The 55,541-nt window shown below is 73.2% G+C and carries 52 protein-coding genes (2 of these 52 cut by a window edge); 20 read left to right on the forward strand and 32 right to left on the reverse strand.

The window, feature by feature from the left end:
• The 4 genes from ABT026_RS02710 to ABT026_RS02725 all read right to left on the reverse strand — a co-directional run.
• On the reverse strand, positions 1-501 hold the 5' portion of the coding sequence (locus ABT026_RS02710) for an ATP-binding SpoIIE family protein phosphatase (RefSeq protein WP_351111394.1). 1,923 nt of this gene lie to the left of the window's left edge; 501 of the gene's 2,424 nt are visible here — the first part of the coding sequence; the start codon lies at positions 499-501; its stop codon lies off the left edge, out of view.
• Positions 502-686: 185 nt separating this feature from the next.
• Positions 687-1,709: a 4-hydroxy-2-oxovalerate aldolase gene (gene dmpG, locus ABT026_RS02715; protein WP_351111396.1), complete on the reverse strand. Its 1,023-nt coding sequence runs from the start codon at positions 1,707-1,709 to the stop codon at positions 687-689.
• The gene (locus tag ABT026_RS02720) at positions 1,706-2,668 is read right to left on the reverse strand and encodes an acetaldehyde dehydrogenase (acetylating) (RefSeq protein WP_351111398.1); all 963 of its coding nucleotides are present in this window, start codon (positions 2,666-2,668) and stop codon (positions 1,706-1,708) included. The genes dmpG and ABT026_RS02720 overlap by 4 nt, the downstream gene beginning before the upstream one ends.
• Before the next feature lie 26 nt (positions 2,669-2,694).
• On the reverse strand, positions 2,695-3,498 hold the full coding sequence (locus ABT026_RS02725; protein WP_351111400.1) for a 2-keto-4-pentenoate hydratase: 804 nt from the start codon (positions 3,496-3,498) through the stop codon (positions 2,695-2,697).
• Positions 3,499-3,568: 70 nt separating this feature from the next.
• Here ABT026_RS02725 and ABT026_RS02730 point away from each other — a divergent pair, with 70 nt between their 5' ends.
• Entirely contained in the window at positions 3,569-4,339 is a 771-nt protein-coding gene (locus ABT026_RS02730; protein WP_351111402.1) for an IclR family transcriptional regulator, read from the forward strand.
• A gap of 451 nt (positions 4,340-4,790) precedes the next feature.
• Here ABT026_RS02730 and ABT026_RS02735 read toward each other — a convergent pair whose 3' ends face one another.
• The gene (locus tag ABT026_RS02735; RefSeq protein ID WP_351111404.1) at positions 4,791-5,474 is read right to left on the reverse strand and encodes a TetR/AcrR family transcriptional regulator; all 684 of its coding nucleotides are present in this window, start codon (positions 5,472-5,474) and stop codon (positions 4,791-4,793) included.
• 255 nt (positions 5,475-5,729) lie between these two features.
• On the opposite strand from ABT026_RS02735, the gene ABT026_RS02740 reads away from it, so the two are divergent.
• Genes ABT026_RS02740 through ABT026_RS02750 form a run of 3 tightly spaced genes read left to right on the forward strand, consistent with a single transcriptional unit; the run spans position 5,730 to position 9,098 of the window.
• The gene (locus ABT026_RS02740) at positions 5,730-7,277 is read left to right on the forward strand and encodes a bifunctional 3-(3-hydroxy-phenyl)propionate/3-hydroxycinnamic acid hydroxylase (protein WP_351111406.1); all 1,548 of its coding nucleotides are present in this window, start codon (positions 5,730-5,732) and stop codon (positions 7,275-7,277) included.
• Between the two features lie 37 nt (positions 7,278-7,314).
• Positions 7,315-8,253: a VOC family protein gene (locus ABT026_RS02745; protein WP_351111408.1), complete on the forward strand. Its 939-nt coding sequence runs from the start codon at positions 7,315-7,317 to the stop codon at positions 8,251-8,253.
• Entirely contained in the window at positions 8,253-9,098 is an 846-nt protein-coding gene (locus ABT026_RS02750; RefSeq protein WP_351111410.1) for an alpha/beta fold hydrolase, read from the forward strand. The genes ABT026_RS02745 and ABT026_RS02750 overlap by 1 nt, the downstream gene beginning before the upstream one ends.
• Positions 9,099-9,574: 476 nt before the next feature.
• Here the strand turns inward: ABT026_RS02750 and ABT026_RS02755 are convergent, their stop codons facing one another.
• The 6 genes from ABT026_RS02755 to ABT026_RS02780 all read right to left on the reverse strand — a co-directional run bounded on the left by ABT026_RS02755 (position 9,575) and on the right by ABT026_RS02780 (position 16,151).
• Entirely contained in the window at positions 9,575-10,264 is a 690-nt protein-coding gene (locus ABT026_RS02755; protein ID WP_351111412.1) for an ABC transporter ATP-binding protein, read from the reverse strand.
• On the reverse strand, positions 10,254-11,168 hold the full coding sequence (locus tag ABT026_RS02760) for an ABC transporter ATP-binding protein (RefSeq protein ID WP_351111647.1): 915 nt from the start codon (positions 11,166-11,168) through the stop codon (positions 10,254-10,256). Before ABT026_RS02760 ends, ABT026_RS02755 begins: the two co-directional genes overlap by 11 nt.
• Positions 11,169-11,398: 230 nt before the next feature.
• Positions 11,399-12,304, reverse strand: a complete 906-nt coding sequence (locus ABT026_RS02765; protein WP_351111414.1) for an ABC transporter permease — start codon at positions 12,302-12,304, stop codon at positions 11,399-11,401.
• A complete protein-coding gene (locus tag ABT026_RS02770) occupies positions 12,294-13,286 on the reverse strand; it encodes an ABC transporter permease (protein WP_351111416.1) in 993 nt (330 codons plus the stop codon). The genes ABT026_RS02765 and ABT026_RS02770 overlap by 11 nt, the downstream gene beginning before the upstream one ends.
• Entirely contained in the window at positions 13,283-14,875 is a 1,593-nt protein-coding gene (locus ABT026_RS02775) for an ABC transporter substrate-binding protein (protein WP_351111418.1), read from the reverse strand. The genes ABT026_RS02770 and ABT026_RS02775 overlap by 4 nt, the downstream gene beginning before the upstream one ends.
• 220 nt (positions 14,876-15,095) lie before the next feature.
• Positions 15,096-16,151 carry a zinc-binding dehydrogenase gene (locus ABT026_RS02780; protein WP_351111420.1) on the reverse strand — a complete coding sequence of 352 codons (1,056 nt, stop codon included), beginning with the start codon at positions 16,149-16,151 and terminating at the stop codon, positions 15,096-15,098.
• 284 nt (positions 16,152-16,435) lie between these two features.
• Here ABT026_RS02780 and ABT026_RS02785 point away from each other — a divergent pair, with 284 nt between their 5' ends.
• Positions 16,436-18,262, forward strand: coding sequence for a glycoside hydrolase family 15 protein (locus ABT026_RS02785; protein ID WP_351111422.1), 1,827 nt, complete (start codon positions 16,436-16,438; stop codon positions 18,260-18,262).
• Positions 18,263-18,325: 63 nt separating this feature from the next.
• Here ABT026_RS02785 and ABT026_RS02790 read toward each other — a convergent pair whose 3' ends face one another.
• Entirely contained in the window at positions 18,326-19,819 is a 1,494-nt protein-coding gene (locus ABT026_RS02790; protein WP_351111424.1) for a non-reducing end alpha-L-arabinofuranosidase family hydrolase, read from the reverse strand.
• 439 nt (positions 19,820-20,258) lie between these two features.
• On the opposite strand from ABT026_RS02790, the gene ABT026_RS02795 reads away from it, so the two are divergent.
• The 4 genes from ABT026_RS02795 (at position 20,259) to mmsB (ending at position 24,896) form a co-directional block, all read left to right on the forward strand.
• A complete protein-coding gene (locus tag ABT026_RS02795) occupies positions 20,259-20,744 on the forward strand; it encodes a DUF2975 domain-containing protein (protein ID WP_351111426.1) in 486 nt (161 codons plus the stop codon).
• 235 nt (positions 20,745-20,979) lie between these two features.
• Positions 20,980-22,086 (forward strand): multiple monosaccharide ABC transporter substrate-binding protein, encoded by a 1,107-nt coding sequence (gene chvE, locus ABT026_RS02800; protein WP_351111428.1) that lies wholly within the window; start codon positions 20,980-20,982, stop codon positions 22,084-22,086.
• 30 nt (positions 22,087-22,116) lie between these two features.
• Positions 22,117-23,715, forward strand: a complete 1,599-nt coding sequence (gene mmsA / locus ABT026_RS02805) for a multiple monosaccharide ABC transporter ATP-binding protein (RefSeq protein ID WP_351111430.1) — start codon at positions 22,117-22,119, stop codon at positions 23,713-23,715.
• Positions 23,712-24,896 carry a multiple monosaccharide ABC transporter permease gene (gene mmsB, locus ABT026_RS02810; RefSeq protein ID WP_351111432.1) on the forward strand — a complete coding sequence of 395 codons (1,185 nt, stop codon included), beginning with the start codon at positions 23,712-23,714 and terminating at the stop codon, positions 24,894-24,896. The genes mmsA and mmsB overlap by 4 nt, the downstream gene beginning before the upstream one ends.
• Positions 24,897-24,993: 97 nt before the next feature.
• Here mmsB and ABT026_RS02815 read toward each other — a convergent pair whose 3' ends face one another.
• The 11 genes from ABT026_RS02815 to ABT026_RS02865 all read right to left on the reverse strand — a co-directional run bounded on the left by ABT026_RS02815 (position 24,994) and on the right by ABT026_RS02865 (position 34,257).
• Entirely contained in the window at positions 24,994-25,572 is a 579-nt protein-coding gene (locus ABT026_RS02815; protein WP_351111434.1) for a rhodanese-like domain-containing protein, read from the reverse strand.
• Positions 25,573-25,658: 86 nt separating this feature from the next.
• Entirely contained in the window at positions 25,659-26,402 is a 744-nt protein-coding gene (locus ABT026_RS02820) for a sulfite exporter TauE/SafE family protein (protein WP_351111436.1), read from the reverse strand.
• Positions 26,399-26,764 carry a rhodanese-like domain-containing protein gene (locus ABT026_RS02825; RefSeq protein WP_351111438.1) on the reverse strand — a complete coding sequence of 122 codons (366 nt, stop codon included), beginning with the start codon at positions 26,762-26,764 and terminating at the stop codon, positions 26,399-26,401. Before ABT026_RS02825 ends, ABT026_RS02820 begins: the two co-directional genes overlap by 4 nt.
• A gap of 56 nt (positions 26,765-26,820) precedes the next feature.
• On the reverse strand, positions 26,821-28,179 hold the full coding sequence (locus tag ABT026_RS02830; RefSeq protein ID WP_351111440.1) for a rhodanese-like domain-containing protein: 1,359 nt from the start codon (positions 28,177-28,179) through the stop codon (positions 26,821-26,823).
• A gap of 177 nt (positions 28,180-28,356) precedes the next feature.
• The gene (locus ABT026_RS02835) at positions 28,357-29,592 is read right to left on the reverse strand and encodes a cytochrome P450 family protein (RefSeq protein ID WP_351111442.1); all 1,236 of its coding nucleotides are present in this window, start codon (positions 29,590-29,592) and stop codon (positions 28,357-28,359) included.
• Entirely contained in the window at positions 29,589-30,863 is a 1,275-nt protein-coding gene (locus ABT026_RS02840) for a cytochrome P450 family protein (protein ID WP_351111444.1), read from the reverse strand. The genes ABT026_RS02835 and ABT026_RS02840 overlap by 4 nt, the downstream gene beginning before the upstream one ends.
• The gene (locus tag ABT026_RS02845; RefSeq protein ID WP_351111446.1) at positions 30,860-31,525 is read right to left on the reverse strand and encodes a GTP-binding protein; all 666 of its coding nucleotides are present in this window, start codon (positions 31,523-31,525) and stop codon (positions 30,860-30,862) included. The genes ABT026_RS02840 and ABT026_RS02845 overlap by 4 nt, the downstream gene beginning before the upstream one ends.
• Complete coding sequence (locus tag ABT026_RS02850) at positions 31,500-31,859, reverse strand: DUF742 domain-containing protein (protein ID WP_351111447.1); 360 nt, start codon at positions 31,857-31,859, stop codon at positions 31,500-31,502. The genes ABT026_RS02845 and ABT026_RS02850 overlap by 26 nt, the downstream gene beginning before the upstream one ends.
• On the reverse strand, positions 31,856-32,278 hold the full coding sequence (locus ABT026_RS02855) for a roadblock/LC7 domain-containing protein (RefSeq protein ID WP_351111449.1): 423 nt from the start codon (positions 32,276-32,278) through the stop codon (positions 31,856-31,858). Before ABT026_RS02855 ends, ABT026_RS02850 begins: the two co-directional genes overlap by 4 nt.
• The gene (locus ABT026_RS02860) at positions 32,275-33,666 is read right to left on the reverse strand and encodes an ATP-binding protein (protein ID WP_351111451.1); all 1,392 of its coding nucleotides are present in this window, start codon (positions 33,664-33,666) and stop codon (positions 32,275-32,277) included. Before ABT026_RS02860 ends, ABT026_RS02855 begins: the two co-directional genes overlap by 4 nt.
• A 174-nt stretch (positions 33,667-33,840) precedes the next feature.
• Positions 33,841-34,257 (reverse strand): DUF6281 family protein, encoded by a 417-nt coding sequence (locus tag ABT026_RS02865; RefSeq protein ID WP_351111453.1) that lies wholly within the window; start codon positions 34,255-34,257, stop codon positions 33,841-33,843.
• 230 nt (positions 34,258-34,487) lie between these two features.
• Between ABT026_RS02865 and ABT026_RS02870 the strand changes: the two genes are divergently transcribed.
• The 6 genes from ABT026_RS02870 to ABT026_RS02895 are packed head-to-tail and all read left to right on the forward strand — an operon-like array spanning position 34,488 to position 41,367.
• On the forward strand, positions 34,488-35,276 hold the full coding sequence (locus ABT026_RS02870) for a GntR family transcriptional regulator (RefSeq protein ID WP_351111455.1): 789 nt from the start codon (positions 34,488-34,490) through the stop codon (positions 35,274-35,276).
• Between the two features lie 41 nt (positions 35,277-35,317).
• Positions 35,318-35,545, forward strand: coding sequence for a 4Fe-4S dicluster domain-containing protein (locus ABT026_RS02875; RefSeq protein WP_351111456.1), 228 nt, complete (start codon positions 35,318-35,320; stop codon positions 35,543-35,545).
• Between the two features lie 15 nt (positions 35,546-35,560).
• Entirely contained in the window at positions 35,561-36,919 is a 1,359-nt protein-coding gene (locus tag ABT026_RS02880) for an ABC transporter substrate-binding protein (protein WP_351111458.1), read from the forward strand.
• Positions 36,916-37,812, forward strand: coding sequence for an ABC transporter permease (locus ABT026_RS02885; protein WP_351111460.1), 897 nt, complete (start codon positions 36,916-36,918; stop codon positions 37,810-37,812). Before ABT026_RS02880 ends, ABT026_RS02885 begins: the two co-directional genes overlap by 4 nt.
• On the forward strand, positions 37,796-38,584 hold the full coding sequence (locus tag ABT026_RS02890) for an ABC transporter ATP-binding protein (protein WP_351111462.1): 789 nt from the start codon (positions 37,796-37,798) through the stop codon (positions 38,582-38,584). Before ABT026_RS02885 ends, ABT026_RS02890 begins: the two co-directional genes overlap by 17 nt.
• A gap of 11 nt (positions 38,585-38,595) precedes the next feature.
• Positions 38,596-41,367 carry a fumarate reductase/succinate dehydrogenase flavoprotein subunit gene (locus ABT026_RS02895; RefSeq protein WP_351111464.1) on the forward strand — a complete coding sequence of 924 codons (2,772 nt, stop codon included), beginning with the start codon at positions 38,596-38,598 and terminating at the stop codon, positions 41,365-41,367.
• Here the strand turns inward: ABT026_RS02895 and ABT026_RS02900 are convergent.
• On the reverse strand, positions 41,339-42,589 hold the full coding sequence (locus ABT026_RS02900; RefSeq protein WP_351111466.1) for an MFS transporter: 1,251 nt from the start codon (positions 42,587-42,589) through the stop codon (positions 41,339-41,341). The genes ABT026_RS02895 and ABT026_RS02900 overlap by 29 nt on opposite strands.
• 68 nt (positions 42,590-42,657) lie before the next feature.
• On the opposite strand from ABT026_RS02900, the gene ABT026_RS02905 reads away from it, so the two are divergent.
• A complete protein-coding gene (locus tag ABT026_RS02905) occupies positions 42,658-43,074 on the forward strand; it encodes a MerR family transcriptional regulator (RefSeq protein ID WP_351111468.1) in 417 nt (138 codons plus the stop codon).
• 16 nt (positions 43,075-43,090) lie between these two features.
• Here ABT026_RS02905 and ABT026_RS02910 read toward each other — a convergent pair whose 3' ends face one another.
• Positions 43,091-44,182 carry an LLM class flavin-dependent oxidoreductase gene (locus ABT026_RS02910; RefSeq protein WP_351111470.1) on the reverse strand — a complete coding sequence of 364 codons (1,092 nt, stop codon included), beginning with the start codon at positions 44,180-44,182 and terminating at the stop codon, positions 43,091-43,093.
• 193 nt (positions 44,183-44,375) lie between these two features.
• Here ABT026_RS02910 and ABT026_RS02915 point away from each other — a divergent pair, with 193 nt between their 5' ends.
• Both ABT026_RS02915 and ABT026_RS02920 read left to right on the forward strand, forming a co-directional pair.
• Complete coding sequence (locus ABT026_RS02915) at positions 44,376-45,413, forward strand: MDR family NADP-dependent oxidoreductase (protein ID WP_351111472.1); 1,038 nt, start codon at positions 44,376-44,378, stop codon at positions 45,411-45,413.
• A 56-nt stretch (positions 45,414-45,469) separates the two neighbouring features.
• A complete protein-coding gene (locus ABT026_RS02920) occupies positions 45,470-45,871 on the forward strand; it encodes a MerR family transcriptional regulator (protein WP_351111473.1) in 402 nt (133 codons plus the stop codon).
• Between the two features lie 132 nt (positions 45,872-46,003).
• Here the strand turns inward: ABT026_RS02920 and ABT026_RS02925 are convergent, their stop codons facing one another.
• The 7 genes from ABT026_RS02925 to ABT026_RS02955 all read right to left on the reverse strand — a co-directional run bounded on the left by ABT026_RS02925 (position 46,004) and on the right by ABT026_RS02955 (position 53,134).
• Complete coding sequence (locus tag ABT026_RS02925) at positions 46,004-47,422, reverse strand: NtaA/DmoA family FMN-dependent monooxygenase (RefSeq protein WP_351111475.1); 1,419 nt, start codon at positions 47,420-47,422, stop codon at positions 46,004-46,006.
• 20 nt (positions 47,423-47,442) lie between these two features.
• Complete coding sequence (locus tag ABT026_RS02930; RefSeq protein ID WP_351111477.1) at positions 47,443-48,675, reverse strand: LLM class flavin-dependent oxidoreductase; 1,233 nt, start codon at positions 48,673-48,675, stop codon at positions 47,443-47,445.
• A 34-nt stretch (positions 48,676-48,709) separates the two neighbouring features.
• Complete coding sequence (locus ABT026_RS02935; protein WP_351111479.1) at positions 48,710-49,687, reverse strand: ABC transporter substrate-binding protein; 978 nt, start codon at positions 49,685-49,687, stop codon at positions 48,710-48,712.
• A 48-nt stretch (positions 49,688-49,735) separates the two neighbouring features.
• Complete coding sequence (locus ABT026_RS02940) at positions 49,736-50,533, reverse strand: amino acid ABC transporter ATP-binding protein (RefSeq protein ID WP_351111481.1); 798 nt, start codon at positions 50,531-50,533, stop codon at positions 49,736-49,738.
• Entirely contained in the window at positions 50,530-51,549 is a 1,020-nt protein-coding gene (locus tag ABT026_RS02945; RefSeq protein WP_351111483.1) for an amino acid ABC transporter permease, read from the reverse strand. The genes ABT026_RS02940 and ABT026_RS02945 overlap by 4 nt, the downstream gene beginning before the upstream one ends.
• Before the next feature lie 65 nt (positions 51,550-51,614).
• The gene (locus ABT026_RS02950; protein ID WP_502967889.1) at positions 51,615-52,556 is read right to left on the reverse strand and encodes an ABC transporter substrate-binding protein; all 942 of its coding nucleotides are present in this window, start codon (positions 52,554-52,556) and stop codon (positions 51,615-51,617) included.
• Positions 52,557-52,591: 35 nt separating this feature from the next.
• A complete protein-coding gene (locus ABT026_RS02955; protein ID WP_351111487.1) occupies positions 52,592-53,134 on the reverse strand; it encodes a GNAT family N-acetyltransferase in 543 nt (180 codons plus the stop codon).
• Positions 53,135-53,680: 546 nt separating this feature from the next.
• On the opposite strand from ABT026_RS02955, the gene ABT026_RS02960 reads away from it, so the two are divergent.
• Together ABT026_RS02960 and ABT026_RS02965 are read left to right on the forward strand one after the other, a co-directional pair.
• Positions 53,681-54,670, forward strand: coding sequence for an amino acid ABC transporter permease (locus tag ABT026_RS02960; protein ID WP_351111489.1), 990 nt, complete (start codon positions 53,681-53,683; stop codon positions 54,668-54,670).
• A protein-coding gene (locus ABT026_RS02965; RefSeq protein WP_351111491.1) for an FAD/NAD(P)-binding protein crosses the window boundary here: on the forward strand, positions 54,667-55,541 show its 5' end (the start). 1,210 nt of this gene lie beyond the right edge of the window; only the first 875 of its 2,085 coding nucleotides appear in the window; it begins with the start codon at positions 54,667-54,669; its stop codon lies beyond the right edge, outside the window. The genes ABT026_RS02960 and ABT026_RS02965 overlap by 4 nt, the downstream gene beginning before the upstream one ends.

A 55,541-nucleotide genomic window follows, 5' to 3' on the forward strand; every position in this document is an offset into this window, starting at 1 on the left:
GTCCTCGAGCCGCCCCTCCCACGGGCCTCCCCCGGAGGGCTGGTCCAGTCCGAAGAAACCGGGGCTGAGGAGAACCTGGTCCCCCGGACCGGGTACGTCGACGACCAGCCCCACCGCTTCCTGCGCGAACACACCCCGCACGAGGGCCCGGTGGCGTCCCGCGGCGGATGGGGGTCCGGCGGCGGTGAGGAGCACCAGCCGCCCGGAGGGACCGCCGGCCGGCAGCGGCACGATCTCGGCGTCCGCCTCGACCGGCGTCCCGTCCCGGTGTCTCAGGACCAGGGAGTGCCGACCGCTCGCGGGACCGTCCGGTCCGCCGGCCCGGCGCGGCTCGACGGCGCCGACCTCGCTCCACGGCCGCCCCTCGAGTTCCTCGGCATCGCGGCCGAGGAGGTCCGCCACGGCGGCGCTGCACCGCCGCACGGTCCCCCGCTCGTCCAGCAGGAGCACCACCGGCCGGCCGGCCGGTGACCCCTCCTCATGCCGCGAACTCGTACTCACCCGTCTGCAGCCTCACTCGATGCCGGGGAACGCTCCTCCACCATTGGAGGGACCCCCGGCCCTCATGGCCATTCGCCATGCCGGGCATTGGGGGAACGCGGGCCGAACAGCCCAACGCGGGCGGCCCGACGCGGGCGGCCCGACCTGGGCGGTCCGACGCGGACGCTCCGACGCGGCGCGGGGCCTCAGGCCGCCGGGGCCTTCCGGGCGGCGAGGTCCAGCGCGATGTCGATGATCATGTCCTCCTGGCCGCCGACGAGGCGGCGCTCCCCGCATTCCATCAGGATGTCGCGGACGTCGACGCCGTAGCGCTGGGCGGCGACCTCGGCGTGGCGCAGGAAGCTGGAGTAGACGCCGGCGTAGCCGAGGGTGAGGGTCTCGCGGTCGACGCGGACGGGGCGGTCCTGGAGGGGGCGGACGATGTCGTCGGCGGCGTCCTGGAGCTTGAACAGGTCGCAGCCGTGCTGGTAGCCGGAGAGGTTGGCGACCGCGACGAACGCCTCCAGCGGACAGTTGCCCGCGCCCGCGCCGTGCCCGGCGAGGGAGGCGTCGACGCGGCGGACGCCGTTCTCCACCGCGACCACCGAGTTGGCGACGGAGAGGGAGAGGTTCTCGTGGGCGTGGATACCGATCTCGGTCGCCGGGTCGAGGACATCGCGGTAGGCGCGGACGCGGGCGGCGACGTCGTTCATGGTGAGCCGACCGCCGGAGTCGGTGACGTACACGCACATGGCGCCGTAGCTCTCCATGAGCTTGGCCTGGCGGGCGAGTTCGGCGGGCTCGGCCATGTGGGAGAGCATCAGGAAGCCGGAGACGTCCATGCCGAGCTCGCGGGCGGCGGCGATGTGCTGCGCGGAGATGTCGGCCTCGGTGCAGTGGGTGGCCACCCGCACGGAGCGCACGCCGAGGTCGTGGGCGTGCTTCAGTTCGTCGATGGTGCCGACGCCGGGGAGCAGCAGGGTGGTGAGGCGGGCGTTCTTCAGCACGGAGGCCGCCGCCTCGATCCACTCCCAGTCGGTGTGGGAGCCGGGGCCGTAGTTGAGGGAGCCGCCGGCGATGCCGTCGCCGTGGGCGACCTCGATGGCGTCCACGCCGGCCTCGTCGAGGGCGGTGACGATGCGCTTGACGTCGTCGGGGGTGATCCGGTGCCGGACGGCGTGCATGCCGTCCCGGAGGGTGACGTCCTGCACGAAGATCTCGGTGCTCACTTCGCGGTCTCCTTCGCGGCGGCGATGCGCTCGGCCATCTGCACGGCGGCCGAGGTCATGATGTCGAGGTTGCCCGCGTACTCGGGCAGGTACATGCCCGCGCCTTCGACCTTGAGGAAGACCGAGACCTGGTGGGTCGGCCGGGCGGTGTCGCCGTCCGCGAGGAGGGTCTCGACCGGCTGGTCGGCGGGGATCTCGGTGATCTGGACGTCCTGGACCATGCGGTAGCCGGGGACGTAGGCGTTGACCTCGGCGACCATCTTCTCGACCGAGGCGGTGATCTCCCGCTTCGCGCTCTCGCCGTCCTCGCCCTCGGGGAGCGTGACCAGCGCGAAGACGGTGTCGCGCATCATCAGCGGCGGCTCGGCCGGGTTCAGGATGATGATCGCCTTGCCGCGCCGGGCGCCGCCGACCTTCACGATCGCCGAGGAGGTGGTCTCGGTGAACTCGTCGATGTTGGCGCGGGTGCCGGGGCCGGCCGACTTCGACGCGATGGAGGCGACGATCTCGGCGTACGCGACGGGGACGACGCGGCTGATCGCGGCGACCACCGGGATGGTGGCCTGGCCTCCGCAGGTCACCATGTTCACGTTGGGGGCGTCGATGTGCTCGTCGAGGTTGACGGCGGGCACGACGTACGGTCCGACGGCGGCCGGGGTCAGGTCGATCATGCGGATGCCGAGCGGGCGCAGCTTCTCGTCGTTGACGCGGTGGGCCCCGGCGGAGGTGGCGTCGAAGACGATGCCGATCTCGTCGATCTGCGGGGACCTCAGGAGGCCGTCGACTCCTTCGGCGGTGGTCTCGAAGCCGAGGCGGGCGGCGCGGGCGAGGCCGTCGGAGGCCGGGTCGATGCCGACCATGACCCCCATCTCGAGGTGCTGCGCGGTGCGCATGATCTTGATCATCAGGTCGGTGCCGATGTTGCCCGACCCGATGACGGCGACCTTCGTCTTGCTCATCGGGAGTCCTAGGGAGAGGGGGGAGGTCAGCTGAAGGTGACCGAGACGGTGCCGAGGCCGGTGACGGTGGCCTCGACGGTGTTGCCTGCCACGACGGGTCGCATCGGGCCGAGGGCGCCGGAGAGGATCACCTGGCCGGCCCGGAGCGGGGAGCCCAGGTCGCGGGCCTGCCGGGCGAGCCAGACCAGGGCGTTGACCGGGTCGCCGAGGCAGGCGGCGCCGCTGCCGGTGGAGACGGTCTCGCCGTCGATCGTCATGGCCATCTCGGCGGCGACCGGGTCGAAGCCGGAGAGTGGGACCTTGCGCGTGCCGAGGACGTAGCCGCCGGCGGAGGCGTTGTCGGCGACGGTGTCGCCGAAGCTGATGTCCCAGCCGGCCACCCGGCTGCCGCAGATCTCCAGGGCGGCCACCGCGTGGTCGACGGCGTCGCGGACCTGGGCGTCGTCGAGCGGGCCCTCGGCGAGGTCGGCCTTCAGGACGAAGGCGATCTCGGCCTCGATGCGCGGCTGGAGGATCGCGTCGGCCGGCACGGTTGCGCCGGCGGCGTACTCCATGTCGTCGAAGAGGACGCCGAAGTCGGGCTGGTCCACGCCGAGTTGCTGCTGGACGGCGGCGGAGGTGAGGCCGATCTTGCGTCCGACGACCGCGGCGCCCGCCTCGGTCCGTTCGGCGGCGAGCAGGGACTGCACGGCGTACGCGGCCTCGACGTCGTCGCGGCCGATCAGGTCGCGGACCGGGGCGGCGGGAACGCCGGTGGCCGCGGCCTCGCGGAGCCGGGCGGCAGCGGCGGCGATGCTGTCGGAGCCGACAGCGGGCTGGGTGTGGGGCATGCCGTCCAATGTGCGGCAGCGAGCGGGCGAACTCCACGGATGCGTTCCACTCAGCGGTACGCTGTTGTGCATGGAGCAGCAGCACGGCCGGGGCGATCTCGACACCGTCCTGGGTAAGGCCCTGGCCCTCCTGCGGGCGTTCGGGCCGGCCGACTCGGTGCTGCCGCTGGCGGAGCTGGTGCGGCGTACCGGGCTGGCGAAGGGCACCGTCCATCGGGTCGCCAAGGACCTGGTGCACCACCGGCTGCTGGACAGGACCGAGCACGGGTACCGGCTGTCCGGCGGCCTGTTCGAGCTGGGGCTGCGGGCCGCCGCCGAGCGGACGACGGTGGAGCTGGCGATGCCGTTCCTCCAGGACCTCTACGAGCGCACCCACGAGACGGTGCACCTGGGCGTGCGGCAGGGCGGCGAGGTGCTGTACCTGACGAAGATCGGCGGGCACCGGCAGGCCAGGACGCCCTCCCGCACCGGCGGGCGGATGCCGGTCCACTGCACGGCGATCGGCAAGGCGCTGCTGGCCCACTCCGAGGAGGACGAGATCACCGCGGTCCTCACGGGAACGCTGGAGCGCCGCACGCCCCGCACGATCGTCGCACCGGGAATGCTGCGCCGGCAGCTCGAGCGGGCGGTGGAGACGGGGGTCGCCTACGAGTGGGAGGAGTCGACGCCCGGACTGCTCTGCGTGGCCGCGCCGGTACTCGATCCGGGCGGCCGCACGGCGGTGGCCGCCATCAGCGTCTCCGGACCGGTGAGCCGTTTCCGCCCCGAGTCGCACGAGAACACCGTGCGGTCCGCCGCGGCGGCGCTCGGCGCGGTCATGGCAGGCCGCCCCCGCGGCTGACCCGCCGAGGGCATCAGCCGCCCGACCTCACGGCGAACACTCCCGACGCGGCGCGGAGCGGCCGCGGTACCCGGCGAACACCGACGGCGGCGGCATGCGTCGCGAGCGCGGTCACGCCGGGAGCACCCTCGACGCGGTGCACCACGAGCACGGCACGCGACGAGCACCGGCTGCGGTGAGCGCCGTCGGCGCGCGGCGAGCGCCGCCCTGGCGAGCACCGGCTCCGCACATATCGCGAGCACCGGCTGCGTTCGTGTCGCGAGCACCGTCGGCGCGGCGCGCACGGGGCGTGACGCGCCGTGCGCGACGCGCGGGGCGTGATCGGCGCCGTCAGAGATGGCCCGGCGAGGACGGCGCGGTGCGGCCCACCGGCGTGGTGTGCGGTCCGCCGAGGCGGCGTGGCGGACAGGCGGCCGCGGTCGGCACCAGGCGGCGGCGTCGACCCGCGCCGTCACCGGGAAAGCATCGCCCCGCCGAGTCCCGCCATCGCGTCGGCGAGCTGTTCCATCCACTCCGAGATCGGTTTCCCGCCCTCCGACTGAAGGGCCACGAACGCCCCGTCGAAGCCGGCCATCCCGAACGCCGCCAGCGCGTCCGCGATCTGGTCGGCGGCCTCGTCCCCCGCTTCGGCGAACGACGAGCGGACCATGTGCCGCATCAGGGCCCGGCCCTCGTCGCGGACCGCGATCACCGTCCGCATCGCCTCCGGCGCCTCGGCCGCCTCGCGGCTCATCACCAGCACCATCAGCAGGCGCAGGAACTCCTCGCCGTGCTCCAGCGCCTCACCGGTCCGCCGCAGGTACCACCGCAGGCGCTCCCGGGGATCGCCTCCCTCGGGCGGGTTGCCGTGGGCCTGGCGCATCGCCGCGAAGAAGTCGTGGGCGCCCCGCTCCATGACGGCGGAGAGCAGCCCCGCCTTGGAGTCGAAGTGGTGGTAGAAGGCGCTCTTGGGCAGCCCGGTCTCCTTGGAGAGCGCCGACATCGACGTCCCGGCGTAGCCGCGGACGGACATCACCCGGGCGGCGGCGTCCAGGATCTCCTGCCGCGACCGGCGGCCGCGGCGGTTCCCGGCATGCGTCGGGGGCCTGAACTTCTCCGCCGGCTCCACCCGCTCCACACTCTCCGCCTCGCTCACCCTGCGGATTCTACGGGCCGGGGGCCGGCGTCCCGCCCGGGCGGCCGGACCTCCGTTCCGGCTCACCTCTTGACAGCGGCCCGCTCTGCCCGTTCCCTGGGAATGTACCGATCGATCGGTCCAAAACTGGACCGGATTCGGCGACCACCCCCTTGACGCACCCCCCGGTCGCCCTGTTGGCTCCCTCCAGCAAACCGAACGGTTGGTACAAAACTTCCTCGCATTGCGTCCGAGCTGTGAGACCGGAGCCAGCGCATGACCATGAGCTACGACGCGGATGTCGCGATCGTCGGGTACGGCCCGACCGGAGTGATCGCCGCACTGACCCTCGCCAAGTACGGCGTCTCCGCCGTGGCCTTCGAGCGTGACCGGGACATCTATCCCCGGGCCCGCGCCGTGACCGTCAACGACTGGACGATGCGGATCTTCCAGGACCTGGGTATCGACGAGCGGGTCGAGAAGGTGGTCGACCCGCAGCGCGCCCTGCGGTGGATCACCTATGACGGCGCGGAGATCATGCGGGTCGAGCACCCGCCGTCGACGCTCGGCCGCCGGCCGCGCTTCTACAACATCTACCAGCCCACCATGGAGGCCGAGATCCGCGCGGCCGTCACCGAGCGGCACGCGGACCTGGTCACCGTGCGCTACGGGAGCACGGTCACCGGGATCGACCAGGACGCCGACGGCGTCACCGTCACCTCCACGGCCGACGACGGCACGACCCGCACCACCCGGGTCAGGTACGTGATCGGCTCCGACGGCGGCAGCAGCTTCACCCGCGGCCACGTCGGCTGCCGGCTGCTCGGCGACACCGACGAGACCACCTGGGTGGTCGTCGACTGCCACGTCCGGCGCTGGTGGCCGGACCGCGACTTCCTCACCTTCTGGTCCGACCGGGAACGTCCGGTCGTCGACATCGCGCTCTCCGCGGGCAACCACCGGTGGGAGATCCCGCTCAAGCCCGACGAGTCCCCGGCCGACTACCCGACCTCCGTCGAGGTGTGGCCGCTGCTCAAGGCGCTGGGCGTCACCGAGGAGGACGTCGAGATCCACCAGCACGCCTTCTACAAGCACCACACCCGGATGGCGGACAGCTGGCGCAGGGGACGCGTCTTCCTGGCCGGCGACGCCGCCCACCTCATGCCGCCGTGGGCCGGCGCCGGGATGCAGTCCGGCATGCGCGACGCCCACAACCTCGGCTGGAAGCTGGCCCGCGTGATCAAGGGCGAGCTGCCGGAGGGCTGGCTGGACACCTACGAGGCGGAGCGCCGCCCCAACGCCGCCTTCTACACCGGCCTCGCGGTCGGCCTCGGCCGGGTCATCAGGCAGGTGGCGACGGACGAGGAACTGGCGGCGATGAACGCGGTGCCCGAGAACACGGTCACCCCCTTCGAGCCGCCGCTGACCGCTCCCCCGGTGCTGGAGGCCGGCTGGCTCCGCGGCCCGGTCGGCGACGCGAGCGTCGTCGGCCGGATGGTCCCGCAGCCGGTCACCGGCGACACCGCCGGGCGCATGGCACGTCTGGACGACCTCCTGGGCGACGGCTTCGTGCTGCTGGGGGACGACGTGGACCCCGCCACCCTGCTGAGCGCCGAGGAGAAGGCCGGGTGGGACGCGCTCGGCGCCCGCTACCTCGCGGTCCGCCCGAAGACCTCCTACACCCGGTCCGACGACGACCTGGTCGACCTCGACGAGGTCCTCCTGCCGTGGCTGCGGCGCTACGGCGCCCGCGCCGTGGCCGTGCGCCCCGACCGGTTCGTCGCCGCCGCCGACGTCAGCTCTCTCGCCGTTCCCGCCCTCTGAAGTACCCCCGCACCACCGGAAGTTAGGAGCAACGCCGATGTCCGGAGTCAAGGAACTCGGTTACGTCGTCTACGAGGTGAGCAGCCTCACCGACTGGGAGCACTTCGGTGTCGAGCTGCTCGGCATGCAGCTCGGGGAGAGGACCGGGGACGGCTTCACCCTGCGCACCGACGAGAAGGCCCACCGCTGGGTCGTCACCGAGGGCCCCGCCGACGACCTGGTGGCCACCGGCTACGAGGTCTCGGACGCGACCGCGCTGGAGGCGCTGGTCGCCAAGGTCCGCGCGGCGGGCCTCGAGGTGAGCGAGGGCGACGCGGCGCTGGCCGCCGCCCGCAAGGTGGAGCGGATCTTCGTCACCGCCGACCCGATGGGCAACCGGATCGAGCTGGTCACCGGCCTGGCCGACGCCGCCACCCCGTTCTCGTCCGCCAAACTGCTCGGCGGCTTCGTCACCGGCGCCGGCGGCGCGGGCCACCAGGTCCTGCTGGCGCACGGCGTGTCCCGCGAGACCTACCTGGCCTTCTACATCGACCTGCTGGGCTTCCGGATCAGCGACATCATCGTCGAGGAGCTGGCGCCCGGGATCGTCGCCGACCTGATCTTCCTGCACTGCAACGGCCGGCACCACACGGTGGCCTTCGGCGACATGCCGCACACGAAGAAGACCCACCACTTCATGGTCGAGGTGCAGGACATCCGCGACGTCGGCCTGGCCTACGACCGCTGCATGGACGCCAAGCAGCCGTTCGAGATGACGCTCGGCATGCACCCGAACGACCACATGTTCAGCTTCTACGTCTTCACGCCCTCGGGGTTCAGCGTCGAGTACGGCTGGGGCGGCCTGGTCATCGACGAGGAGACGTGGGAGGTGAAGACGCTCGACCGCCTGCACAGCTGGGGCCACCGCCCCTCGAGCGTGGTCGCCGAACTGCTCGCCGCCGCCCCCGCCCCCGCCCCGCACGAGGAGGACCACTGATGGCTCTCGACCGCCACGACATCGCCCGCACCGTCAGGACGGCCGACTGGGAGCTGCGTTACTACGAGGCGGGCTCGGGGCATCCGCTCGTGCTGCTGCACGGCAGCGGTCCCGGCGCCACCGGGTGGAGCAACTTCTCCGGCAACATCGAGGCGCTGGCCGAGCACTTCCACGTGTACGCCGTCGACATGCCCGGCTGGGGGGAATCCTCCGCCGCCACCGTCGACCAGCTCGACCACGTCGAGGCCGCCGTCCAGTTCCTGGACGCCCTCGGCATCGAGAAGGCGGCGTTCGTCGGCAACTCCATGGGCGGCCAGACCTCGCTCCGGCTGGCCACCGAACACCCCGACCGGATCACCCACCTGGTCACCATGGGGCCGCCGGTGGGCCGCGTCCCCACTCTCTTCGGCCCCGGTGACGGACCGTCCGAGGGGCTGAAGCACCTGATCGCGGCCTACCGCGACGCGAGCCCGGAGAACATGCGCCGGCTCGTGGAGATCATGGTCTACGACAAGGCCCGGTTCGCCACCCCCGAGCTGTGCGAGGCCCGTTCGGAGGCGGCGCTGGCCCGTCCGGAGCACCTGGCCAACTACGTCGACGGGCTGCCCAAGGGCGCCCCGCTGCCGAAGTGGGTCAAGCCGGAGCTGCTGCCGGGGATCAAGGTGCCCACGCTCCTGATCCACGGCCGCGACGACCGCGTGGTGTCGTTCGAGACCTCGCTGTTCCTGCTGGCCAACATCCCCGACAGCCGGCTGGTCGTCCTGAACCGCTGCGGGCACTGGGCGATGATCGAGCACCCCGACGAGTTCAACCGGCTGGTGACCGACTTCGTGGCCAACAACTGACGGCCGCGGCCGATGAGGTGGCGGCTCTCCGGGGCACCACCTCGCCGGCCCGCCGTCGGGGCGGTGTCGCCGAGACGCCACGGCGCCTGTCCGGTCACGCCCGGTCCGACGCCCGGGGCCCCCGCCCGGGCGTCGGTCCGGCGTGCCCGGGCACGCCCGGGGAGCGCGGGGACCACGAACCCCGCGCTCCCTTCAACACGTCGACCGCGGTGTTGACCGCGGTCAGCACCACGAGGGCGGCGGCCGTCACCCCCGCGCCCGGGAGTCCCCGCCGGCGGCCGTGTGCCCGGCCACGCCGAACAGCAGCGAGGCGCCTGCCGGGAGCAGTGCGGCGGCGGCCCGCCGGTACCGGTCCGGGCAGCGGACTTCGGGGCGGCGGGTTCCGAAGCCGCCGGTTCGGGGGCAGCGGGTTCCGGCGCCCGGGCGTCGCCGAGGCCGTAACCGGCCAGAGTGACGCCCGGGACGGCTGAGCCGCTTCAGGGCCCGGGCCGCACGTCCACGGACCCGGCGGCATCGAGGGCCGACCAGGGGACGAGGCGGTCGCACCAGCGGTCCAGCAGGACGGAGTCGTGGCCGACGGCGAGGAGGGTGGCGCCGGTGGTGCGGCGGTAGGTCTCCACGGCGGAGACCAGCGCGGCCGTCGTGGACGCGTCGAGCATGGCGGTCATCTCGTCGCAGATCAGCAGGCGGGGACCGAGGACGAGGGCCCGGGCGAGGCAGGCGCGCTGGAGCTGGCCGTCGCTGACCTCGTGCGGGCGGCGCGGCAGGAGGTCGGAGGTGAGGCCGACCAGTGGGGCGAGGTCCCGCACCCGGGCGGGGACCTCCGCGCGGCGGCCGGTGGCCCGCAGGGGCTCGGCGATCAGGTCGGCGAGGGTGAGCCGGGGGTCCGCGGCGAGCCGCGGCTGCTGGAGGACGACGCCGACGGCGGTGCGCTGCGAGCGGGGCGCCCGGTGCCGCCAGCCGGTGACGGGCACGCCGTCGAAGGACACGGTGCCGGAGTCGGGGCGGTGCAGGAGGGCGGCGACGCGGGCCAGGGTGGACTTGCCGCAGCCGCTCGGGCCGAGCAGGCCGACCGCCTCGCCGGAGGCGAGCGTGAGCGAGGCGTCCCGCACCACCGGGGCGGAGCGGTCGTAGCCCGCGGTGACGGACCGGATCTCAAGCCGCATGGACGACCTCACGGGGGTGGTGGCAGGCGATGCCCGACGTCGCGGACGGGGCGACGCCGCACGCCTGGTCGGCGGAGACGCACCGGGGGGCGAAGGCGCAGCCGGACGGGAGCGCGTCCAGCGGCGGCGGCATACCGGGGATCGGGGCGAACGCCCGCTCGGGCAGGGCGTCGAGGAGGCCCCGGCTGTACGGGTGGCGGGGGCCGGGCGTGCCGAAGAACGCCTCGGCGGTGGTGAGTTCGACGACGCGGCCGGCGTACATGACGGCCACCCGGTCGGCGACGCGCTCGGCGGCGGCGAGGTCGTGGGTGATCATCAGCAGCGCGCGGCCCGCGCCGTCGTCGACGTGGCGGCGCAGCTCGTCGACCGTGTGGTCGACCAGGTCGCGGTCGAGACCGGTGGTCGGCTCGTCGGCGAGCAGCAGGGGCGCGTCGCCGGCCAGGGCGAGAGCGGTGGCGGCCCGCTGGGCGAGACCGCCGGAGAGTTCGTGCGGGTGGCGGTCCAGGTGGCCGACGGGGAAGGCCGCCCGGGCGGCTGCCTGTTCGGCGGCGGCGCGCAGTGCCGCGCGGCCCCGTACGCCGGTGAGCTGGGCGACGGTCTCCTCCAGCTGGGAGCGGATCGTGCGGACCGGGGTGAGGTGGGCGGCGGGGCTCTGTGGGATCAGGCCGGCCAGGCGGCCTCGGACCTGACGGGCCAGTACGCGTTCGCCGGCGGTGAGCAGGTCCGGTCCGCCGAGAAGGGCGTGGCCGGCGGTCTCGGCGTTGGCGGGCAGCAGCCCGAGGAGCGCGGAGGCCAGGACGGACTTGCCGCAGCCGCTCTCGCCGACCAGGGCCAGGCACTCGCCGGCCCGGACGTCGAAGGAGACGTCCGTGACGGCGCGCACGGCGGCCCGCCCACGCGGCATGCGGAACCGGACGTGCAGGTTGCGGACGGACAGCACGACGGGGACACCCGTGGCCTCGTCACCCCCGCCGGTGGCATCCGCGGCAGCGGCGCTTGCTCCCCCAGCACGCGCGTCGGCGGAGCGAGCGACGGCGGCGGACGCGGCAGTGGCGCCCGCGTCGGTGGCGCGGGCGCTGCGAGCGCCCCCGGCGGTGGTGGGCGGGGTGACGCGGGGCGGGTGGGCGGCGTCGGTCACAGGGTCAGCTCCGATCGGCGGCGGGGGTTGATCCGCTCGCGCCAGGCTCCGGCCAGGCCGGCCACGGCGAGGGTGGGGATCACCAGGAACAGGCCGGGGAACAGGGTCGGCCACCACTGTCCGGCGAGCAGTGAGCCACGGGCGTCCTCGATGAGGTTGCCGAGGCTCGCCAGGTGGGTGGGCAGGCCCAGGCCGAGGAAGGACAGGGCCGACTCGTGCCACATGGCGTGCGGGACGGAGAGCACGGCGGCGAGCCCGGCCTGCGGCAGGACGCCCGGGACCAGGTGGCGTACGGCGACGCGCCACCGGGAGGCGCCGCCGGAGATCGCGGCGTCGACGTAGGGGCGGGAGCGCAGCGAGAGCACCTCGGCGCGCACGATCCGTGCCGTGGAGATCCAGTGGGTGGCCGCGACGGAGACCAGGACGGGCAGCACGCCGGGCCGCCACAGGGCGACCACGAAGACGCCGAGCAGGAGGTGCGGGACGGAGGCCACCGCGTCCACGGCCCGCATCAGGACCCGGTCCGCCCATCCGCCGAGGGTCGCCGCGAGGGTGCCGACGGCGGTGCCCACCACCGCGGCGACCAGGGCGGCGGCCACCCCGACGAACAGCGACACCCGCAGCCCGTGGACGCAGCGCAGCAGCAGGTCACGGCCCAGGTCGTCGGTGCCGAACGGGTGGGCCGGGCCGGGGGGCAGGAGCTTGGACCCCAGGTGCACGGCCTGCTGGTCGAGCTGGACCAGGGGCGGCACCACCAGCACCGCGAGGGCCACCACGGCGAGGACGCCGGCGGCGGATCCGACGCGCAGGGTGCGCCAGGAGCGCCGCGTGGGGCCGGCGGGCCGCCAGGCGGGGGCCTGTGAGGGCGCCGTCGCGGGCGCCGGGGACGCGTCACAGGTCACGGAAGCTCACCCTCGGATCGGTCAGGCCGGTCAGCAGGTCGGCGAGGAGGTTGCCGAGCAGGACGGCGACGGTGGCGAACGCGGTCAGCGCGGCCAGCATCTGGAAGTCGACCGAGGTGGCCGCGGAGACGGTGGCGGCGGCGATGCCGGGCCAGCTGAAGACGGTCTCCACCAGCAGCGCCCCGGTGATGAGTTCGGGCACCCGGGTGCCGATCAGGGTGAGGACGGGGAGGAGGCCGGAGCGCAGGGCGTGGCGCAGCAGCACGGTGCGCTCGGTGAGGCCCCGGGCGCGGGCGCCGCGCACCGGGTCCTCGGCGAGCGCGTCGGTCACCCCCTGGCGTACGTAGAGGACGAACCACGGCAGCTGGGAGACCGTCAGGACCCCGGCGGGCAGCAGGAGATGGTGGGCGACGTCGGCCGGTTGCACCGTCTCGCTGCCGGTGTCGGTCAGGCCGCCGGCCGGCAGCACGCCGAGCCGCAGGGCGAACAGCCAGACGGCGAGCAGCGCGATCCAGAAGACCGGGGCCGCCGAGAGGACGTAGGCGGCGGAGGTCACGGCCCGGTCGGTGAGCGACCCGGGGCGGCGGGCGGCGAGGACGCCGAGCGCGGTGCCCAGCAGGACGGCGGCGACGAAGGCGGTGGCGCACAGCAGGGCGGACCACACCATGCGTTCGGCGACGACCTGGGCCACCGGCTGGCGGAACACCGTGGAGTGGCCGAGGTCGCCGGAGAGCGCCGCGGTCAGCCAGTCCCACCACCGCGCCGCGAACGGCCGGCCGGCGCCGAGGTTCTCGGCCAGCCGGTCCAGGGTCTCCTGGTCGGCGGAGAGTCCGGCGGTTCCGGCGTAGGCGCGGACCGGGTCGAAGGGCGAGGCGGCGGCCAGGGCGAACACCGCGAAGGTGACGGTCAGGAGGAGGGGGACGGCGTACAGCAGGCGGCGCCCGGCCAGCCGGGCCGCGCCGCGCGCCGAGGGCGCGGTCACGGCTTCGGCTGCCAGTCCTCGACGTTCCACCACGGGCCGCTGGAGAAGCCGTGCTCGTGGGGTTCGACCTGGGTGGTCAGGTCCTGCCAGCGGTCGGCGAGGACGTAGACGTGGTCGAGGTGGGTGAGGAAGGTGTAGCCGGGGTCCTCGGCGAGCTCGCGCTGCACGGTGTCGTAGGCGGCCTTGCGGGCGTCGGTGTCGCGGGTGCGGCGGGCGTCGTCGAGGGCGCGGTCGACGGCCGGGTTGTCGTAGCGGGGCATGTTGTTGAAGCCGTCGCCCGCCAGGGACGAGTGGAGCAGGGTGTACAGGCCGAAGTCGGGGTCGCCGGTGCTGCCGAAGCCGGCGAGGACCGCCTCGCGGCCCATCCGGGGCTCGATGACCTCCCAGGTGGCGCTCTCCACCGTCACGTCGACGCCGATCCGCCTGGCGTCGGAGGCGTAGGCGAGAGCGAGGTCCTGGCGGATCCGGTCGCCGGCCGGGTGGTGGAGGGTGAAGGCGGCGCGGACGCCGTCCTTGACGCGCACGCCGTCCCGGCCGGCCTTCCAGCCGGCCCGTTCGAGGACGCGGGCGGCCTTCTTCACGTCGTGGGTGCGTTCGGTGCCCCGCGCGAACCAGGGGTCGTCGCTGGGCAGCGGGCCGTAGGCGGGCCGGCCGGCGCCGTCCAGGACCTTGTCGACCATGGTCGCGCGGTCCACCGCGAGGTCGAGGGCGCGGCGGACGGCGGGGTCGCCGGTCACCTCGTGGGCGGTGGGGAGGCTGACGGCGCGGTAGTCGTAGGACCTGGCGCGGTAGGTCTTCCGGTCCTGGTCTTCCTGGAAGGTCGCCGCCAGGTTCGGCGGCAGGACGGCGCCGTCCAGGTCGCCGGAGCGCAGGCGGGTGGCGCGGACGTCGTCGTCGGTGATGATCGCCATGGTGAGCGTCCGCACCGCCGGCTTCGGGCCCCGGTAGCGGGGGTTGGCCTTGAGGACGGCCTTCTCCCCCTTGCGCCAGTCGGCGAGGACGTACGGGCCGGTGCCGACCGGCCGGGTGTTGAAGGCACCGGTGTTGGGGTCCTGCCCGCCGGCCACGTGCTCGGGGACGATCGGCAGCACGGTGCGCGCCGCGAAGGCGGCGTAGGGGTACTTGAGAGTGAAGACGACCTTGTCGTCGGCGGTCGCGCGGACCGTGTCGACGGCCGCGAGTTCGCTGCGGTTCGGGTTGTTGGTCCCCTTGTCGAGGATCGTCCCGTAGGTGAAGACGACGTCCTCGGCGGTGAGCGGTTCGCCGTCGCTGAAGGTGACGCCCTCGCGCAGCGTGTAGGTGTAGGTGCGGCCGTCGGCGCCGACCTCGGGAAGGTCCTCGGCGAGGGCGGGCCTCAGTTCGAGGTCGGCGTCGAGTGCGAGCAGGCCGTCGAAGATCTTGGAGTTGCCGTCCTTGCCGTAGCCCAGGAGCGGGCTGAAGGTGTCCGGCTCCCAGGGGACGCCGATCACCACCGACTGCGCGGCGCCCCGTGCGCCGGTCCTCGCGTCACCGCCCGGCGCCGAGCAGGCGGTCGCCGCCACGCCCAGGGCCGCCGCCCCCGCGAGGGCCCGTATTCGTCGACCAGTCATCAGTTCTCCGCCCGTGCGCGCCGTCAGCTTTGCGGGTGACATGCTATTGCATATGACTCGCAATAAGCCGACGGGGGCCGGACGGCGTGGAGCAGGGGGCGCGTCCTGCCTGCGGAGGCGCCGCCCACCGGTGCGGGCGAGAGCCCCGCGCGCCGGTGAAGGCGAGAGCCCCGCGGAGGTGGCTCCGTGTCAGAACCAGCCCCGCGGAGGTGGCTCGGTGTCAGAACTCGACGATGGCCCGGCCGAGGATGCGCCCTTCCTCCAGGGCCACCCGGGCCTCGTCGATCCGGTCGAGGGAGAAGCGGTCGGTCACCAGCTTGTGGAGCGGGAACCTGCCGTCGCGGGCCCAGTCGAGGAAGAGGGGGAAGTCGGTGTCGGGCACCGTGGCGCCGAGGCTTCCGCGGTAGTGGCGCTGGTACAGGAGGATCTCGTTCAGGTCGAGCGGCACGTCGGCGACCGGGATGCCCAGGAGGACCGCGGTGCCGCCCTGGTTGTCGGCCCTGGGGCCTCCCTGCCGCACGGCCCGAAGGATCTGCAGGGCGGTGGCGGGGATGCCGACCGCGTCCATCGCGTAGTCGGCTCCGCCCGGGCAGATGTCCCGGATCGCCTCCACCGGGTCGGTGTCGGAGGCGTTGACGGTGTGGGTGGCGCCGAACTCCTCGGCGAACCGCAGCTTGCGGTCGTCCAGGTCCACCGCGACGACGGGACCGGCGCCGACGGCCGCGGCGGCCGCGACCGCCGACAGGCCGACGCCTCCGACGCCGAACACCGCCACCGAGCGCCCGGGTTCCACCTTCGCCGTGTGCAGCACGGCGCCGGCCCCGGTGAGCACCGCGCAGCCGATGAGGCACGTGACGTCGGTGGGTTCGGAGGGGGACATGGGGACGACCTTGTCGGCGAAGGTCACCATGTGCTCGCTCCAGGTGTACACGTCGCCGTCGGCGATCAGCGGCTCCCCGCGGAAGGTGGCGCCGGTGGGCCGTGGGACGGGCAGCCCGCTGACGGGCGTGCGGGGAACCCAGGTGGAGATGACGTGGTCGCCCTCCTTCACGTGGGTGACGTCCTTCCCCACCCGGGTGACGACGCCGCTCCCCTCGTGACCGAGGCCCATGGGCCTGGGCGCACCGGGGTCGCGCAACTGGTGGATCTGCGAGTAGCAGACCCCGCCGGCGAAGTTGCGGACGGTGACCTGGCCGGGGCCGGGGTCGGGAAGGTCGATCTCCTCGACCACCAGCGGCCCGCCCCGCTCCACCTGGATGGCGGCCCTGCTCTTCATGACCGGTCTCCTTCGGTCGGTCCCGCCGTGACATCAAGGGCACGGGCGGGCGCAAGGGGCATTTCGGTCCGCCGGTCAAGCTACGCCCGCCCGCCGGACCCTGCCACCGGCGGGCCGAGCCGCTCCCGCGGGGCCGGCCCTCCGCCGGCCGCGGCGTGCGCGACGGCCGGGTCACCCGCTCGCAGCAGTGCCGCCGCGACCGCCTCGCGCCCGCCCGCCCCCTCTGCGAGCGTGGGGCGAGGGCGCTGGACCACACCCACGGCTGCGGGGAGGAACGAGACCTCATGTACGACCCCGACCCACCGTTCCGGCCGATCCGCCGACGCGACGGTTACCTGCCGTTGGAGGACCTCGGGCTGATCGGCGACGGCACGACCTCGGCCCTGGTCGGACTCGACGGGTCGATCCCCTGGATGTGCCTGCCCCGGTTCGACTCGACGCCGCTGTTCTGCGGGCTCCTGGACCACGAGCGGGGCGGGCACTTCACCGTCCGGCCGGACGATCTGGTGGAGGCCCGGCAGTGGTACGTCGAGGACACCGGGGTGCTCGTCACCGAACTGCGCACCTCCGAGGGCCTGGTCCGCCTCACCGACGCCCTCACGCTGCGGCAGGGCGCGGACCTCAGTGACGACGCCCCGGCCGGGCGCGCCGAACTGGTGCGCTCCGCGCAGGTCCTGTCCGGCCGGGTCCGGCTGCGGGCGGACCTGGAGCCACGGGGCGGGGCGCAGGCGCGCGCCCTCTTCAGCGGCGTGGAGCTGCGGCCCTACCGGCAGCCCGGGCTGAGGCTCCATCTGCGCTGCAGCCGCCCCCTGGAGGGACTGCGCAACAGCTACGACCTGCAGAAGGGCGACCGCCTCGACCTGGTCCTGTCCTGGGGCCGCTTCCACCGGCACCACCGCTTCGACGCCGACGCCATGCTCGCGGCGACCGGTGACGCGTGGCGCCGCTGGATGGCCGGCTGCACGTACGAGGGCCCGCAGGGGCCCTTGGTACGGCGGTCCGCGATCACCCTGAAGATGTGCGACGACTGGTCGAACGGCTCGACGGTCGCCGCACCCACCTCCTCCCTCCCGGCCCCCGTCGGCGGGATCAGGAACTGGGACTACCGCTACACCTGGATCCGGGACGCGGCCTTCGCCGTGTTCGCGCTGCGCCGTATCGGCTTCCGGGGTGAGGCGGACGCCTTCCTGGGCTGGGTGCTCGACGCCTTCGAGCAGACCGGGCGGCCCCGCATCATGTACACCCTCGACGGACTTCCGGTCCCCGACGAGACGGTGGACGGCGAGCTCGAGGGATACCGGCACTCGGCCCCGGTGCGCTGGGGGAACGGCGCCACCGACCAGCGTCAGCACGACGTCTACGGCGAGATCCTGGACTGCGCCGACCAGTGGCTGCTGGCCGGAGGGGAGATCCAGCCCGCCCTGTGGTCCAGCCTCGCGAAGCTGGCGGACCAGGCGACCACCGCCTGGCACCAGCCCGACCAGGGCCTCTGGGAGGTGCGCAACGACGGCGGCGTCTTCACCTACTCGGCGGGACTGTGCCACGTGGCGCTGGACCGGGCGGTACGCATCGCCGAGCGGCACGGGCTGCCCGGACGGGTCGACATGTGGCGGGCCGCAGCCGACGAACTGCGGCAGCGGATCCTCGAGGACTCCTGGGACGAGGACACGCAGACCCTCAGCGTGGCGCTCTCCGGCGGGGGCGCGCTCGACGCCAGCCTGCTCGCCCTGCCGCTGCGCGGGGTCGTCCCGGTCGACCATCCGCGGATGGTCGCGACGGCGACCGCCGTGGCGACGCGCCTGTCGGCGGGCGACGGACTGCTGTACCGCTACCTGCACGACGAGTCCCCCGACGGTCTGGCCGGTGACGAGGGCGCGTTCGTGCTGTGCAGCTTCTGGCTGGTGGACAACCTGGCCGGTCAGGGCCGGCTGGAGGAGGCCGAGGAGCTGTACGCGTCCCTGTGCGCCCGCGCCAGCGCGACGGGGCTCCTCTCGGAGCAGATCCGTCCCTCCGACGGCGAGTTCATGGGCAACTTCCCGCAGGCGTTCAGCCACATCGGGATCATCGCCAGCGGGGTGAACCTCGGCCGGGCGCGCTCCCGCGCCGGGTGAACGGCCAGGACCCCGGGTCCTTCCGCTCGACGGCGGAAGGACCCGGGGCGTGGGCCGGACCGGTCAGCGCTGCAGGGTGAGCACGCCCGGCCGCCACGGCAGCTGGTTGTAGTCGCCGCCCGCGGTGGGCGACTTGCCCTGGTAGAGGAGCCGGAGGTTGCAGGGGTCGACGGTCATGGTCTGGTCGGGGTTGTCGCGGACCAGGTCGCCGTGGCTGATGTCGTTGGTCCAGGTGGCGCCACTGTTGGCCTTGCCTGCGAAGGGGTTGCTCTCACTGGCCGCCTGCGGGGTCCACGACCCGCTCAGGCTGGAGGACGTGAAGGAACGGAAGTAACGGCCGTTGGCGCCCATCGCCTCGACGATCATCAGGTACTGGTTCTGGCCCTGCACCTTGTAGACCTGGACGGCCTCGAACAGGTTGGCCTTGGTGTCGCTCATGATGGTCGTGTACGAGGAGCCGAAGCTGCTGGGGAAGTTCCCGATCGGCATGCTCGCCCGGTAGATCTTGCCGTTGTCACCGGCGAAGAACAGGTACATGTTCTGGCCGTCGGCGATCAGCGTCTGGTCGATCGGACCGGTGTCGGAGTCGGGGAGACTGCCGGTGAACAACGCCTGGGGCGAGGACCAGCCGTTGGGGTTGGTCGGGTCGCTGGAGGTGCGGTAGATGAACGGCCACTGCCCCCACTGGTAGGCCAGCACCCAGATGTTCTTGGGCGCGAAGTAGAAGAGCGTGGGCGCGACCGCGGCCTGGTTCATGCCGTTCTGGCCGGCCGACGCCATGTCGGACCAGTTGGTGAACGGGCTGAAGGCCATCGAGCCGTACGAGGAGCCCGCCACGTTCGAGCCGTAGACCAGGTACTGACCGTTGTGCTTCACGGCGGTGAAGTCCTTCAGCGACACCCACCCGTTCTTCGGCTGCGCCAGGACCCCCGTGGAGCTCCACCGGTACGTCGACGGGAGCGTGCAGCTGCCACCCGGCGGCGTGGTGGTGCCGCCCACCTTGACCAGCTGCCACTGCTGGTGGCCGGCCCCGGTGTCGGTGGACTGGACGATGTTCGTGCCGTCGGCGGTGGAGCCGTTCTGCGGGCCGATCGCCTTGCCGCTGTTGCGGTTGATCAGCCGCACGTACCCGTCGGAGGAGTCGGCGAGACGGAACTGCTGGTTGGCGCCGTTGAGGTCGGGCCACTGGACGACCTGGCCGTTGTCGGCGGTGGACCAGTTGTACACGTCCAGCACCTTGCCGGAGAGCTTCGACCTCAGCCGGTAGTAGCCGTTGCCGGAGTCGACGAACTGCCACTGCTGCTGCGCCTGGTCGTTGCGGGCCCACTGCACGATGCGGGCGCCGTCGTTGGTGGCCAGGTTGTACACGTCCATCGCCTTGCCGCTGTTGCGGTTGACGAGGACGTACGTGGCGCCGGTGTCGACCGTGGCGGCCGAGGCGGGGGTGGTGCCGAGCGCGAGGCACATCCCGGCGAGCAGGGCCGCGACGGCCGCTCCGACCGTCCCTCGCCGCCACCGCCATAACAGGCGGGCGCGTAACGGTTTCTCGGATCCCATGTCTTCCTCCTGGGGTAGCGGCCCGCCCGCCCCGCAGGGGCGTTCGGCGGAACCGGTGCGGTGGGGGAGCGCCGGGTCGCGGACATGCGGCTGCCACGCCGAGGACGGAGCCCGTGGAAGGGCCCGCGGTGTGGGGTCCGGCGTTCGGCAGCCAGTGTGAGCGCTAACAACTGGGGGTGCAAGAGGCCTGCGCCGGGCGGCTCGCCGACGTTCTCGGGGGCACGAAGGGCGGGCGACTGGGGGGACGACGTTCTCCGAGCTCAGGACCACTGCGGCTGTGAGCGATCACAAACGGGGGCCGCTCCCCCTTCCCGGTACGCCCGGACGGCCGCCCGCACCGCTTCCGCCGCCCGCGCCCCGCAGCGCGTAGAAGCACACCCCCTTGCCCTGCATATCGAGAATCGATAGATTCCCATCGCGATTCGATGGAGGGACAGGAATGGGAAAGCTGACCGTGGGGGCGCTGCGCGTCGTGCTCGTGGTGGTGCTCGCCGGCACCGTGTTCGTGCAGGCCGGGATGGTGTGGGCGCTGGCCTACGACCCGGAGGACGGGTCGCTCCCGCTCACCCCGCTGCGCCTGGTCACCATGCTGGGCATGGCGACGGTGCAGGTCGCCGCGGTCTGCGTCTGGCGGCTGGTGACGATGGCACGACGCGGGACGGTGTTCTCCGACGCGGCCTTCCGGTACGTGGACGGCGTGATCGGGGCCGTGGTGGCCGCCTCCCTCGTGTGGTTCACCGTCACGGCCCTCAACGCGCCCGGGCAGCGGGAGGATCCGGGCGTCACCGTCATCATGGCCGGGATCGGCCTGGCGATCCTGGGGGTCGCGCTGTTCGCGTACGTCCTGCGGACGCTGCTCGCCCAGGCCGTCGCGCGCCACGGGGAGGCGTCGCGGATGGAGGCCGAGCTGGACGAGGTGATCTAGACCGGCCGCTCCCCCGGACCCCGCCCCGGACCCCCCGCGCCTCCGTACAGGAGGGCGGGGGTTCGCCGTGCGGAGGGGGCCGGACGTGCCGCTGGAGGAAGATCCGTGAAGGAGCGGACCGAGATCTGTCCGCGGAGCGTGGCCCGCAGTACTGTGAGCGCTCACAAATTGACGGCGCATCAATGACCGGTCCCTGACGGCTCACCCCACCGACACGAACCAAGGATGGACGCCCATGCGCACGCGCAGAGCCACACTCGCCACGGCCGCCGCCGCTCTCGCCCTGGTACTGACCGCCTGCGGGCAGGACAGCGAGGGCGGCAGCGAGGAGAAGAAGGGTGGCCCCGAGGACGCCACCATCGGCATCGCGATGCCGACCAAGTCCTCCGAGCGCTGGATCGCCGACGGCAACCACGTCGTGAAGAGCCTGAAGGGCCTGGGCTACAAGACCCAGCTGGTCTACGGCGAGGACGATCCGGACACCCAGGTCGCCCAGATCGAGAACATGATCACTCAGGGCGTCTCGGCCCTCGTCGTCGCCGCCATCGACAACAAGTCGCTGGACAACGTGCTCCAGCAGGCGGCCGACGCCGACATCCCGGTGATCGCCTACGACCGCCTGATCCTCAACTCCCCCAACGTCGACTACTACGCCTCCTTCGACAACGAGAAGGTCGGCGAGCTCCAGGGCGGCTACATCGTCGAGAAGCTCGGTCTGGCCGACGGCTCGAAGAAGGGCCCGTTCAACATCGAGCTGTTCGCCGGCTCCAACGACGACAACAACACGAAGTACTTCTTCGGCGGCGCGATGAAGGTGCTTCAGCCCTACATCGACAAGAAGCAGCTGAAGGTCCGCTCCGGCCAGACCGAGCTCAACCAGGTGACCACCCTGCGCTGGGACGGCGGCACCGCCCAGAAGCGCATGGACGACCTGCTGACCTCGGCGTACAAGTCCGAGCGGGTGGACGCGGTGCTCTCCCCCTACGACGGCATCTCCATCGGCATCCTCTCGGCCCTGAAGTCCGACGACTACGGCTCCAAGTCCAAGCCGCTGCCGATCGTGACCGGTCAGGACGCCGAGGTCGCGTCGGTGAAGTCGATCGTGGCGAAGGAGCAGACCCAGACCGTCTTCAAGGACACCCGTGAACTCGCCACGTTCGCCGCGGGGATGGTCGACTCCGTGCTCAGGGGCGAGAAGCCCGAGATCAACGACGACAAGACGTACGACAACGGCGCCAAGGTGGTGCCCGCGTACCTCCTCGACCCGGTGAACGTGGACGTCTCCAACTACAAGAAGGTCCTGGTCGACAGCGGCTACTACACCGAGGCCGACCTCAAGTAACGGCGCGGGCTGTGGGAAAGGAGACGGCCCGTGGCGGGACCCGTCCTGGAAATGCGCTCGATCGGCAAGACCTTCCCCGGGGTGACGGCACTGTCCGACGTCAACCTGACCGTACGGCGGGGTGAGGTCCACGCCATCTGCGGGGAGAACGGCGCGGGCAAGTCGACCCTGATGAAGGTCCTCTCCGGCGTTCACCCGCACGGGAGTTACGAAGGAGAGGTGCTCTTCGAGGGCGAGCCGTGCCAGTTCCGCGACATCAGGGCCAGTGAGCGGCGCGGCGTCGTCATCATCCACCAGGAGCTGGCGCTGGTGCCGTACCTGTCGATCGCGGAGAACATCTTCCTCGGCAACGAGCACGCCCGGCGCGGCTTCGTCGACTGGACCGCGACGCTGCGGCACGCCGCGGACCTGCTGCGCCGGGTGGGCCTGCGGGACCGGCCGCAGACCCGGGTCGCGGACATCGGCGTGGGCAAGCAGCAACTGGTCGAGATCGCGAAGGCGTTGGCGAAGGAGGTGAAACTGCTGATCCTCGACGAGCCGACCGCGGCGCTCAACGACGAGGACAGCGGCAAACTCCTCGACCTGGTCCTGGAGCTGAAGGAGCAGGGCATCACCTCGGTGATCATCTCGCACAAGCTCAACGAGATCCTGCGGGTCGCCGACTCGGTGACGGTCCTGCGGGACGGGCGCACGGTGGAGACGCTGGACGTGAAGGATCCGGCGACCACCGAGGAGCGGATCATCGCGGGGATGGTGGGCCGCGACCTGGACCACCGGTTCCCCGAGCGGACCCGGTACGCCGCCCCGGCCGAGGAGGAGAGGCCGGCCCTGGAGATCCGGGACTGGACCGTGCACCACCCCATCGACCAGGACCGCAAGGTGGTCGACGGGGTGTCCCTGCGGGTCCGGCGCGGTGAGATCGTCGGCATCGCCGGGCTGATGGGGGCGGGCCGCACCGAGCTCGCGATGAGCGTCTTCGGCCGCTCCTACGGGCGCCACGCAGGCGGCACCGTCCTCAAGGACGGCCAGGAGATCAGCACCCGCACGGTGCCCGAGTGCGTGCGGCACGGCATCGCCTACGTCACCGAGGACCGCAAGCACTACGGGCTCAACCTCATCGACACGGTCGGCCGGAACGTCTCGCTGACCGCGCTCGGCAAGGTGGCCCGGCACGGGGTGGTCGACGAGCACGAGGAGCGGCGGGTCGCCGAGGGCTTCCGCACCTCGATGAACATCCGGACCCCCACGGTCTTCGAGACGGTGGGCCGGCTGTCCGGCGGAAACCAGCAGAAGGTCGTGCTCAGCAAGTGGATCTTCGCCGGGCCGGACGTCCTGATCCTGGACGAGCCGACCCGCGGGATCGACGTGGGCGCGAAGTACGAGATCTACACGGTGATCGACCGGTTGGCGGCCGAGGGCAAGGCGGTGGTGTTCATCTCCTCCGAACTGCCCGAGCTCATCGGCATGTGCGACCGGATCCACACCATGGCGGCAGGCCGCCTGACCGGTGAGTTCCTCCGCGAGGAGGCCACACAGGAGACGCTGATGCGGTGCATGACGGCGGACCGGAACGGAGGCGGCGGCAAGGGAAGCGGGCCCGCCGGCGCGGGAGAGGCGGAGGAACGATGAGCACGGTGGGCTTGGCGCGGCTGGTGCTGGACGGCATGCGCCGCAACATGCGGCAGTACGGCATGCTGTTCGCGCTCGGTCTGATCGTGGCGCTGTTCGCGGTCTGGACCGACGGCGACCTGCTGCTGCCCCGCAACGTCTCCAACCTGGTCCTGCAGAACAGCTACATCCTGGTGCTGGCCGTCGGCATGATGCTGGTGATCATCTCCGGGCACATCGACCTGTCGGTCGGGTCGCTGACCGCCTTCGTGGGGGCCGTCGCCGCGGTCCTGATGGTGGAGAACTCCCTGTCGTGGCCGCTGGCGGTGCTGCTGTGCCTGCTGCTCGGCGCGGCCGCGGGGGCGTTGCAGGGCTTCTTCATCGCCTACGTGGGCATTCCGTCGTTCATCGTCACGCTGGCGGGAATGCTGCTGTTCCGCGGGCTGACGGAGATCTTCCTGCAGGGCCAGACGCTGGGCCCCTTCCCGCGCGGGCTGCAGAACATCGCCAACGGTTTCCTGCCGGAGGTCGGCCCCAGGACGAACTACCACAACCTCACCCTGCTGCTGGGGCTCGGACTGATAGCCGTGGTGGTGCTCCAGGAGATACGGGACCGGCGCCGTCAGCGGGAGTTCGCCCTGGAGGTGCTGCCCACTCCGGCGTTCGTCCTCAAGCTGGTGGCGCTGGCCGCCGCGGTGCTGGTCGCGACGCTGCTCCTGGCCAGTTACAAGGGCGCCCCGGTGGTCCTGCTGATCCTCGGCGTGCTGGTGGCCGGCTTCGGCTATGTGATGCGCAACGCGATCGTCGGCCGCCACATCTACGCCATCGGCGGCAACCTTCCGGCGGCCAAGCTGTCGGGTGTGAAGGACAGGAAGGTCACCTTCCTGGTCTTCCTCAACATGGGCATGCTCGCCGCGCTGGCCGGCCTGGTCTTCGCGGCCCGCTTCAACGCGGCCTCGCCCAAGGCCGGCGTGAACTTCGAGCTCGAGGCGATCGCCGCCTCCTTCATCGGCGGCGCGTCGATGAGCGGCGGCGTGGGGACCGTCCTGGGCGCCATCATCGGCGGCCTGGTCCTGGGCGTGCTCAACAACGGCATGAACCTGGTCGGCATCGGCACGGACTGGCAGCAGGTGATCAAGGGCGCGGTGCTGCTGGCGGCGGTCGGTTTCGACGTGTGGAACAAGCGGAGGGTCGGTTCCTGAGCCACCGGGTCCGGCGTCCTCGATGAGGCCGGGTGCGGCGGAAGGCGAGGGCGGGTCCCGTGGGGGCCCGCCCTCGCCGTTTCGCCGGGGGCCGTCGTCAGCTCCGGCGGAGGCGGGCCAGGGAGGCGTCGAGGTCGGCTCCGCAGGGGCGGTTCCAGGGGAGCTTGGCGAGCATCGCGGCCATGCCGCAGGTGTTGGTCACCGCGGAGAAGACCAGTCCGGCGGCGATGCCCGCGGACAGCAGCTGGAAGGCCGGGTGGACCAGGAGGCCGAGGAGGAGGCCGAGCAGGACGAGGGAGCCGGCGGTGAGGCGGACCTGGCGGTCCATGGCCCAGGTCCGGCCGCCCTCGCCCTGCCGCGGGCGGTCGATCTGGTGGCCCTGCTGGGCCCAGGCGCCGGTGCCGCCGGCGAGGGTCGCGACGTGCACGCCGTTGTGGGCGAGCGTCCGGCAGGCGTTCTCCGAGCGGGCGCCGGAGGCACAGACGACGAGGACCTCGCCACGCGAGGCGGCGTCACGGATGTCGGGCAGGGCGCGGCCGAGCTGGTCCAGGGGGATGTTGATCGCGCCAGGGAGGTGCCCGCCGGCGTACTCGCCGGGCGTGCGGACGTCGATCACGGTGAGCTCGTCCAGGCGGGAGCGGGCCTCGCGGGGGTCGAGGGAGACGGGAGTGGTCATGGGGGTGCCGTCCTTCGGGGTGGAAGCAGGGTGGATGCGTGGAGGGTTCTTGGGTGTCCGGTCGCCGTGGTGGGGCCGCGGGACGGTCAGACGAAGGTGTCGACGAGCATGAGCAGGGCGACGGCCAGGAGCAGGTAGGCGAAGACCCGCTGGAGGGTCGGGCCGGCGAGCTTCTTGGCCTGGCGCTTGCCGTCCCACGCGCCGAGGATCGCCGCGGCGGTGAAGGGGGCGACGACCGCCCAGTCGAGCTGCAGGCCGCTGCCGGCCCGGGCGGCGAGCGCGGCCAGCGAATTGATCACGATGACCAGCAGGCTGGTGCCGACCGCCCGGCGCATCGGCAGGCGCAGCACGCCGACCAGGGCGGGCACGGCCAGGAAGCCGCCGCCCACGCCGAGGAAACCGGTGACCGCGCCGAGCCCGGCGCCGGCGGCGCCGGCCTTCACGGGGCGCACCTCGCCGGTCGTGACGGTGCGGGCGGGCCGCAGCATGCGCAGGGCCGCGCCCGCCGCGACAAGGGCGAAGGCGAGGGTGAGCACGGCCTGCGGAAGGCGGCCCGCGGCGGCGCCGGCGAGGACCGCGGGCACGATGCCCGCGCCGGCGAACAGCAGTCCGGTCCGCCAGGCCACGTTGCCGTCGCGCGTGTGTCCGGCGAGCGCCGTCAGCGAGGTGAGCGTGACGATGATCAGACTGGCGGTGGTCGCCTCGGCCGCGCCGAAGCCGGCCAGGTAGATCAGGGCGGGCACCGCCAGGACGCTGCCGCCGCCGCCCAGGCCACCGAGGGCCAGGCCGACGACCGCGCCGGCGAGGAGTGCGAGGAGGAGAACAGTCATGCGACGGAGCCGTCGTTTCCTCGTCCGTCGACGACCGTGTGGCCGGCGGCCGCCCAGTCGCGCATGCCGCCCACGACGTCCACCGCCCGCTCGCCGCGAGCGGTCAGCAGCCGCGCCGCCGTCTGCGAGCGGTTGCCGCTGCGGCAGATCACGACCAGGGGCCGGCCCTGGGCCGCGGCGGGCAGGGGCGCCCCGTCGGCCAGGGCGGACAGCGGTGCGAACAGCGCGCCGGGCGCGTGACCGGCGTCCCACTCGGTCTGCTCACGGACGTCGAGCAGCACGGCCGGGGCGTCGGCGCCCCGCGTACATCGCTCGGCCTCGTCGACGGCGACGCGGTGCACGCCGTCAGGGAAAAGAGACATCACGAACCTCGGGAGATCAGGGAGGGGGTGCTCGGGAGCCGGCCGGCGGGGCGGGCTCAGCCGGTGGTGACGGTCAGGCCCGCCTCGACGGCGGAGTCGAAGCCGTCGTCGACGGCCACCACGTCACGTCCCGCGGCGTCCAGCAGCGACGCGGCGATCCCGGCGCGCAGGCCGCCGGCGCAGTGCACCCACACGGTGCCCGCGGGCACCTCGTCGAGCCGCTTGTGCAGCTCGTGGATCGGGATGTGGATCGATCCCTCGACGTGCCCGCCGGCCCGCTCGGAGTCGCGGCGCACGTCCAGGACGACGATCCCGTCGGTGTCCTCCTCGGCGAGGCCGGCGAAGGTGGAGCGCGGGAAGGTGGCGAGCTCGGCGCCCTCGGGCACCCATTCCCGCGGGCTGCCGGTCGCCGCGGCGGCGGGCCGGTCGATGCCGACCCGCACCAGCTCGCGCTGGGCGGCGGCCAGCTGCTCCGGGGACTCGGCGAGCAGGGTCACCGGCTTGCCCCAGGGGATCATCCAGGCCAGGTAGGTGGCGATCTTGCCCTCGGCGTCGAAGTTGAACGACCCGGCGACGTGCCCCTCGGCGAAGGCGACCCGGTTGCGCAGGTCGACGACCCACTCGCCGGCCGCGAGCCGGGCCGCGATCTCGGCGGCGTCCGCGACGGCCGGGGGCGTCAGGTCCACCGGGGCGGGGCCTTCGGCGTTGGCCGGCCCCATGTGCGCGTAGTAGGCGGGGACGTCCTCGAGCCCGGCGAGGAGCTCGGCGACGAAGGTGTCCACGTCGGTGGTGAGCGCCGTGTTGGCGTTCTTCTCCCGGCCGATGGTGGTGTTCTCCCCCTCCGCCTGCGCGGAGGAGCAGAAGCTGCCGAAGCCGTGGGTGGGCAGGACGGCCGTCTCGTCGGGGAGCTCGGCCGCCAGCCGGTGCGCGGAGGCGTGCTGGGCGCGGGCCAGCTGCTCGGTCAGGCGGGGCTCGACCAGGTCGGGGCGGCCCACCGTGCCGATGAGCAGGGATCCGCCGGTGAACGCGGCCACCGGCGCGCCCTGCTCGGCGAGCACGTACGCGGTGTGGTGCGGGGTGTGCCCGGGGGTGGCCACCGCCCGCAGCTCCAGTCCGTCCTCGACCGTCACCGCGTCGCCGTCGGCCACGGGGGTCCGGGCGAACGACACGTTCGCTCCGGCGGGCACCAGGTAGACGGCGCCGGTGATCCGGGCCAGCTCAAGCCCTCCGGTGACGTAGTCGTTGTGCAGGTGGGTCTCGACCACGTGGGTGATGCGCACACCGCGCCGCGCGGCCGCCGCCAGCACCTGGTCGATGTCGCGCGGCGGGTCCACGGCCACGGCGGCCCGCCTGCCCCCGGCGAGGTAGTGCCGGTTGCCGAGGCCCTCGAGCTCGATGGTGTCGACGAAGAACACGCGGTCGCTCCCTTCCTGGAAAGTTACCTGGAGAATTACCCCCCTGGGTATGTATTCGACTGTAACACGGGTACCCCCGGGGGTATCCGGACCGTAGTCCCACACCCGTCCGGAGACCTCCGAACACGAACGAACCCCCAGGGCGGGTACCCCGGGGGTCCTTCGTTGACGAGTGGGTCAGTCGGCGAGCCGGACCGGGACCGTCTGCCAGCCGTAGGCGATGAAGGACGGCACCTGCGTCAGGTCGCCGGCGCCGAAGGCGGGGGTCAGGCCGGGGAAGCGGTCGAAGAGGGCGGAGAGCGCGGTACGGGCCTCCATGCGGGCCAGCGGGGCCCCGATGCAGCGGTGGACGCCGATGCCGAAGGACAGGTGGTCGTCGGCCGAGCGGGCCGCGTCGAAGGCGTCGGCCGTCTCCCCGTAGTGCCCCGGGTCCGAGCCGGCCGCGCCGAAGGTGGTGAGGATCGCGTCCCCGGCCGGGATGGTGACGCCGCCCACGGTGACGTCGGAGACGGCGAACCGGAGCGGGAGGGAGGCGATCGACGGGCGGGCGCGCAGCACCTCGTCGATGACCTGGTCCCAGTCGAGCCGCCCGGCGCGGACGGCGGCGAGCTGCTCGGGATGGGTCAGCAGTTCCACCACCGCGTTGGCGATCAGGTTCACCGTCGTCTCGAAGCCGGCGCCGATGACCAGCAGCAGCGTGAACAGCAGTTCCTCGTCGCTGAGCCGGTCGCCCTCCTCGTCGCGGACCCGGATCAGCTCGGTGGTGAGGTCGTCGCCGGGGTGCTGCGCCCGGTGGGTGATCAGGGCGGGGATGACCGTGCCGATCCGCTGCTGCACGAAGGCCGCGTGCTCGGCGCTCTGGTCGGTGGTGTCCATGATCGCCGCGACCAGCTCGACCACGTCCTGCCGCAGCTCGTCGGGCACGCCGAACAGCTCGCAGATGATCTGCATCGGCAGCGGGTGGGCGAACGCCTCCTTGAGGTCGACGACGGCTCCGTCGTGGCCCTCCTTCTCCATCGTGTCCAGGAGCTCGGCGGCGACGGCCTCGACCCGGCCGCGCAGCGCCTCGGTGCGGCGGGCGGTGAAGCTGGGCGCGACCAGGCGGCGCAGCCGGGTGTGGTCGCTGCCGTAGGTGGAGAGCATGTTGACCACGCCGATCCAGCCCAGCACCCACGCCCACTCCGGGTGCTCGCCGACCTCCGGCCACAGCCGCCAGTGCCTGCGCGGGTCCTTGCTGACCTGGGGGTCCAGGATCAGTGTCCGCAGCGCGTCGTACCCGGTGGGCGCCCAGGCCGGGATGCCGCCGGGAAGCTCCACGGGGACGACCGGTCCCATGGCCCGCAGCCGCGCGCTCTCCGCGACGATGTCGGAACCGAAGGGGTCGATGGGCACGCGCGGGGGCGTGGTGGTCATGCTCGGGCTCCAGTCTGGGTGGTCGGACGGTCGCCGGGCAGCCCGGCGGGGCGGTCGGGCGTGCGGGGGGTGAAGCGGACCGGCAGGGCGACCAGGGAGCGGTGGAAGGGGCCGGGCCGCCAGCTCAGCCGGTCGCGGGGCACGGTGGGCTCCATGTCGGGGAGCCACTGGGTGAGCCGCTCGATCGCCTCCGTGGCGATCAGCAGGCTCTCCTGCTTGACCGGGCAGGTGTGCGGACCGGCGCCGAACGACAGGTGCGAGGCGTCGCGCGGGTGGTGGGCGCCGCCGTGCTGCTCCTCGGCGAACATCGCGAGCGCCCCGTAGGAGACGACCACCGGCACCGCCGACTGCACCCACACGCCGTGGAAGCTGACCGGCTCGCGGGCGTAGAGCACGCCGTAGTTGGTGAGCGGGGTCTCGTAGCGGAGCACCTCGAGGACGGCGTCGCGCACGGGGCGGGAGCCGCTGGTGAGGGTGGAGTAGTACGCCGGGTTGCCGAGGATGCGGGAGAGCGCGTTGGTGACCAGGTTCGTGGAGGGCTCGTGGCCGGCGCCGAGGGTGAGGAAGACCTGCCAGGTCACCTCCTCGACGGTGAGCTCCAGCGGGTGGTCCAGCAGCCGGCTGGTGAGGTCGTCGCCGCGCCTGGCCTTCTTGGCCGCGATCAGGTCCAGCACGTACCTGCCGTACTCGGCCTCGGCGACGGCGGCGGCCTCGCCGCCCTCCATCAGCGCGCCGATGGCGTCGTTGAGCCGGTCGGCCTCGCCTTCGGGGAAGCCGAAGAGGCTGTTGAAGATCAGCGTCATCAGCGGGCGGGCGAAGTCGCGCACCAGGTCCGCCTCGCCGCTCGGCCCGAACCGGGAGACCAGGATGTGCACCGCCCGGATCACCCGCTCGCGCAGGTCGTGCGGCTCGACCAGGGCGAAGGCGTCGAGCAGGGCGGTGCGGTAACGGACGTGCTGCTCGCCGTCGGAGAAGAGGGTGTTGGGACGCCAGCGCATCATGCCGAGGACCGGCAGGTCCTCGGGGACCGTCTCCTGCCAGGCGCGCGGGTCGCGGGTCCAGGTCTTCTCGTCGTGCAGCATGTCGAGCGCGGCCTTGCGGTCGGTGACCACGTACGCCGGTACGCCGGGGGCCAGTTCGGCCCGGCCGACCGAGCCCTGGGCGCGCAGCGCCTCGTAGTAGCGGCGCGGGTCGGCGGCGAAGCCGTCCTCCCACAGCCGCACGGGGGCGGAGCGTTCGAAGGACTCCGAGGGGGCGGGGTACGTGGTCATCGGCGCACCTGTCCTGCCGTCGCGCGGGCGTCGAGGTCGATCAGGTGCTCCACCAGGGCGAGCAGCGCGTCGACGGAGGAGTGGGTGTCCCGGGCGTCGCACTCCACCAGCGGGGTGTCGGGCGCCAGGTCGAGGGACTCCCGCAACTGCTCCTCGGGGTAACGGCGGGAGTCGGGGAAGGTGTTGACCGCGACCGCGTACGTCAGCCCCGACTCCTCGACCAGGCCGAGGACGTCGAAGGAGGCGTCGAGGCGACGGCTGTCGACGAGCACGAGGGCGCCGAGCGCCCCGTAGGCGATGTCGGCCCACAGCGCGCGGAAGCGTTCCTGTCCCTGGGTGCCGAACAGGTAGAGGACGGTCTCCTCGCCGAGGGTGATCCTGCCGAAGTCGATGGCCACGGTGGTGGTCCGCTTGTCCCGGACGCCGTCGAGGTCGTCGACGGCGACGGACGCCTCGGTGAGGTGTTCCTCGGTGTGCAGGGGGCGGATCTCGGAGACCGAGTCGATCAGGGTGGTCTTGCCGACGCCGAACGGGCCGACGACGACGATCTTCACCAGCTCCTTGGCGGCGGCGGGGAGATGGAGGTCCCCGGCCCGGACGGCGTCGTCGAGGACCCGGCTCCCGGCGGGCGATACGTCAGAGCTTGAGGGCGCGGAGGCCATCGGCGACTCTCTTCAGCAGGTCGTGGTCGGGCTGGCCGGCGGACGGGACGGGCGGGCGCGCCGTCACCAGCCCCTGGTCGATCAGGGCGGCGGACAGGACCCGGACGGCGGAGACCGGCAGGCGCAGCAGCGCCGCCGCCTCCACCACGGTCAGCGAGCCGCCCTCCAGCCCGCCCAGCAGCGCCTGCTGGGCGGGCGGCAGCTCGCCGGGTTCCGGGCCGGCGGTGGAGGTGAGCACCGACAGGCGCTCCAGGCTGTTGCGGCTGGGCCGCGCCACCCCCTCGGTGGAGAGGTAGGCGGGCACCAGCGGCCGGCCGGCTCTGTGGCCCCTCATTGGGAGGCGCCGCCCTCGGCCGCGCGGGGCGCGGCGGCCATCACCTTCTCCCCGAGCCGGGCGACCTGCGAGTGCACGCGGTGCCCGAGCAGGTCGAGCCGGACCTCCGGGTCGCCGAACGCGGCGACGCAGGTGCCGTGGTCGGTGGGCGCGACCAGGATGTAGCCGTGGTCGGACTCGATCACCACCTGCCGCAGCTGGGCGGCCGGCATGTCGGCGAAGGCGGCGGCCGCGGTGCGGCAGGCGCCCTGCACGGTCGAGGTGATGGCGGCGACGCGGTCGGCCGAGTCCTGGGTGAGCGCCTCGGTGAAGCCGGACACCAGGCCGTCCCGGGTGAGCAGCACGGCGGCCTTCACGTGCGGGACCTCGAGGATCGGGTCGAGGACCCACGCGCTGTCACCGGTCTCGCGGTTCGTCATCGGGGATCGGTCCCTTCGGTTCGGGCCGCTTCACGGGCGGCGGCGGTCGCCGACTGGAGGGCGCCAAGGGCTGCGGCGCACTCCTCGGGCGAACGGGCGGGGGCGGCGGCCTCGGCCGCGCTCGGCCGGATCAGCGCCGCCTGGTCCGGCGACACCTGACGGCGACGGCGGCGCGGAAGGTCCTCGGCAGCGGGCTCCGGGCGGGCGGCGTCGGCGGCCCCCGCGTCCGGGCCGGACCCGGGCCGGTCGTGGGCGGGCTCCCCGTCGTCCTCGGGCAGGCGCGGTCTGGGCACCTCGCCAGTGCGGGTGGAGGGGGACGCGCTCGCGGCGGCGGGGCGCAGCTCCGGGTCGATGTGGCTCAGCAGGTGGCCGTGGACCAGCAGGACGGCCCGCACTCCCCCGTACGGGGACCGCGAGGAGAGGTCCACCGTGAGGTCGAACTGGCGCGTGAGTTGCCCGACCGCGGCGAGGCCCATCCGGGGCGGGTCGCCCAGGTCGGAGAACAGGATCGGGTCGGTGCCGGCGACCATGCGCTGCGCCGCGGCCCTCTCGTCGGGCGACATGCCGACGCCCGCGTCGTCGACGGTCACGGCGACGCCGTTGTCGACATGTTCGAGGTTCACGACCACCGAGGTCTCCGGCGAGGAGTGCCGCAGCGCGTTGTCGATGAGTTCGGCGGCGATGATCGCGACGGGCTCCACGGCGTGGGAGACCAGCGCGGTGCCGGGCAGGAGGTGGTTGTGGAGCCTGACCCTGCGGTAGCCGGCCAGCCGGGCCTGCCCTCCGGTGACGGCGTCGACGAGGTGGGACTCCTCGCGGGCCAGTCCCACCCACGCCCCGCAGACCACGGCGGTGACCTGGGCGCGGCGCAGCGACTGCTCGTTCTCGTGGTCGAGGGTGTAGAGGACCTGCGCCAGCTCGGGGTCGTCGTAGCGTTCCTGGAGGCCGTGCAGGAGGTCCTGAAGGCGGTACAGGCTCGCCTGGATCTCCCGGGTGGCGCCGCGCATCCCGGCGCGGGCGGCGGCGTCGACGCGCTTGCGCTCCTTCAGGATCGCGGCGCGCAGGGCCTCCAGCACCGGCTCGGTCGCGGCTCCCGCCGTGCCGGCCGGTCCGGGCACCGGGACGTGCGGGTGGGTGGCGCGGGTCGCCTCGGCCGGCATCCGCCGGGCGACGAGGTGCTCCAGCTCGGCCGTGAACGCCTGACGGACGCGCTCGGCCTCCTCGAGCCCGTCCCGGAGGGACTGCTCGGCCTGGTGGCGCAGCCCGGTCGTCTCCCGCCGGAGCCGGTCCTGTTCACGCCTGGAGCGCCACAGGCCCCCTCCCAGCGCGAACGCGCCCGCCGTCCCGGCGGCCAGGCAGCCGAAGGCCAGCTCCGGTATCTCGATCATGTATGAGGACCTCGGGGTCTCGGATACGACTGGGCGGCGGTGCACAGGTGTCTGTCGAGCAGATGGCAAACTACACACCATCACCGCCCGGTTGCACCTCGCCTGCGTCTAACTTGCTTGCAGATTTGGCTATTTGAGCGCAAGACGAGTCCGAAATTTTCGAAGTGCCACGGATCAGGGGGTGGCCGCCGGCGACGGGAGGTCCGCCCCGGTGACCGTCACCAGCACGACGTCGCCCGGGGTCCGGGTCACCGCCAGGGCGGCCTCCGGGGCCACGCCCTCCACCTCCCGGACGGTCACCTCCTCGGGCTTCTCCCCCGCGCCCGCTCCGCCGTCGTCGCACACCGGTACCAGCCCGGTGCCGATGGCCTCGCCGGGCGTGAACTCCAGGTCCCCGGCCTCGCGATAGGAACGTCCCTCGAACTCGACGACGTAGACGCACTTCGCGTCGGCCTCGCCGCCCGCCCGGAGTCCGCCCTCGGTCCGCGTCTGCTCGGCCCGTCCCCCGCCCGTGCAGCCGGCCACCGCCGCCGCCAGCAGGACCGCCACGCCCCGCACGCCCCGCTTCCGCGCCGATGCTCCCGTTCCCATCGTCCGTCCTCCCTCTCCCGGCCACCGGAGGGCCCGTCGGCCTCCCGTGTACGACGACGGAGCGGACGCCCGGTTCGTTCGACGCACCGCGGGACGGTTCACCCGCCGAAACAGGCAGATCTCCTCGTCCGCGTCCTGAAACCCCAGGTCATCCCGGTGACCGCGGCGCCGGGAAGTGGCGCAATGTTGCGGCAACCTACGGTCCGCGCCGGATCGTTATGGTTCGGGCCATGCCACCCACCGACCGCATCCGGGACCACGCCGGCCAGGGCGCGCCCACCGTCGCGGCCCAGCGCACACGGCGCCGGCTGCGCGCGGACCGTGCACGCCAGCTCGCCGACCTGCTGCGCCGTCAGCTCCTCACGGGTGGCTGTCCGGACGGGACCCTCCCGCACGAGTCGGACCTGGCCCAGGAGTTCCGGGTCTCGCGCAACACCGTCCGCCTCGCGCTGGACCTTCTGCGCGCGGAAGGGCTGGTGGAACGCCTTCCCGGTGTCGGCACCGTCGTCGTCGCCCAGAAGTACCCGCACGGCCTCGACCGCCTGATGGGTCTCGCCGAGACCCTCAACGAGCACGGGAACGTCACCAACGAGGTGCGCACCGTGGGCCTCATCCCCGCGCCCGCCCTGGTCACCGAACGCCTGCGCGTCGCGCCCGGCGCCGACGTCGTCTACATCGAGCGTCTGCGGCGCCTGAACGGCCTCCCTCTCTCCCTCGACCTCACGTACATCCCCCTCGACATCGGCACCGAGCTGCTCGGCGCCGACCTGGAGAACACCGACGTCTTCCGCCTGCTGGAGACCGTCACCGGCCGAGCGCTCGGCCATGCCGAGATCACCCTGGAGGCGGTCAGCGCCGACGCGCACTCCGCGGCCGTGCTGCAGGCTCCGCGTGGCGCCGCCGTCCTGATGCTGGAGCGCCTGACGCATCTTTGCGACGGACGCCCCGTCGACCTGGAGTTCATCCGCTTCCGCGGTGACCGCATCTCGATGAGCGGCCGGCTCCACCGCTCCCTGTAGCCCTCCCCCTCCCGTACCGCCCGACTTTCCCGGAGACAGCCATGCCCCTGGTGCCCCAACGGGCCGACGTGCCCGTGACCATCGACGCCACGAAGTGCATCGCCGGCTGCACGCTCTGCGTGGACATGTGCCCGCTGGACTCCCTCGCCATCGACGAGACCAGCGGCAAGGCCTACATGCACGTCGACGAGTGCTGGTACTGCGGCCCGTGCGCGGCCCGGTGTCCCACCGGCGCCGTCACGGTCGACATGCCCTACCTGCTGCGCTGAGAGGCCCGAACCCCCATGACCACGACTCCCCTGAGACGTCCGGCGGTCGCGCTCGCCGCGGGCGTCCTCCTGCTCCCCCTGTCCGCCTGCGGCGGCAGCGCCGAGGCGAACGGCTCCTCCACGGTCACCGTCACCGTCGGATACCAGTCGAAGACCATCAACACGGTCACCGCCGGCACCCTCCTGCGTTCCCTCGGCCACTTCGAGGAACAGTTGAAGGCCCTCGACGACGGCGTCACGTACAAGGTGGAGTGGCAGGACTTCGCCACCGGCGCCCCCATCACCGCGCAGATGACGGCCGGGAAGATCGACATCGGCTCGATGGGCGACTTCCCCCTGCTCATCAACGCGGCCCGGGGCAAACAGCTGGACCGGCCCACCCGCCTGGTCTCGGTCACCGGCTACAACCTGAAGGGCGGCCTCAACACGGTCGTCGTGGCCCCGGGGTCGAAGCTCGCCTCGCTGAAGGACCTGAAGGGCGCGAAGGTCTCCACCAGCGTCGGATCGGCCGCCGACGGCACGCTGGTGCGGGCCCTGCGGCAGGCGGGCCTGGACCCCGCACGGGACATCGAGAAGCTCAACCAGCAGCCCGCGGTGGGCGCCTCGGCCCTCGCGGCGGGCAGCGCGGACGCGCTGTCGCAGTTCGTGGCCTGGCCCGGGTTGCTCGCCCACCAGGGCAAGGCGAAGGCGCTGTACGACGGCGCGCAGCTCGACCTGCCCACCTTCCACGGCGTCACCGCCCGCCAGGACTTCGCCGAGCGGCGTCCGGCCGTACTGGAGGCGTTCCTCAAGGCGCAGGCGCAGGCGACCGATTATCTCGACGCCCATCCGGTGGACGCCGCGGAGAAGGTCGCCGAGGCGACGGGGCTGCCGGCCGAGGTCGTCTACCTCTACAACGGAGCCCACGGCATCGCGACCTTCGACCCGTCGGTCAAGCCGCGACTGGTCTCCGCGCTCGAACAGGACGTGGCGATCCTGAAGGCGGCGAAGCTGACCGGCGACATCGACGTGGACGCGTTCGTCGACGACCGGTACGTCAGGAAGGCCCTCGGCGCCGGGTACGCCGAGCGGCTACGGGCCGTCCCGCCCGCCGCCGCGAGCGAGGTGTGGCCCGAAGGGGCTTCCGGAACACTGGAGTTCGCCTCCCCCGACGAACTCCTCGCGCATCTCGCGCGCCACCGGGACGGGATCCGCGCGGCCTACGTTCCCGACGCCACCACCGGCACCCTCTGGTTCGCCGACAAGGCCGTCTGGGTGAGGGACGGCGAGCGGTCGCTGCCCTTCGTCGCGCCGGAGACGGCACGGGCCTACGTCGCCGGTCACGACGGCGCCCGGGTGATCAGCTACGCGGACGCCCTGGGACACGCCTCATGAGCCGGTACCCCGGCCGGCCGGGCCGGCTCGCGCTGCGGGCCGGCTCCCTGGCCGCCGCACTGGGCCTGTGGCAGCTGCTGACCGCCCTCGACGTGGACCTGTGGATGCGGTTCTCGCAGTTCCCGACGGTGACGGACGTGGCCCGGACCTTCGCCGGCCGGCTCTCCGGCCCCGACTACTGGACCGATCTCACCGACAGCCTCACCCGCATCGTGGCCGGGTTCCTGCTCGCCGCCGTCCTGGGCGTGGCCACCGGCGTGCTCGTGGCGCGCTCGCGGCTCGCCGAGGACGTGCTCGGCCCGGTCCTGGAGGTCGTGCGGCCCGTCCCCGCCATCGCCCTGGTCCCCGTCGCGATCCTGCTGTTCCCCTCCAACGAGCAGGGGATCGTCTTCATCACCTGCGCCGCCGCCTTCTTCCCGGTCCTCGTCTCCACCCGGCACGCGGTACGGGCGCTGAGCCCCGTGTGGGAGGAGGCGACGCGCACCATGGGCGGCGGCCGCCGGTGGATCCTCGGCTCGGTGATCCTGCCGGGCGCCCTGCCCGGCATCTTCGGCGGCCTGTCGGTGGGTATCGGCGTGTCCTGGATCTGTGTGATCTCCGCCGAGATGATCTCCGGCCAGTACGGGGTCGGCTACCGCACCTGGCAGGACTACACGATCGTCGACTACCCGGGCGTCTTCGTCGGCATGGTCACCATCGGCCTGCTGGGCTGGCTGACCTCCACCGCGGTCGAGCTGGCCGGCCGACGTCTGACGCGCTGGCTGCCGCGCACCTCGTACGTTCCGGGCGGCGGGTCCGGGCCCGGACCCGCCTCCCCGGCGTCCGCCGCCCCCGCGTCGTCCGCCCCGGAAGCCGCCGAGCCCGAGGAGGCACGTCGTGAGCACCTCGTCTGACACCCGGCCGGCCAGGTCCCGGTCCGCCGCCGAGGCGCCGTCCGGGACCCGTCTCACCCTTCGCGACGCCACGCTGGGCCGACCGGGTGTCCCGGCCGTGACCGGTGTGGACCTGGACGTCGCCCCCGGCGAGATCCTCTCGGTCGTCGGAGCCTCCGGCTGCGGAAAGTCGACACTGCTGCGCACCGTGGCCGGGCTGCTGCCCGTGCAGGCCGGGGCGGTGGAGCAGGACGGCCGGCCGGTGACCGGCCCCGGGGCGGACCGGGCGCTCGTCTTCCAGGAGGACGCCCTGCTGCCCTGGCGCACCCTGCGCGCCAACGTGGAACTGCCGCTGGCCATCCAGGGCGTCTCCCGCGCACGGCGCAGGGAGCAGGCCGAGGCGTGGCTGGAGCGGGTCGGCCTCGCCCATCAGGCGCTCCGGCTGCCGCACCGGGTCTCCGGGGGGCAGCGGCAGCGGGCCCAGCTGGCCCGCGCCCTGGCGGGCCGGCCACGCGCCGTCCTGATGGACGAACCGTTCGGCGCGCTCGACGCGCAGACCCGCGCCGGCATGCAGGACCTTCTGCTGGAGGTGCTGCACGGCACCGGCGCGACCGTGGTCTTCGTGACCCACGACGTCGACGAGGCCCTGTTCCTGGGCGACCGCGTGGCCCTCCTCGGCTCCGGCCGGCTCACCGCCCTGCGGGACGTGCCGCGTCCGCGGGAGCGCGCCGCCCACGACGACCCGGCCCGCGCGGCCCTGCGCCGGGACCTGCTCACCGCCCTCCGCTCCTGAAAGGCACCCTGGTGGACGCTTCCCTCGAGATCCCCGACCTCACGGACGCCGAGGAACTGACCTGTGACGTCCTCGTGGTCGGGGGCGGCACCGCCGGCACGATGGCCGCCCTGACCGCCGCCGAGAAGGGCGCGAGGGTCCTGCTGCTGGAGAAGGCGCACGTCCGGCACTCGGGCGCCCTGGCCATGGGGATGGACGGCGTGAACAACGCGGTGATCCCCGGCCGGGCCGAACCCGACGACTACGTCGCGGAGATCACCCGCGCCAACGACGGCATCGTCGACCAGTCCACCGTCCGGCAGACCGCGACGCTCGGCTTCGCGATGGTGCGGCGCCTGGAGTCGTACGGGGTGAAGTTCGAGAAGGACGAGCACGGTGAGTACGCCGTGCGGCAGGTCCACCGGTCGGGGTCGTACGTGCTGCCGATGCCGGAGGGCAAGGACGTCAAGAAGGTCCTGTACCGGCAGCTGCGGCGGCGGGAGATGCGGGAGCGGATCCGGATCGAGAACCGGGTGATGCCGGTGCGGGTGCTGACGGCGGGCGGCCGCGCCGTGGGCGTGGCCGGCTTCCACACGCGTACCGGCGCGTTCGTCACCGTCCGCGCGGGGGCGGTGATCCTGGCGACCGGAGCCTGCGGCCGCCTCGGCCTTCCGGCCTCCGGCTACCTGTACGGCACGTACGAGAACCCGACCAACGCGGGCGACGGCTACGCGATGGCCTACCACGCGGGCGCCGAACTCACCGGCATCGAGTGCTTCCAGATCAACCCGCTGATCAAGGACTACAACGGGCCCGCCTGCGCCTACGTCGCCAACCCGTTCGGGGGTTACCAGGTGAACCGGCACGGCGAGCGCTTCGTCGACTCCGACTACTGGTCGGGACAGATGATGGCCGAGTTCGCGGCGGAGGTGGCCGGTGACCGGGGACCGGTGTACCTGAAGCTCAGTCACCTCCCCGAGGAGTCGGTCTCGGCCCTGGAGTCGATCCTGCACACGACGGAGCGCCCGACCCGCGGCGCCTTCCACGCGGGCCGCGGCCACGACTACCGCACCCATGACGTCGAGATGCACATCTCCGAGATCGGCCTGTGCGGGGGACATTCCGCATCGGGGGTGCGGGTCGACGATCACGGCCGCACCACGGTTCCCCGGCTGTACGCCGCCGGGGACCTGGCCTGTGTCCCGCACAACTACATGATCGGCGCGTTCGTCTTCGGCGACCTGGCGGGCGCGGACGCCTCGCGGTACGCGCCCTACGAGGGCGAGCTGCCCGCCGACCAGGTGCGGGCGGCCCACGAGCTGATCTACCGTCCGCTGCGCCACCCCGACGGCCCGCCGCAGGCCCAGGTGGAGTACAAGCTGCGTCGCTTCGTGAACGACTACGTCGCTCCCCCGAAGTCGGGCGCCCGGCTGTCGCTGGCTCTGGAGTCGTTCGAGAGGATGCGTGCCGACATCGCCTCGATGGGCGCCCGCACCGCCCATGAGCTGATGCGCTGCGCGGAAGTCACCTTCATCCGCGACTGCGCGGAGATGGCCGCGCGGGCCTCCCTGGCCCGCACGGAGTCCCGCTGGGGGCTCTACCACGACCGTCTCGACCACCCGGACAGGGACGACGCGTCCTGGTTCCACCACCTGGATCTGCGAAAGTCCCCCGGCGGGGCGATGGAGTTCACGGCGCGCCCGGTGGCCCCCTACCTGGTGCCGGTCGACGGTTTCGCACCGGTGGGCGGGCCCTCCCGCCACCTCGGCGAGGTCCGCCCCGAGCAGGTGGCGACCGCGGGGGCCCGGGAGGTGGCGCCGGTGGCGGCGGGGCAGGAGCCGGTCGTGAACGCGGCCGTCCCGCAGAGCGGTTCGGGTGGTGCCGGCGTCCCCGGGGAGAAGGCGGCGGGCACACCCCGCCTGCTCGCGCTGCTCTCCCTGGCGGAGGCGGGTCCCGGGCTCGACGAGCTCACCCCCTACCTGGCCGACCCGGAGCCCGCCGTCCGCCGGACGGCCGTCACCGTCCTCACGGAGACCGTGCCGCCGGGCACCGGACCCGCTCTCGCCTCCGCGCTCACCGACGCCGACGCCGACGTCCGGGCCGCCGCGGCCGCCTCCCTGCTCGAACTGGTCGAGACACTGGAGCCCGAACCGGCCCTGCGCGACCGCCTCACCACCGCCCTGCGCGCGTCCGACCCGGTGTCCAGGGCGGCCGCCCTGGACACCCTGCGCTTCCTGCGACTGGGCGACGCCGGGCTGTTCGCGGGCCCGCTGGCGGATCACGACATCGCCGTCCGCCTCGCCGCGGTCCGCGCGCTGGTGTCGGTCGACGCGGTCGGAGAACTGGCCCGCGCCGCGGCAGCCGACCCCTCCCGCGAGGTCCGTGTCGCCTTCGCCAAGGCCCTGGCCTCCGTGGCGGCGGTACGGTCCGACGACGTGGCCACGGTGCTCGAGGCCCTCGCCGGCCTCACCGGCGACACCGACGCCCTGGTGCGCGCGGCCGCCCACGAGGCGCTGGCGACGACCGGCTGCCCTCCCCCGCTGGCCGAACGGTCGGAGGCGGCCCTCGCCGACCCGGCCTGGCAGGTGCGGGCCGGCGCCGCGGCCGCCCTGGCCGCCGCGGACCCCGGCGTCGCCGTCCCCGCCCTCGCCAAGGCCCTCGCCGACCCGAACGCCGACGTCCGCAAGGCGGCCGTCACCGCGCTGACCCGGCACCGCGCCCTCGCGGACGCCCGGGCCGCCCTGGCCTCCGCGACGGCGGACCCGGACGCGGACGTCAGGGCGTACGCGGTGCGGGCGTTGTGACGCCGCCCGGCGCCGGCGGAGCGGTGGGATGCGCGGGGAAGGCGTGACGGCGGGCGAGGACGACGACCAGCAGGCTCGTCGCGCCGAGGACCGCCGCCGCCACGGCCACCGAGGTCGCGCCGAGCCCCTCGAGCAGGACGCCGCCCACGATGCCGCCGAGCATCATCGCGACGTTCCACAGCGTGACGAGGACGGCCTGCGCGGTGTCGGCGGCGGCCCGGCCGTGCCGCAGACCGGCTCGGCCTGCGGCGGTCTGGAGCAGGGTGGGCACCCCTCCCCAGCCCAGGCCCCAGATGACGGCCGCCGCCCCGACCGCCCACGGCGCGGTGGTGAGCGCGAACGCCGCGGTGGAGAGGGTGAACAGGGCCGCCCCGCTCCACGCCAGGACCCGCAGGCCCCGGTCGACATGACGCCCGACGAACCAGATGCCCGCCAGGCAGGCGGCGCCGAAGAGCAGCAGGACCGTGCCGGTGGACCGGCCGAGGCCGGCCTGGCGCAGGTAGGACGCGATGTAGGCGTAGACGATCGTGTGGCCGAGCACGAAGGTCACCACCACCGTCATGACCGCGGCGACGCCGGGGACCCGAAGGGTCCGCGGCACCGTCGCCTTCGCCTCGTCCGCGGACTCCGGCCGGTGCGCCGCCGGGACGGACCGGGCGATCCAGCCGATGACGGCGAGGGTGGCCACCGAGACCGCCGCGAACGCCGCCTGCCATCCCGTGTGCCGGCCGATCAGGGTGCCGGCGGGAACGCCCAAAGACAGCGCCAGCGGGATCCCGGTCATGGTGACGGCGATGGCCCGCCCTTCCCGTGCGGCCGGGGCGATGCTCCGCGCGAGGCCCGCGAGGATCGCCCAGGCGAGACCGGCGGCGATCCCGGCGAGGAACCGGGCGGCCAGCAGCACGGCGTAACCGGGCGCGGCGGCGGTGAGTGTGTTGGCGACCAGGAAGACGGTCATGGCGGCGAGCAACAGGGACTTGCGCGGGACGGAGGTGGTGGCGGCCGCCAGCGGGACGGCCGTCAGGGCGGTGCCGGCCGCGTACACGGTGACGGCCTGGCCGGCCGCGCCGGCGCTCACCCCCAGATCGGCGGACATCTCCGGAAGGACCCCGGCGGGCAGGGTCTCGGTCAGGCTGGTGATGAAGACCGCGGTGCCCAGCGCGAGCAGCGCCGGCCACGGCAGGGCGGTGCGTCGGACCCGGGACGGTGTCGTGGTGGTCATGGCACGCATCCTGGAACCCTCACATCGGTGTGATGGTCAAGCCGCTTCCGGGTGGCTAGGCTGGGCGGGTGCGCATCGGTGAACTGTCGCGGCTGACGGGGGCCTCACGCCGGCTGCTGCGCTACTACGAGGAGCAGGGGCTGATCGTCCCGGACCGGGGGGCGAACGGGTACCGGGAGTACGACGAGCGGTACGTGGACCGGGTGAAGCAGATCCGCGGACTGCTGGCGGCCGGGCTGCCGACGCGGATCATCAAGCAGATCCTGCCCTGCCTGGACAAGCCCCGGTCGATCCACTTCCCGGACGCCACACCGGAGATGCTGGCACTGCTGACCGGTGAGCGGGACAAGCTCGGCGAGCGGATCGAGGTGCTGGTGCGCAACCGGGACGCGATGAGCGAGTACCTGGCCGAGGTGGAGAAGCACCGGGCCCCACCCACCGCGTCCCCCGGACCGGCCCCGGCCTCGGCCCCGCCCCCGGCCTGAGCCTCCCGCCCGGCGGTCAGCGCATCAGCGGCGTGAGGTCGCGGACGACGCGTACGGCGTCGTCGGAGAGGACCGCGGGCCGCAGGCGGACGCCGGAGAGGCCGTGATCCTCGCGCCAGGCGGCCAGTTCGGCGGCGAGCCGCTTCGCGTTGCCCGTGAAGACGCCGGTGTCCGTCGACCACGGCTCGCCGGCGGCGGCGTCCAGCCGCCCGAGCCGGTCCTGGGCGTGGTCCTCGCTGTCCCCCAGCACCACCGCGACGTCCGCGTACACCTGGGTGTGCGCGAAGTCCGGCGTGAGCGCCTCAACCTGACGGAATGCGGCGACCAGTGCGGGCAGCGGGTTCTCCGTCGTGGGCGTGAGGAACACGCGGTCGGCCACGGCGGCGGCGAGCCGGTACGGCTCCAGCGCGTGATGGGCCAGCACCGCGACCGGCGGTGGGGTCGCGACCGGCACGGTCAGAGGTCCGGCGGCCGGATACCGATGTTCACCCGCGGACGGCACAGGGCGGATGCGCCCGGGCTGCCAGAACGCGCCGTCCTCGCCGCCCAGCGCCGCGGCGGGGAAGGTCTCCCAGAGACGGCGCACGGTGCGCACGTGGTCCTCGGCGTCCCGGAACAGGTCGCGCAGCCGCCGCGCGATCCTGGTCGGCACGTAGACGTCCTCCGGCTCGAGGGCGGGTGTGGGAGCGCCTCCGACGACGGCGGCGTCCCGGGCGTCCGCCGAGACCTGCGGGCGCCACACCACCCGGCCGGGTCCGACCGCCGCCAGGGACGCGAGCTGCGCGGCCACCTGGAACGGCGGGGAGTGCGTCACGTTGCGGGTGACGACGACCTCCGGAATGCCGGTGGTCGCCAGCAGGAGCGTGGCGACCACCACCGGGTCCAGCCGCCCTCGCACCCGGCGGCCGGTGTCGTCGGGTGCGGTGCCGAAGCTGTCCGTCCACAGGCCCAGGCCGTCCTCGAGCGTCACGAAGTCGACGCCCCCGGCTGCCGCCGCCCGGCCCCAGCCGGTCCAGTGGTCCCCGGTGAAGAGCGCGGCCGGGTCCGGCCCCGGCGCGTGCGACCACGCCGCCGGGTGCCAGCCCACGCCGTCCAGTGCGATACCCACACGAAATGCTGATCGGTTCGTCATGACGGGATTCCACGACACTCACACTGGTGTGAAGGTCAACAGCGCTTTGTCGAACGCTCGTTGGGCTTGCCTTTGACGTGTACGTCAGGGGTTACGGTCGGCGCTCCGTCCGTCGGGCCGGGCCGGGCCGTCGTAGGCCACGGCCCCGCTTCCTCACCAGGAGTCACCCATGGCCGCTCCGCCCTCCACCACCCGTGCGATCCGCCTCGAGACCTCCCCCGACGGGCTCCCGAAGCCTGAGCACTTCGCCGTCGTCACCCAGCCCCTCGGGCCTCCGGGCCCCGGCCAGGTCGTGGTGCGCAACGACCACTTCCTGGTCTTTCCGGGCCTGCGCACGCTGGTGGGCGGCGAGGTCGAGGGGGTGCCGCTGCCACCGATCAAGGCCGGTGACCTGCTGTTCGGTCCCGCCGTCGGCGAGGTCGTCGCCGCGGGGGCGGACAGCCCGTTGAAGCCGGGGGACACCGTCACCCACCTGCTCGGCTGGCGCGGGCACGCACTGCTGGATGCGGACGCGTGCGCCCCCGTCGGAGAGGCGCTGCCCGACCCGGTGGCCCACCTGTCCTCCGGGTCGGCCGCCTACGGCGCGCTCACCCGGCTCGCCGAACTACGGTCCGGCGAAACGGTGTTGGTCACCGGGGCGGCCGGCGCGGTCGGGAGCCTGGCGGGACCGGTCGCCCGGCTGCTGGGCGCCGGGAAGGTCATCGGCAGCACGCGCTCCCCGGCCAAGGCGGACCGGCTGCTGAAGGAACTCGGTTACGACGCGGTGGTGGTGCCCGGCGACCCGTCCGGCACGCCGGCCGAACAGTTGCGCCGGGCGGCGCCCGAAGGCCTCGACGTGGTGGTGGACACCGTGGGCGGGGAGCAGTTGACCGCCGCCCTCACCGTGGCACGCCGCGGTGCCCGGCTCGCGTTGGTCGGCGCCCTCTCCGGTCAGCTCTCTCCCGGCCTGCGGGGCGGCAGTGCGCCCGTGGAGATCGACTCGTACCGCGTCCTCACCCACGGGATCACCCTGCGCGGCTACAGCGGCGTGGACCACCCCGACGTGCCGGAGGAATGGGTCGCACGGTTCGGCGCCTGGCTGCGCTCCGGGGAGATCTCGTTCCCGCACGTACGGATTCCGGGCATCGAGCGGGCCCCCGCGGCGTTGTGGGAACTGTTCGAGGGGCGGCACTTCGGCACCGTCGTCGTGGAGCTGCCCCGGGAGTGACGGATCGCCTCCGTGCCGTGCGGGCCGGGGCGTGGGACGGAGAGAGGCGGGTCCTCATGCGGATCTCGGACGCGGCGGCGGCAGCCGGAACGACCCCTCGGGCGCTGCGGTTCTACGAGGAGTGCGGCCTCCTGCCGCCCCCTGCGCGCACCCCGGCGGGCCAACGCGTGTACGGGCAGGCCGAGTTGGAGCGCGTCCGGGTGATCCGCGAGTTGCTGGCCCTCGGGCTCACCGTCCAGGACCTGCGCGGCATCGCGGACCGGCTCGCTCCCCTGGCGGAGAATCCCCGCCGGCGCTGCGTCCGAACCGACCCGGCGTCCCCCGCCTCGGGCGTGGTGGACCGCCGGCTGGCGGCGATCGACGCCGAGATCGATCGCCTGAGCCGGCTCCGCGGCAGGCTGGCCGAGCGGACGGGCCGGGACGCGACCCCCCGGAACGGTTCGGCCTCGAGGGGCTGACACCCACGGGTCCCGCCCGCGACCCGGGCACGATCCGTCCCCGGGGCCGGGCGTGGACGCCGGCCTCCCCAGGCCCGGACGGGCCCCCCGGCGCAGAGGTGTCACGCGGGGCAGAGAGGCGCGCCGGGTGCGTCAGAGGGTGTCCGCCCGGCTCGCGCCTCCGGTGCCCTGCACGGCCCCTCGGCCGGCGTCGGGGTGGGCGAGGCCGAGGTGGTCGCGCAGGGTGGTCCCCTCGTACTCGGTGCGGAAGACGCCACGTTCCTGCAGCAGCGGCACCACCGTGTCGGCGAACGCGTCCAGGCCGCCGGGGACCAGGTGCGGCACCAGGATGAAACCGTCGGAGGCCTCCGCCTGGACGAACTCGTCCAGGGTGCGGGCGACGGTCTCCGGCGAGCCGACGAAGGTCTGACGGTTGCCGGTGTGGATGACCAGGTCCCGGATGGACCAGTGGTTGGCCTCGGCCAGCTCCCGCCACTCGCGGGCGGTGGCGAGCGGGTCGCGGTACATCCGCACCTGGGCCCGCCCGCGGGCCACCGTGTGCTCGCCGACGACGGGGTCGACGTCCGGCAGCGGGCCGTCCGGGTCGTAGCCGGACAGGTCGCGGTTCCAGACGAACTCCAGGTGCCGCAGCGCGGTGGCGCCGCTGACCTGCTGCCGGCGCACCTCGCGGGCGCGTTCGGCCGCCTCCTCGTCGGTGTCGCCGAGGACGAAGGTGGCGGACGGGAGGATCAGCAGTTCCTCGGGGGTGCGTCCGTACCTGGCGAGGCGCCGTTTGACGTCGGCGTAGAACGCCTTGCCCTCCTTCAGCGTGCCGTAGCGGCTGAAGATGGCGTCGGCGGAGGAGGCGGCGAACTCCCGTCCCTCGTCCGAGTCCCCTGCCTGGAAGATCACCGGCCGGCCCTGAGGGCTGCGGGGGACGTCGAACCGTCCCTCGACGGTGAACTCCTCGCCCTTGTGGGCGAAGGCGCCCGCCCCTGCGTCCCGCAGGAACCGGCCGCTCTCCTGGTCGGCGAGGATCTCGTCGCCGCGCCAGGAGTCGAAGAGCTCGTTGGCGGTGGCCAGGAACTCCTTGGCGCGGGCGTAGCGGCGGGTCGACGGCAGGAACCCGCCGCGGCGGAAGTTCTCGCCGGTGAAGGCGTCCCACGAGGTGACCACGTTCCAGGCCGCGCGCCCGTCGGTGAGGTGGTCCAGGCTCGCGAACTGCCGTGCCACTTCGTAGGGTTCGTTGAAGGTGGAGTTGATGGTGCCGGTCAGGCCGATCCGTTCGGTGACGGCGGCGAGGGCGGCCAGCACGGTGAAGGTGTCCGGACGGCCGACGACGTCCAGGTCGTAGATCTGGCCGCCCTGCTCCCGCAGGCGCAGGCCCTCGGCGAGGAACAGGAAGTCGAACTTGGCGCGTTCGGCGGTGCGCGCGAAGTGGACGAAGGAGCTGAAGTCGATCTGGCTCCCGGAGTCCGGGTCGCTCCAGACGGTGGTGTTGTTGACGCCGGGGAAGTGCGCGGCGAGGTGGATCTGCTTGCGGGCTGTGCCGGCCCGGCCGGTGGCATTCATGGTGGACGGTCTCCTTCCGGTCAGGCGGTGGACGCGTAGCGGCTGGCGGGACGGTCGAGTCCGAGGAGCCCGCGCAGCGTGGAGGCCTCGTAGGCGCGGCGGAAGGCGTCGCGGCCGCGCAGCTCGGGGACCAGGCCGCGGGTGATCGCGGGCAGGTCGTGGGCGGCGACCGCGGGGCGCAGCCGGTAGCCGGCGAGGCCGCCCTCGCGCCAGTGCAGCAGCAGGTCGGCGAGCTGGGCGGGGGTGCCGGTGAAGATCTCGGCGTCGGAGGTGTACTCCTCACCGGCCAGGTCGTCGAGCCGGTCGCGGCGGGCGGCCGCGAGGGCCGGGGTCTCGTCGAGGAACACCACGAGGTCACCGAAGACGTGCAGGGGTTCGCCCTCCCGTCCGGCGGCGGCCTGTTCGGCGCGGATCTCGCCGACGATGCCGCGGGCGTCGTCCACGTCGTGCGGGGTGACGTAGCCGATGTCGGCGGAGCGGGCCACCAGCCGGTAGGGCGTGGTCGCGTGGGCCAGGGCGGTCACCAGGGGCTGGCCCTGCGGCGGGCGGGGGGTGATGGAGGGCCCCTTGACGCTGAAGTGCCGTCCCTCGAAGTCGATGTAGTGCACCTTGTCCCGGTCGATGAAGCGGCCGGTGGCGACGTCGCGGATCTCCGCGTCGTCCTCCCAGCTGTCCCAAAGACGGCGCGTCACCTCGACGTGGTCGGCGGCCTCGTCGAACAGTTCCTCCACGAGAGCGGGAGGTCCGGCGGCGCCCGGGCCTCCCGACACGTCCAGGGGCGGGATGTCGCGGCGGCCGAAGTGGGCCGTCTCGTCGGACCGGACGGAGACCTTCACCCGGAGGCCGGCCCGGCCGCCGCTCACATGGTCCAGGGTGGCGATCGCCTTGGAGATGTGGAACGGCTCCGTGTGCGTCGCCACCACGGTAGGGACCAGCCCTATGTGCCGGGTCAGCGGCGCCACGCGGGCGGCGGTCAGCACCGCGTCGAGCCGGCCGCGGACCTGGTCGGTGCGGTCGTCCCTGCGGGTGGGGTGCGAGGACTGCTGCGCGAGTCCGTCCTCGAGGGTGACGAAGTCGAGCAGTCCCCGTTCGGCCTCGGCGACCTGCTCCGCCCAGTGACGGGCGGTCAGGAGCCGGTGGGGGCGGGACTCCGGCTCCCGCCAGGCGGCGGGGTGCCAGCCCGCGCCGTCCAGGGCGACGGCGAGGTGCAGCGATGCGGGGCGGGAGACGGGGGCGGTGGACGACGCGGGCATGGCGGAGCCTTCCTGTCGGGCCTGGCGGGTGGGTCTACTGGTTGGTCTTCGGCAGGCCCGGCGGGTTGATCTCGGACTTGGCGACCGCCTCGCCGGACAGCCCCCACCGCTCGAGGACCTGGGCGTAGGCGCCGTTGCGGATGACCTCCTCCAGTGCGGCGTGCAGTGCCTTCACCAGGCCGTTGTCCTTCTTGGTGGTGGCGGCGATCAGGCCCTGGAGGGTGGCGCCGCCGCCCGAGTACGTCCCGACGATCTCGGTCCTGCCCGCAGAGGCCACGTGGTAGGAGGCGGTGGGGCTCGGTCCGAGCCAGAGGTCGATGCGCCCGGACTCCAGCGCGAGGTAGGTGTCCGCCTGGGCCTTGTAGTAGGCGATGTCGACCGGTTCCAGGCCGGCCTTCTTCGCCTGCTCGCTCCACTCGACCAGGATCTTCTCCTGGTTGGTGCCGGTGTCCACGGCGACCTTGCGCCCGGCCACGTCGCGGAAGCCGCGGATCTTCAGGCCGCTGCCCTTGCGGGCCTCGAACGCGAGGTCGTCCTTGCGGTAGCTGGCGAAGTCGTACTTCTCCTTGCGTTCCTCGGTGACGGTGATGTTGCTGAAGCCGACGTCGTACTTGCCGCTGTCCAGGCCGACGAAGATGTTCTCCCAGGAGACGGGGGTGTACCGGAGCTTCAGTCCGAGGGCGCCGGCGACCAGGTGGGCGATGTCGATCTCCACGCCGATGCGGGTCCTGTCGTCGGTGGCGTAGAAGCCCAGCGGCGCCGAGCTGTCGGCGGAGCCCACGATCTCCAGCGTCCCGCGGGCCCGGATCGCCTTGGGCACCAGGGCGGCCGCCGCGTCCGACTTCGGGGTGGTGACGCGTTTCTGGTCCGGCGAGTTGTTGATCTTGGTGGTGCCGGATCCCTTGGGGTCCCGCACCTCCGTCGTGCCCCCGTCGTCGGGGCCGGCGCAGGCGGACAGCGCGACGCCGGTGATGAGGGAGAGGGCGAAGGCGCGGCGGTTGATGGGGGCCATGGCGGGCGGGACTCCTCGGGTGTGGGCAGGACGGGGTGGGAAGGGAGGTCAGAGCACCTTGGACAGGAACGCCCGGGTGCGCAGGTGCCGGGGCCGGTCCAGCACCTCGGAGGGCGGGCCCTGTTCGACGACGACGCCGTGGTCCATGAACACGACGCGGTCGGCCGCCTCACGGGCGAAGCCGATCTCGTGGGTCACCACGACCATGGTGGTTCCGGTGCGGGCGAGGTCCTTGATGACGTCGAGGACCTCGCCGACCAGTTCGGGGTCGAGCGCGGAGGTCGGCTCGTCGAAGAGCAGCACCTTGGGCTCCAGGGCGAGGGCACGGGCGATCGCCACCCGCTGCTGCTGGCCTCCGGAGAGCTGGCGGGGGTAGGCGTCCGCCTTGTCGGCGAGGCCGACCCGGTCCAGCAGCCTCGCGGCGGTGGCCACGGCCTCCTTGCGGGGGCGGCGCAGCGCGGAGACCGGAGCCTCGATCAGGTTCTCCAGCACGGTCAGGTGCGGGAAGAGGTTGAAGTTCTGGAAGACGAACCCGATTCGGGTCCGCTGGCGCAGGACGTCCTTCTCCTTGAGCTCGTGCAGCCTGTCGCCGCGGCGGCGGTAGCCGACGAGTTCGCCGTCGACGCTGATCCAGCCCTGGTCGACCTTCTCCAGGTGGTTGATCGTCCGCAGCAGGGTGGACTTGCCGGAGCCGGAGGGGCCGAGCACCACGGTCACCTCGCCGGCCCGGACCGAGAGGTCCACGCCCCGCAGCACCTCCAGCTGGCCGAAGCTCTTGCGCACGCCGCGGACGTCCAGCATCACCGGCCCCGCCTCGGGCTCGGGGGTGTTCGCGTGGTCGCTCATGAGGTGCCTCCGGGGCGTCCGTGGGTGTCGCGGGCGGCAGGGCCCGCCTCGGCGGAGCGCAGGGTCCGCACCAGCCGGCGGGCCCGCTGCAGCGGGGTGGGGGGCGGGGTGCGGTCGGCGCCGCGGGCGTAGCGGCGCTCCAGGTAGTACTGGGCGATGCTGAGCAGCGAGGTCAGGAAGACGTACCAGGCGGTGGCCACCATCAGCATCGGGATCACCCGGCCGTTGCGGCCGTAGACCACCTGCACCTGGTAGAAGAGCTCGCCGATGGCCATCACGTAGACCACCGAGGTGCCCTTGAGCAGGCCGACGACCTCGTTGCCGGCGGTGGGCAGGATCGCCCGCATGGCCTGGGGCAGCACGATCCTCCGGACCTGGCGCGCCCGGGGGATGCCCAGCGCCGCGGCGGCCTCCAGCTGCCCGCCGTCGACGGCCAGCACGCCACCGCGCACGATCTCGGCGGCGTAGGCCGCCTGATGCAGGGAGAGCCCGATGAGCGCGGCGCCCATGGTGCCGATCAGGTTGTTGCTGTCCACCGACCACAGCACCGGTCCGAACGGCACGCCCACGCCCAGCTCACGGTAGAGGGCACCCAGGTTGAACCAGAACACCAGTTGGACGATCATCGGGATGGAGCGGAAGACCCACACGTAGGTCCAGGCCACCGTGCGCAGCACGGGACTGCGGGACAGCCGCATGAAGGCCAGCAGCGCGCCCAGAAGGAACCCCAGCACCGTGGCGAACGCCACCAGTTGCAGGGTGACGCCCACCGCCTCGACGATGGTCTCGGACAGGACGTAGGAGAGGAACACCTCCCACTCCCAGACCGGGTTGGTCACCAGGCCGTGGGCGAACTGCGCGCACAGCACCAGCACGGCCAGGACCGCCGCCCACCGCCAGGGGTGGCGTGCGGGGACGACCGTGAGACCGGCCAGGGGGTCGGCGTCGGGCGGGGCCTCCTGGCCGCCGCCCGGCACGGCCGCGCGGGTGGGCGCGGAGTCGGTGGTGAATGCCATGGGTCGTGTTCCGATCGGTGAGGTCGTGCCGGCGGGCCGGCGGGACGGTCCGCCGGCAGGGGCGTTCAGCGCTGCTCGGGCGGGTTGATCCGTGACTTCTCGATGGCGGACTCGGCGGTGCCCCACTTCTCGAGGATCCGGGCGTAGGTCCCGTCGGCGATCAGCTCGTCGACCGCCGCCCGGAAGGCGGGCGTCAGGGGCGACCCCTTGCGGAAGGCGAAGCCGACGTCCAGCCGGTGGTACTCGCCGAGGAAACGGGTCCCCGCCGCGGGTTGCGCGGCCTGGTACCTCAGGCCGTTGATCGTCGACATGACGACGTCGATCCGGCCCTGCTGGAGCGCCGTGACCACGGCGCCGTTCTCGGAGTACACCTTGACGTCGTAGGGCTCGCGTCCGGCCTTCGCGCACGCGCCCTTGTTCTCCTCCAGGGTGGCCTCGAAGGTGGTGCCCGCCCCGGTGCCGACCGTCAGGCCGCACAGTTCGGTCAGGTCCTCGACCTTCCCCTTGACGCCGGTGCTGCCCTTGCGCACGGCGAAGCCCTGGCCGTCGTTGACGTAGGTGACGAAGTCGATGGTCCTCAGGCGTTCCTCGGTGACCCCGAAGTTGCCGGTGCCCACGTCGTACTTGCCGCTCGACAGGGCGGGCAGGATGGTCTCGAAGGACGCGTCCTGGCGCTGGAGCCGCAGGCCCAGTACGCGGGCGACCGCCTCGGCGATGTCGATGTCCTGGCCGGCGGGCGGCCGGTCCTGCCCGTTCGGGTAGTAGGCGGCCGGCGGGGAACCGATGGAACTGCCGATCCGCAGCGTGCCCTTGGCCCGCACCTCGGCGGGGAGCAGGGCGGCCACCGGCTCCACCTCGCGCACCTCGGCCACCGGGTCGTCCGACGGGGCGGGCGAACCCGCTCCCGCCGGCGCGGCTCCCGTGCCGGGGCCGGCCGTGCCGGAATCCCCTCCCCCGCCCCCGCACGCCGTCAGCCCGATGGCGGACAGCAGTGCCAGAGCCGTCAGGGCTCGGCGGAGGCGCGGCGCGGTACGCGTTGAGGTCACAGGTCCAGGGCCTTTCCGGTGGCGACGCGGGACGGCAGGTGTTTCTCGAAGGGGAGCAGGCCGACGTGCTCCGGGTCGGCCTCGGTGTCGAAGAGCGGCGTGTAACCGGTGGTGAGGTAAAGCCCCCGCGCCTCGGGCTGGCGCGGCCCCGTGGTGAGGAAGAGGCGGTGGTAGCCGGCCTGCCGTGCCTCGCGCTCCAGCTCGGCGACGACGCGCCGCGCCAGACCGCGCCGCCGGTGGGCGGAGTGCGTCCAGATGCGCTTGAGCTCGGCCGTGCGGGCGTCGTACCGGCGTAAGGCTCCGCCGGCCACCGCCTCGCCGTCGTGCAGGAGCAGGATCAGCAGGCCGCCGTGGGCGGGAGTGAACACCTCGTCCGGGTAGCGGCCGAGCTCCTCCGCCGCGTCGCCGCCGTAGCGGCTGGAGTACTCCTGGCGCAGTTCGTCCAGCAGGGGCCGCACCCGCGGGTCGGACACCTGGACCCGGAGCACGGACAGGTCCCGCGCGGCGGGAGGGGAAGGGTCTTCTGACGTGGTGGTCATGAGGGCACGCCTCTCTCGGCTCCCGGGCGGGAGCGGAAGACGGGTATGCGGAGGGAGCCGCGCCAGGAGCGCGGCAGGGCGGCGATCGCGAGAGACGGAGCGCCGGGACGGGCAGCGTGCGGCCGGCTCACACCCGTGGCGGCGGCCGACGCGGACGTCGGGCGCTCAGAGGTGCGACAGAGGGATCTCGGCCCGCGACGGGGTCACCGAGGGAGGGATCGGGCCGTTCCTGACGGCCTGCGACTGCCCGGTCAGCAGGGGCGACACGAGGCGGACCACACCCGACCGAAGTCGATGTGGCCGCGCGTGACGAGGCGCTGCTGGCGGGAATGCATGCGGACCATTGAGCATCACCCAGGGCGGTTCGTCAACAGGCCGTCCACGGCGCGGACTTGTTGACACGTGTGCGGGACGGCGGCGTACGGTGGGCGGGCCGGCCGTGTTGAGGGACACGCCGGGCGTGACGACCACCGCCCCCGGGCGCGCACCTTCCCGCGCCCTCGGGACGCTCTCCGACGCCCCGCCACTCCCTCCCGGAGGACCTCCATGGTCACCCCGACCGGTACTGCCTCCTCTCCCCCGGCCACGCCGCTCCCCTTCCCGCGATCTCCCGTCGACCTGCCCGCCGTCGTGCCCCGCAGGCGTCCCGGCCGCTGGGCCGCCGGCGCTCTCGGGCTGCTCGTCCTCGCGATGGTCCTCAACTCGGTGGCCCGCAACGACGCGTTCCAGTGGGACGTGGTCGCCCGCTACTTCACCACCGCCGCCGTGCTGGACGGGCTGCTGCTCACCCTGTGGCTGACCGCCGTGGTCATGGTGCTCGGCTTCCTGCTCGGCACACCGCTGGCCGTCATGCGGCTTTCGTCCAACCCGGTGCTGCGCACGCTGAGCTGGGGCTACGTGTGGATCTTCCGCTCCACGCCGCTGCTCGTGCAGCTGCTGTTCTGGTTCAACATCGGCGCCCTGTACCCGCGGCTCGGGCTCGGCGTGCCGTTCGGACCGCAGTTCGTCTCCGTCGAGACGGTGAACCTGCTGGGGCCCACGCTCACCGCGGTCGTCGGTCTCACCCTGCACGAGGCCGCCTACGCCGCCGAGGTGGTCCGCGGCGGCGTCCTGTCGGTGGACGGCGGGCAGACCGAGGCCGCCCAGGCCCTGGGCCTGAGCCGGTGGCGGACCCTGCGCCGCGTCGTGGTCCCCCAGGCCATGCGCTCGATCGTGCCGACCGCCGGCAACATGCTGATCGGCACCCTCAAGGGCACCAGCATCGTCAGCGTGCTGGCCGTGCACGACCTGCTGTTCTCGGTCCAGCTGGTCTACAACCAGACCTACCAGGTGATCCCGCTGCTGCTGGTGGCCACCCTGTGGTACGTGGCGGTCACCACCGTGCTCGGCGTCGGCCAGTTCTACGTCGAGCGCCGGTACGCGCGCGGGGCGGCGCGGGCCCTGCCCCCCACCCCTCTGCAGCGGTTGCGGAGCAGGCTGCGGCCGACGGCGCCCGGCAGCCGCCGGGTCCCCGGCCCCGCGGGCGGTGAGCGGTGAGCGCCGGGACGCGCCCCGCGGTGCTGGCCGTCGTCGGAGCGGGCCCCCGCGCCGTCGGCCTGCTGGAGCGGATCGCCGCGAACCTGCCGGAACTGTGGCCTGGCGATGCCGAGTTGCACGTCCATCTGGTGGATCCGCATCCGCCAGGGCCGGGGCGGATCTGGCGGCACGACCAGTCTCCCCTGCTGCGGATGAACTCCATGGCGGAGGACGTCACCATGTTCACCGACGAGTCGTCCACCGTGGAGGGTCCGGTACGCACCGGTCCCTCGCTCGCCGAGTGGGCCGCGCAGTTCTCCGGGCGGGCACCCCGGCAGGATCCCTACGTGGAGCCCGCCGACCCCGGGACGCTGGCCGAACTCCGCGGCCTCGCGGGCTCCGACTTCCCGACGCGGAGGGCGCAGAGCGCCTATCTGGACTGGGTGTTCCGCCGGGTACTGGCCGAACTCCCGGCCCGGGTGCGGGTCGAGTGGCACGCCACCACCGCCACCTCGGTCACCGGTCCGCCCGACGGCCCGCAGCGGGTCCACCTGGCGGACCGTGCCCTGCCGGTCACCGCCGACCTCGTCGTCCTCGCCCAGGGCCATCTGGACGCGGCGCCGCCCGCCGAACACGACGCACACGCCGAGTTCGCGCGCCGGCACGGCCTGTTCCACCTCCCACCCGCCTACACGGCGGACGTCGACCTGTCCGGGCTGCGCCCGGGGCAGCACGTGCTGGTCCGGGGTTTCGGCCTCGCCTTCGTCGACCTGATGTCCCTGCTCACCGAGGGCCGCGGCGGCGTGTTCCGCGAGGGGTCCGACGGCGAACTCGTCTACCGGCCGTCCGGCCGCGAACCGGTGCTGCACGTCGGGTCGCGGCGCGGCGTGCC

It is taken from the genome of Streptomyces sp. NPDC002734, from assembly GCF_040295685.1.
Lineage (GTDB): Bacteria > Actinomycetota > Actinomycetes > Streptomycetales > Streptomycetaceae > Streptomyces.

What these genes read in the sequence shown, in the direction of transcription:
- ABT026_RS02835 (WP_351111442.1), bottom strand. Translation starts at nt 29,592, where the DNA reads ATGACCACCACGCCCCCGCGCGTGCCCATCGACCCCTTCGGTTCCGAC.
- ABT026_RS02745 (WP_351111408.1), top strand. Translation starts at nt 7,315, where the DNA reads ATGTCCGGAGTCAAGGAACTCGGTTACGTCGTCTACGAGGTGAGCAGC.
- ABT026_RS02870 (WP_351111455.1), top strand. Translation starts at nt 34,488, where the DNA reads ATGCCACCCACCGACCGCATCCGGGACCACGCCGGCCAGGGCGCGCCC.
- ABT026_RS02825 (WP_351111438.1), bottom strand. Translation starts at nt 26,764, where the DNA reads ATGTCTCTTTTCCCTGACGGCGTGCACCGCGTCGCCGTCGACGAGGCC.
- ABT026_RS02845 (WP_351111446.1), bottom strand. Translation starts at nt 31,525, where the DNA reads ATGGCCTCCGCGCCCTCAAGCTCTGACGTATCGCCCGCCGGGAGCCGG.
- ABT026_RS02785 (WP_351111422.1), top strand. Translation starts at nt 16,436, where the DNA reads ATGTACGACCCCGACCCACCGTTCCGGCCGATCCGCCGACGCGACGGT.
- ABT026_RS02945 (WP_351111483.1), bottom strand. Translation starts at nt 51,549, where the DNA reads ATGGCATTCACCACCGACTCCGCGCCCACCCGCGCGGCCGTGCCGGGC.
- ABT026_RS02900 (WP_351111466.1), bottom strand. Translation starts at nt 42,589, where the DNA reads ATGACCACCACGACACCGTCCCGGGTCCGACGCACCGCCCTGCCGTGG.
- ABT026_RS02840 (WP_351111444.1), bottom strand. Translation starts at nt 30,863, where the DNA reads ATGACCACGTACCCCGCCCCCTCGGAGTCCTTCGAACGCTCCGCCCCC.
- ABT026_RS02880 (WP_351111458.1), top strand. Translation starts at nt 35,561, where the DNA reads ATGACCACGACTCCCCTGAGACGTCCGGCGGTCGCGCTCGCCGCGGGC.
- ABT026_RS02885 (WP_351111460.1), top strand. Translation starts at nt 36,916, where the DNA reads ATGAGCCGGTACCCCGGCCGGCCGGGCCGGCTCGCGCTGCGGGCCGGC.
- ABT026_RS02820 (WP_351111436.1), bottom strand. Translation starts at nt 26,402, where the DNA reads ATGACTGTTCTCCTCCTCGCACTCCTCGCCGGCGCGGTCGTCGGCCTG.
- mmsB (WP_351111432.1), top strand. Translation starts at nt 23,712, where the DNA reads ATGAGCACGGTGGGCTTGGCGCGGCTGGTGCTGGACGGCATGCGCCGC.
- ABT026_RS02720 (WP_351111398.1), bottom strand. Translation starts at nt 2,668, where the DNA reads ATGAGCAAGACGAAGGTCGCCGTCATCGGGTCGGGCAACATCGGCACC.
- ABT026_RS02860 (WP_351111451.1), bottom strand. Translation starts at nt 33,666, where the DNA reads ATGATCGAGATACCGGAGCTGGCCTTCGGCTGCCTGGCCGCCGGGACG.
- ABT026_RS02955 (WP_351111487.1), bottom strand. Translation starts at nt 53,134, where the DNA reads ATGACCACCACGTCAGAAGACCCTTCCCCTCCCGCCGCGCGGGACCTG.
- ABT026_RS02940 (WP_351111481.1), bottom strand. Translation starts at nt 50,533, where the DNA reads ATGAGCGACCACGCGAACACCCCCGAGCCCGAGGCGGGGCCGGTGATG.
- ABT026_RS02920 (WP_351111473.1), top strand. Translation starts at nt 45,470, where the DNA reads ATGCGGATCTCGGACGCGGCGGCGGCAGCCGGAACGACCCCTCGGGCG.
- ABT026_RS02780 (WP_351111420.1), bottom strand. Translation starts at nt 16,151, where the DNA reads ATGAAGAGCAGGGCCGCCATCCAGGTGGAGCGGGGCGGGCCGCTGGTG.
- ABT026_RS02725 (WP_351111400.1), bottom strand. Translation starts at nt 3,498, where the DNA reads ATGCCCCACACCCAGCCCGCTGTCGGCTCCGACAGCATCGCCGCCGCT.
- ABT026_RS02750 (WP_351111410.1), top strand. Translation starts at nt 8,253, where the DNA reads ATGGCTCTCGACCGCCACGACATCGCCCGCACCGTCAGGACGGCCGAC.
- ABT026_RS02740 (WP_351111406.1), top strand. Translation starts at nt 5,730, where the DNA reads ATGACCATGAGCTACGACGCGGATGTCGCGATCGTCGGGTACGGCCCG.
- ABT026_RS02790 (WP_351111424.1), bottom strand. Translation starts at nt 19,819, where the DNA reads ATGGGATCCGAGAAACCGTTACGCGCCCGCCTGTTATGGCGGTGGCGG.
- ABT026_RS02865 (WP_351111453.1), bottom strand. Translation starts at nt 34,257, where the DNA reads ATGGGAACGGGAGCATCGGCGCGGAAGCGGGGCGTGCGGGGCGTGGCG.
- ABT026_RS02875 (WP_351111456.1), top strand. Translation starts at nt 35,318, where the DNA reads ATGCCCCTGGTGCCCCAACGGGCCGACGTGCCCGTGACCATCGACGCC.
- ABT026_RS02925 (WP_351111475.1), bottom strand. Translation starts at nt 47,422, where the DNA reads ATGAATGCCACCGGCCGGGCCGGCACAGCCCGCAAGCAGATCCACCTC.
- ABT026_RS02915 (WP_351111472.1), top strand. Translation starts at nt 44,376, where the DNA reads ATGGCCGCTCCGCCCTCCACCACCCGTGCGATCCGCCTCGAGACCTCC.
- ABT026_RS02855 (WP_351111449.1), bottom strand. Translation starts at nt 32,278, where the DNA reads ATGACGAACCGCGAGACCGGTGACAGCGCGTGGGTCCTCGACCCGATC.
- ABT026_RS02935 (WP_351111479.1), bottom strand. Translation starts at nt 49,687, where the DNA reads ATGGCCCCCATCAACCGCCGCGCCTTCGCCCTCTCCCTCATCACCGGC.
- chvE (WP_351111428.1), top strand. Translation starts at nt 20,980, where the DNA reads ATGCGCACGCGCAGAGCCACACTCGCCACGGCCGCCGCCGCTCTCGCC.
- ABT026_RS02815 (WP_351111434.1), bottom strand. Translation starts at nt 25,572, where the DNA reads ATGACCACTCCCGTCTCCCTCGACCCCCGCGAGGCCCGCTCCCGCCTG.
- ABT026_RS02730 (WP_351111402.1), top strand. Translation starts at nt 3,569, where the DNA reads ATGGAGCAGCAGCACGGCCGGGGCGATCTCGACACCGTCCTGGGTAAG.
- ABT026_RS02755 (WP_351111412.1), bottom strand. Translation starts at nt 10,264, where the DNA reads ATGCGGCTTGAGATCCGGTCCGTCACCGCGGGCTACGACCGCTCCGCC.
- ABT026_RS02850 (WP_351111447.1), bottom strand. Translation starts at nt 31,859, where the DNA reads ATGAGGGGCCACAGAGCCGGCCGGCCGCTGGTGCCCGCCTACCTCTCC.
- ABT026_RS02960 (WP_351111489.1), top strand. Translation starts at nt 53,681, where the DNA reads ATGGTCACCCCGACCGGTACTGCCTCCTCTCCCCCGGCCACGCCGCTC.
- ABT026_RS02760 (WP_351111647.1), bottom strand. Translation starts at nt 11,168, where the DNA reads ATGCCGCGTGGGCGGGCCGCCGTGCGCGCCGTCACGGACGTCTCCTTC.
- ABT026_RS02775 (WP_351111418.1), bottom strand. Translation starts at nt 14,875, where the DNA reads ATGACTGGTCGACGAATACGGGCCCTCGCGGGGGCGGCGGCCCTGGGC.
- ABT026_RS02930 (WP_351111477.1), bottom strand. Translation starts at nt 48,675, where the DNA reads ATGCCCGCGTCGTCCACCGCCCCCGTCTCCCGCCCCGCATCGCTGCAC.
- ABT026_RS02795 (WP_351111426.1), top strand. Translation starts at nt 20,259, where the DNA reads ATGGGAAAGCTGACCGTGGGGGCGCTGCGCGTCGTGCTCGTGGTGGTG.